The organism is Pseudomonas sp. P20, assembly GCF_016463925.1.
GTDB classification, from domain to species: Bacteria; Pseudomonadota; Gammaproteobacteria; order Pseudomonadales; family Pseudomonadaceae; genus Pseudomonas; species Pseudomonas aeruginosa.
Map to the genome: position 1 here is coordinate 1 of NZ_JAEMVM010000009.1, position 57016 is coordinate 57016.

Consider the following 57016-nt stretch of genomic DNA (forward strand, 5'->3'; position numbering starts at 1 on the left):
AGAGCCTCAGCAGCCCTGGCGGTGGTGGCTACAACGAGCTGCGCATCGAGGATCGCAAGGGCCAGGAACAGATCTTCGTCCATGCCCAGCGCGACTGGGACGAGAACATCGAGCACGACCAGAAGATCCGCGTCGGCCACGAACGCCACGACACCGTGGAGGCGAACAGCTACAGCGAGTTCAAGGCCGAGGAGCATCACACCGTGCGCGGAGAGCGCAAGGTCGAGCTGAAGGCCGATGACCACCTGACGGTCGGCGACAGCCAGCACGTGAAGCTCGGTCGTGCCTACCTGGCCAAGGCCGGGCGCGAGATCCACCTGAAGGCCGGGCAGAAGATGGTGATCGAGGCTGACAGCGAACTGACGGTGAAGGCCGGCGGCAGCTTCATCCGGCTCGACGCAAGCGGCATCGCCATCAGCGGCCCGCTGGCACGGATCAATGCAGGCGGCGCACCGGGAAGCGGCTCGGGGATCGCGATCAAGATGCCGTTGACGCCGGGGGCGGCGGACGCCGATGTCGCAGGACGCCCGCTACAACCCGCCAACGCCGGTCTCCACGCCAGCGATCCGAAGCAGAACGGCGAATACCGCTTCGATATCCGTTTGCAGGATATTCCCGGAGACGAAGGATTCCCCTTGATTCATACGCCCTGGCGCATCGTCCAGGGTAAGGAGCACAACCTGGTATTGGAAGGCGAGAGCGACGAGAAGGGACGGTTGGTGCTGGACGACACTCAACAGCGTCAGCTATCGAACGCCTGCGAGCGTGCGCCTGGCGATGTCTGGCTGGTGTATCCGGGGCAACGAATAGGCATCCGTCCGCATCGGGAGCGTGAGGGTTGGGACGCCACGCGCCACGCGCTGGGCGCGCTGGACTTCCATGACACCCTGGGCGGCCAGCGCGCGCCCACCCCGCTCGAACACCAGCGCGGCAAGCTCGACAGTTGCTGCGAAGGCGACCTTTATTCCCACCTACTGGCCAAGGACTGATCCATGTTGCAGAAGAAGCCCTACAACGGCCTCCACGAAAAGGAACTCAACCAGATCAACCAGCAGGATGGCAGCCCCTGCGTAGCCATTTCCGCACCGGGCTGTTTCATCAAGGGGTCCAACCTCTTTTCCGAAAAGCGGGCCGGTAACCGGGTCCGCTTCTTCACCACCGGCCGGGACTACTTCAGCGACCTGGCCAGCGCCCTCGACAGCGCCAGTTCGAGCATCTTCATCACCGGCTGGCAGGTCAACTACGACGTCCTCCTCGACGGCCGCCGCAGCCTCTGGCAGTGCCTGCGCCAGGCGCTGGAGCGCTCGCCCGCGCTGAAGGTCTACGTGATGCCCTGGCTCAGCCCTTCCGGCAGCCTCGGCACCTATGACTTCGAAACCATGCTCGCGGTGTTCCAGCTCAACGCCGGACTCGAGGGCGGCGCGCGCGCCTTCTGTACGCCGGCGATCCAGCAGAGCGACATGCAGGGACTGGGCGTCGCCTTCTCCCACCACCAGAAATCCGTGGTGATCGACAACCGCATCGGCTATGTCGGCGGGATCGACCTTGCCTATGGCCGTCGCGACGACAACGATTTCAGCCTCGACGCCTCCGGGCGCCGGGGCAACGACGCCTATAATCCCGGCCTACCGCATCTTGGCTGGATGGCGGAGGACGAACACGTCAGCTCCATGGGCCTGATGATGGCCACCCTGTTCGACCTTTCCAGGCCGCTCGCCAGCCTGACGCTGCATGCGCCCACCCTTCGCCTGTCGCCCTTCCCGCACATCGCCGCCAGCGACGAACCGCTGCTGAGCATTCCCCTCGCACCCAGCCGCGCCCGCGCCCTCAACGGCGCCGCCTACCTTTCCGACCTGTTCCGCAGCCCGATGCTGCCCTCCCTGCAATGGCTCGGCCGCGCCTACAACAGCTCGAAAGAAGGCCTGGACGAAGGCTTCGAACGGCTCGATGCGCTCAGGCGGCAGATGGTCGCCAGCAGCATCCGCGCCATTGCCAACCTGATCGCCGACAACCTCGACGCCCTGCCCATCGAGCCTGAACTCGAACGCCGCCTGCGCGCCTGGCTGGAGGAACTGCGCACGGCCGCGCTCAACCTGCCGGAAGCCCTGCGGATCAAGAGCCTGCTCCTGATCAACCAGTGGATGAGCGAAACCGAACTGGGCCAGGTCCTGACCCTGATCAGCGGCAAGGGCTTCGAAGATATCCCGCAGAACCTGAGCGGCAAGGCCGGCGAGTTGGCCGGCTCGCTGTTCTGGACACTCCACAGGCTGTTGCAGGCTCGCGCCGGAGGCCACCAGCAACCCTATCGCTACCTGGACGAAGCGCCTCAGCCATTGGCCTCGCCGGACAACGCCCGGCTGGCCGCCGACCAGCCGCGCATGCCCTGGCAGGATGTGCATTGCCGCATCGAAGGGCCGTCGGTGTACGACCTGGCGCGCAACTTCATCGACCGCTGGAACGGCCAGCAGGCCTACCTGGCCAAGACGCCGGCGCTACAGGATACGGCGCTGGTACGCAGCGCCCTGGAAGCCGTGATGAAGTGGCTGAACAGCCTGGCCGCCGCCGCGGGATTGGAGAACTACCTGGACGAGAAGCGCAACCTCCGGCTCGAACTGGACCCACCCACGCCCTGCTGGATCAACGCGCCGGAACAGTTGCCGCAAGAGCCGGAGGTGCGCCGCGGCGGCATGACCGTACAGGTACTGCGCAGCGCCGCGGCGCGCATGCTCGAACAGGAGCAGGCCGGCCGCCTCGGCGCGGGAGTGAACCTGCCCTTGCAGGTCGGCGTCTCCACCGAAGGAGTCCAGAGCAACTGCAAGGACGCCATGCTCCTGGCGATTTCCGGGGCGCAGCAGTTCATCTATATCGAGAACCAGTTCTTCCAGAGCGAGTTCGGCAAGGAAGGCGAAGTTTTCAAGGATCTGCCCCTTTCAGGCCCCATGGCCAGTCTGCGCGACGTTGGCAGCCTGCGACGCGACTTCGTCGTCCGGATACGCTTGGAGGAAGCCCTGGAGCAGCGCGACCTCTGGCTGCTGGACTGGGCCGAAGTGGAGAAGATCGCCCAGGAGCCTGGCACCGAGGCCCGCCAGTTCCTCAAGTCGATGCTCGCCATGTGGGGCGTGAACGCCCAGGGCTGGCTCACCCACAAGCTCGGCGAGGCCCAGCACGGCCTGCTCAACGAGATCGGCGAAGCCCTGGCGCGGCGCATCGAACGGGCCATCCAGCGCGAGCACCCGTTCCACGTCTACCTGGTCCTGCCGGTGCACCCGGAGGGCGCGCTGAACGTGCCGAACATCATGCACCAGGTGCACCTGACCCAGCAGAGCCTGGTGTTCGGCGAACAGAGCCTGGTCAAGCGCATTCAGCGGCAGATGGCGCTCAAGGCCCTGGAAGGCAAGTCCGACCCGGCCCAGGCCCGGGAAATCATCGAGCGCAAGGACGCTCGCGGTCGCCCGGTCTACGAACAGCAGGACTGGAGCCGCTACCTGACCCTGCTCAACCTGCGCACCTGGGCGGTGCTCGGCGGGCGGGTGGTCACCGAACAGATCTACGTGCACAGCAAGCTGCTGATCGCCGACGACCGGGTGGCCATCCTCGGCAGCGCCAATATCAACGACCGCAGCCTGCAAGGCGAGCGCGACTCCGAGCTGGCGGTGATGGTGCGCGACAGCGAGCCGCTGACGGTCAGGCTGGACGGCAAGAACGACGCCATCGTCGGCAAGGCCATCCACCAGTTGCGGGTGAATTTGTGGAAGAAGCATTTTGGCTTGAGCCAGGGGCCAGGCGGTTTCGTCAAGCCGGCCAGCGAGTTGAGTGCTTATCTGTCCATCCCGGCGGCTCAAGAGGCCTGGGAAGCTATACAAACATTAGCCAAGGAGAATACTCGTGCCTATGAACGGACTTTCAATTTTATTCCCCAAAATATCAGCCAGACTCAACTGCAACTGACTCCAGAGCCGCCTAAAGGATTTGAGGACGGATTTCCCGCCTCCATATGGCCCACCTGGGCATACAGAAAACCTGGCGAGTTAAGGGCGGGCGGACAACTGATGGAGCCGATGCCATATCAGGAAATCTTCTGGCGCTCATCTAATCTCACTTCGGTGAAAACCTTCCCACCACCCAACGGGGTTTCCGGTTTCATCACGGCTCTACCAACCAGTTGGACCCGTGGTGAGCGCAATGATTCTGGCTTGAATCTAAGCATCCTGGCACATCAGGACAGCAGATCGCTTCCCACCCAGGTCGCCATGAATGGAGATAGCTCGGCACAAGGAAAGCATCGCACATGAAAAGGGTTTTGATGGGGCTTATCCTATTGAGCAGCTCGAATATAACTTGGGCAGAAGCCCCCTCAAGTAAATACCAGGAGTGTCTGGGTCGAATGACCTTCGAGATACCGGAGGAGATGGAGTGGGCAACTTATGATGCCTCACGAGTCTGGCAGATATCCAAAGGGGGGGGGCATAACTTTACCGCCGAGGTGACCGCCGTAGGTGACAACGGCAGCTATGACTACGACAGTATGATTTTTTACGTTTCCGAAAAGGTTGATAAAAATGAATTCCATAACGCCTCAAACTACATAAAAGGAACAGCAGAAATATACCAAGACCATCTTAGAGAAAACATAAAACTAGATAAGAAAGCAATAAGTACGCTCCAAAAAAACAAGAGCGAAGAGAAAAGTATTGAACGGATAAAAAAAGGAATCGCAGAAATGGAGGCCAAGATTCCTCTCGCCAAGATCTACGAACACGATCTCGGCATCCCCGACTCCCATATCCTTGGCAGCAAGAATATCCCCTTCCATGTCCTGCTCTGGCGCAACCAGCGGGTCTATTACTTCACCTTCTCCAAGCCGACCGAGAACTCCGCCCAGCGCATCAAGGACCTAATCGCCCGTTTCCGCACCCGCGAGCTTTACGAAGTGCCGAACGAACCGGGCATCTGCTTCCCCTACGGCTTTATCGCCGACGACGGCAAGACCGCCTACGAACTGAAGAACAGCCTGCGTTTCACCCGCACGCCCAACGTGATCTTCAGCCTGCTCACCGCCTCGGCCAACGATCCCTGGCAGACCCGTCCCACCAGCGGCCTCTACGACAGCGACTTCCGTCCCGGCTACGACCGGCAGAAATGGAAAAAAAGCGCGCTGCTCGACAGCCTCCACATCGGCAAGCGCCTGGCCGCCTTCGAAGGCTGGCGCCTCGACCCGCGCCCCGACTCCGGCGAACGGGAACGCGCCTGGTTCGGCCTGGCCCATACAGGCGGCACCCTCGATCCGCTGGTAGCGATCCAGGTGCAGACCTTCCAGAAAGGCACCGACGACCTCACCGACTACACCCCGCCCCCCGAAGAAGTACTGCCCCGCCTGAAGGCCCTGAGCCAAAGCATCGAGCAGCGGCTGGCGCGCTGAAACCCACATCGCGGGCACTTGCACGAGCCTCCGCCATGGACCATGGGTCCTGGCGGCGCCTGCGACTGACTGGGTTGCCATGCCAAACTGCGAAGGTACGCTAGCCTTGCAGGGCAATCCCACCCGATAATAGGGGATTTCCCCGACGGCCCCGGCCCTGCAACGAATGCTTCGCGTATGACTGAACTCGCCCTGATCCTGGTCAGCGCCATCCTGGTCAACAACTTTGTCCTGGTGCAGTTCCTCGGCCTGTGCCCGTTCATGGGCGTGTCGCGGAAGATCGAGACGGCCATCGGCCTGTCCCTCGCCACCACCTTCGTCCTGACCCTGGCGGCGATGTGCAGCCATATCCTGCAACGCTACGTGCTGCGCCCGCTGGACCTGGAGTACCTGCGCACCATCGGCTTTATCCTGGTGATCGCGGTGGTGGTGCAGTTCACCGAGATGCTGGTGAAGAAGACCAGCCCGCTGCTGTACCGGGTGCTCGGCATCTTCCTGCCGCTGATCACCACCAATTGCATCGTCCTCGGCGTCGCCCTGCTCAACGCCAACAAGGCTGAATACGGCTTCCTCCAGGCCACTACCCAGGGCTTCGGCGCCGGGCTGGGCTTTTCCCTGGTACTGGTGCTGTTCGCCGCCCTGCGCGAGCGCATCGCCATCGCCGACGTGCCGGCGCCGTTCCGCGGCGCGGCCATCGGCATGATCACCGCCGGCCTGATGTCGCTGGCGTTCATGGGCTTCAGCGGGTTGGTCCGGCCATGAACGGCGTGTTCCTGGCGATCGGCGCGCTGCTGCCGATCTGCCTGGCCGGCGGTGCGCTGCTCGGCTATGCGGCGGTGCGCTTCCGCGTCCAGGGCGATCCGGTCGCCGAGCAGGTCAACGCCCTGTTGCCGCAGACCCAGTGCGGCCAGTGTGGCTACCCCGGCTGCAAGCCCTACGCCGAGGCGATCGCCGCCGGCGACAAGATCAACAAGTGCCCGCCGGGCGGCGAAGCGACCATCCGCGCCCTCGCCGACCTGCTCGACCTGGAGCCCGAGCCGCTCGACGCCGCCGAGGAAACCCCGCCGCGGGTAGCCTACATCCGCGAGGCCGAATGCATCGGCTGCACCAAGTGCATCCAGGCCTGCCCGGTGGACGCCATCGTCGGCGCCGCACGGTTGATGCACACGGTGATCGCCGACGAATGCACCGGTTGCGACCTGTGCCTGGAGCCCTGTCCGGTGGACTGCATCGAGATGCGCGAGATACCGGACGACGTGCGCCACTGGAAGTGGCCCCAGCCGTCGCCGCGACTGATCGCCAGCGACCGGGAGCGAGCGGCATGAGCGCCCTGCACGCCTTCCCCGGCGGCCTCTGCCTGCCGGCCAACAAGGAGCGCTCCACCGCCCTGCCGATCCAGCAGGCGCCGCTGGCGCAGCGCTACATCGTGCCGCTCGGCCAGCACATCGGCGCGCCGGCGCGACCTTGCGTGGAAGTCGGCCAGGCCGTACTCAAGGGCCAGACCATCGCCCTCCCGGACGGCACCGTCAGCGCCGCGCTGCATGCCCCGACCTCGGGTACCGTGGTGGCGATCGGCGCACACCCCTATCCGCATGCCTCCGGTCTTCCCGCGCCGGCCATCGTCATCGCCAGCGACGGCCTGGAGCGCTGGACCGAGCTGCATCCCTGCCCGGACTTCCGCGCCGAAAGCCCGCTGGCGTTGCTCGAACGCATCCGCGCGGCCGGCATCGGCGGTCTCGGCGGCGCCGGCTTCCCCACCGCCGCCAAGCTCGCCGCGCGCCCGGCGGAAAAGATCCATACGCTGGTGGTGAACGGCGCCGAATGCGAGCCCTACATCAGCGCCGACGACCTGCTCATGCGCGAGCGCGCCACGCAGGTGCTGGGCGGCATCGATATCCTGGTGCAGATCCTGCGCCCCGAAGAGGTGCTGGTCGGCATCGAGGACGACAAGCCGGAAGCCATCGCCGCCCTCGGCGCCGCCCTCGGTGAACGGCCCTATCGCATCGTCGCCCTGCCGACCCGCTATCCCTCGGGCGGCGAGCGCCAGCTGATCCAGTTGCTCACCGGCAGGGAGGTCCCGGCGGACGGCCTGCCGGCGGACATCGGCATCCTGTGCCAGAACGTCGGCACCCTGGCCGCCGTGCACGATGCCGTCGTCCTCGGTCGGCCGCTGATCTCGCGGATCACTACCCTCGCCGGCGGCGCCCTGGAGCGGCCGATGAACGTCGAGGCGCTGATCGGTACGCCGGTACACGAGTTGCTGGCGTTCGCCGGCCTCGCCGAGGGACGCCTGGAACGCGTGCTGATGGGCGGGCCGATGATGGGCTTCGCCCTGCCCGATCTCTCGGTGCCGCTGATCAAGACCTGCAACTGCCTGCTCGCCGGCGATGCCACGGAGCTGCCGGAACCAGTGCCGGCCATGCCCTGTATCCGCTGCGGCGACTGCGCCCAGGTCTGCCCCGTCAGCCTGCTGCCACAACAACTGCATTTCTTCGCCCTGGGCGACGAGCACGAGCAATTGCTCGCCCACAACCTGTTCGATTGCATCGAATGCGGCGCCTGCGCCTACGTCTGCCCGTCGAGCATTCCCCTGGTGCAGTACTACCGCGCGTCCAAGGCGGAGATCCGCGAGCAGCGGCAGAAGCTGCTGAAGGCCGAACAATCCCGTGAGCGTTTCGAGCAACGCCAGGCTCGCCTGCGCCGCGACGAGGAGCGCCGGGCCGCAGAACGCGCCCAACGCGCGGAGAAGGCTGCGCTGGCGCGCGCCGCCCAGGCCGAGCGCGAGGAAGCCGCCCCCGCCACGGCGGTCGACCCGGTGCAGGCGGCGATCGAGCGGGCCAGGGCGCGCAAGCAGGCCGGTAGCGGCAGCGAACGGCTGAAACGGCTGAAGATCGAAGCGAGCATGGCGCGGGTGGCCCTGAAGAAGGCCGAGAAACAGTTGCTCAGCCACGACACCCCGGAACAGCATGGCCTGGTCGCGGAACTGCGCGCCGCCGCCGAGGCCGCCGACAAGGCCCTGGCCGATGCCGAAGCCAGCCTGCCGCGCGACCTACCCAGCGCACCGCCTGCCGCGCTCGACGACGAAGCCGAACTGAAGAAGGCCAAGGCCCAGGCCGCCATGGCCCGCGCCCAGCTCAAGCGCTCGGAAAAGGCCTTCGGCGAAGCGCCCGGCGCCGAGCAGCGGGCGACCCTCGACGAACTGCGCGCCGAGGTCGAGCGTTGCGAAGCCACCCTGGCCCGCCTCGAGCGTCACGCGCCGAAGCCCGCGGCGCCCGGCGACGACGGCCAGGCGGCGCTGAAGCGGGCGAAGATCGCCCTGGTCGGCAAGCGCGCGGCCTTGAAGAAGGCCGAGCAGGCCGGGGTGATGGACAGCGAGCTGGAACGCCTGCGCGGCGAGCTGCAAGCCGCCGAGCGCGACCTGCATGCCGCCGAGGACGCCTGCGGCAAGCCGGCGCCGGAGCTGGTGCGGATCGACAAGCGCCCGGTCGACCCGCGCACCCGCGAGCTGAAGACCGAGCTGGCCTACGCCCGCGCCGCCCTGAAGAAGCTCGAACGCCTGGCGAACGCCGACCCCGCCGCACTCGCCGCCGCCCGCGCGCGCCTGAGCGCCGCCGAGCGCGCCCTAACCGAACACGGCACGGAGTGACCATGGCCCTGCCCCGCCCCACCTCGCCCCACGCCCGCGGCTCCAACCGTACCCCGGCGATCATGCGCCTGGTGCTCGGCGCCTGCGTCCCCGGCCTGTTGACGCTTACCTGGCTGTACGGCCCGGGCACCCTGCTCAACCTGGCCTGGGCCAGCCTCGTCGCGCTGGCCTGCGAAGCCGCCATGCTGGCCCTGCGCAAACGTCCGCCGGGGGTGTTCCTCAAGGACGGCAGCGCGCTGGTCACCGCCCTGTTGCTGGCCGTCGCCCTGCCGCCCTACGCCCCCTGGTGGCTGACCCTGGTGGCGACCTTCTTCGCCCTGGTGTTCGGCAAGCACCTGTACGGCGGCCTCGGACAGAACCCGTTCAACCCGGCGATGCTCGGCTACGTCGTGGCGCTGGTCTCGTTTCCCCTGGAAATGACCCGCTGGCCCTCGCCGGACAGCGCCCTCGGCCTGCCCGACAGCCTCCGCGAATTCCTCGGCCTCGCTACCCGACCGGACGCCTGGGCCCACGCCACCGCCCTCGACGTGCTGAAGACCGACCGCAGCCTGACCGTCGACGAGCTGTTCGCCGGCAACCCGGCCTTCGGCCATCTCGGCGGCGCCGGCAGCGAGTGGGTCAACCTGGCGTTCCTCCTCGGCGGCCTGTTCCTGCTCTGGCGCCGGCTGTTCACCTGGCACGCGCCGCTGGGCATGCTCGCCGGCCTGTTCGCCATGAGCCTGCTGTTCTGGAATGGTTCCGGCTCCGATTCCCATGGCTCGCCACTGTTCCATCTGTTCAGCGGGGCGACCATGCTCGGCGCCTTCTTCATCGTCACCGACCCGGTGTCCGGCGCCACCAGCAATCGCGGGCGGCTGGTCTTCGGCCTCGGCGTCGGCGTCCTCACCTACGTCATCCGCGCCTGGGGCGGCTATCCCGATGGCGTGGCGTTCGCCGTGCTGCTGATGAACCTGGCGGCGCCGACCATCGACTACTACACCCGGCCGCGCACCTACGGCCATCGCAAGGCCGAGCGCGGCTTCAAGGCAGGCGACTGATGGACGCCGCGACTCGCCGTTCGATGCTGCGCAATGCCCTCCTGCTCGGGCTCTTCGCCCTGGTCGGGGTGGGCCTGGTGGCCCTGGTGCAGCAATTCACCGAAGCGCGCATCGCCGAAGCCCAGCGCGAGGCGCGCGGCCGCGCCCTGCTGGAACTGCTGCCGCCGGGCAGCTACGACAACCATCCGCTGGACAGCCAGGTGCCAACCTTCGCGCCGAAGCTGCTCGGCCTGGATGCGCCGCGTCCGGCCTATGTCGCCCGCCTGCACGGCCAGGCCAGCGCAGTCATCCTCCAGGCCAGCGCGCCGGATGGCTACAGCGGCGCCATCCAGCTACTGGTCGGGGTCACCGCCCAGGGCCGGCTGCTCGGCGTACGGGTCGTCGCGCACAAGGAAACCCCCGGCCTCGGCGACCGCATCGAACTGGCCAAGAGTCCCTGGGTGCACGGTTTCGACGGCAAGAGCCTGGGCGATCCGGCGGACGCCGGCTGGGCGGTGAAGAAGGACGGCGGTACGTTCGACCAGTTCGCCGGCGCCACCGTCACCCCGCGCGCCGTGGTCCGCGCCGTGCACAAGGCGCTGCGCTACTTCGACGCCAACCGCGAACGCCTGCTCGCCCCCGAAGAGGCTGCCGGACATGAGTGAACAAGATTTCCGCGAGATCGCCCGCAACGGCCTGTGGCGCAACAACCCGGGCCTGGTCCAGTTGCTCGGCCTGTGCCCGCTGCTGGGCACCAGCAACTCGACGGTCAACGCCCTCGGCCTGGGCCTGGCCACCATGCTCGTGCTGGCCTGCTCCAATGCCGCGGTATCGTTGGTGCGCGGCGCGGTGAGCGAGGCGATCCGGCTGCCGGCGTTCGTCATGATCATCGCCGTGCTGACCACCTGCATCGAACTGCTGATGCAGGCCTGGACCTACGAGCTGTACCAGGTCCTCGGCATCTTCATCCCGCTGATCACCACCAACTGCGTGATCCTCGGTCGCGCCGAGGCCTTCGCGGCGAAGAACGGCGTGCTGCGCGCCAGCTTCGACGGACTGCTGATGGGCCTCGGCTTCGCCCTGGTCCTGCTGGTCCTCGGCGGCCTGCGCGAGCTGCTCGGCCAGGGTACCCTGCTGGCCGACATGCACTTGCTGTTCGGCCCGGCGGCGGCGGACTGGAAGATCCAGCCGTTCCCGCAGTACCAGGGCTTCCTGCTGGCGATCCTGCCGCCGGGCGCGTTCATCATGCTCGGCCTGCTGATCGCCCTGAAGAACCGTATCGATGAAAGCCTGGCGGAACGCGCCAAGGTGCAGGCGGGCGACGTACCCGCCACCCAGCGCCAGCGCGTCCGCGTCACCGGAGTGATTGAATGAATGCCGCCAAGCGCGCGGAGATCTTCCGCCGACTGCACGAAGACAACCCCGAGCCAAGGACCGAACTGGCCTACACCACCCCCTTCGAACTGCTCATCGCGGTGATCCTCTCCGCCCAGGCCACCGACGTCGGGGTGAACAAGGCTACCGCCCGCCTCTATCCGGTGGCCAACACCCCCGAGGCGATCCACGCCCTCGGCGTCGAGGGGCTGTCGGAGTACATCAAGACCATCGGCCTCTACAACAGCAAGGCGAAGAACGTCATCGAAACCTGCCGCATCCTCATCGAAAAGCACGGCGGCCAGGTCCCCGACAACCGCGAGGACCTCGAAGCCCTGCCCGGGGTTGGCCGCAAGACCGCCAACGTGGTGCTCAACACCGCCTTCCGGCAACTGGCCATGGCGGTGGACACGCATATCTTCCGCGTCGCCAACCGCACCGGCATAGCACCGGGAAAGAACGTTCTGGAGGTGGAGAAGAAACTGCTGAAGTTCGTGCCGCGCGAGTACCTGCTCGATGCCCACCACTGGCTGATCCTGCATGGCCGCTACGTCTGCAAGGCGCGCAAGCCGCAATGCGGAAGCTGTCGGATCGAGGACCTGTGCGAATACAAGCACAAGACTTCAGACGATTGATCAACTATTCGAAATCCTATCTTTACGATTGAAAAAATCTTTTTTACCAGCCACGGCTTTGTCGCTATAAGGTGCGCCATTACCACCCCATAAGTTGGAGTGAATGTCATGGCAAAAGCCAAAGAAGAACTCGAGATCGACGACGAAGCCGGCGTTGAAGAGGATGACGGCGAGGAAACCAGCGTCGAGGTGGCCAAGACCAACCTGACCAAGCGTCGCATCATCGACAACCTGCTGGAAGAACGCCGCCTGCAGCGCCAGTTGTCGGACTACGACTTCGACCTGTGAGCAGCGCCGTCCACACCGCAAGCAAGCCCCGCAATTGGCGGGGCTTCGTTTTTTCCGCCGTTCAGAAGTAGTAGCCGATGTTCAGGTTGGTGCGGAATATCCACTCGTTGCTGCGCGACGAACTGGTGCTGCTGAAGCCCGTGCCGCTCTCGGCACCGCCGTAGGGATTGGCGTTGCGTCCCCAGGTGAAGTCCAGCCAGCCCATGATCGGCAAGGCGAAGAACTGCACCCCTGCGGTATACATCTGCGAGTCGTCCCAGCCGGCCTTGTCCTTGAACATGCGGCTGTAGTCGTTGTAGAAGCGCAGCTTCTTCAGCATGCCCAGGTTCGGCGTCGGCACGTCGTAGGCGACGTTGAAGGACGCCACCGAGGCCCTGGCGGCCATCAGGTAGGCCGGGGTCAGGCCGTTGGTACCCATGAGCACCACGTCGTCGCTGACGCCCGCCGGGTTCTTCGGATCGAAAGCGTAGCGAATGGCTTCGCCGCTGAACGTCCAGTTGCCGGCGTTGAGCACGCCATGCAACCCCGCCGCCCAGTAGCGGCCATCGTCCCTGGTGGTCGCGTTGTACAGGCGCGAGGCCGCCAGCGACGCGCCCAACTCGCTTTTCCAGCCATCTCCGGCGAGATTACGGGCGACCCGCAGGTTGAGCTGGTCACGTTTCTCGTTGTCCTGCCGCGAATGAATCGCCGCGACCGCGTTGTCGTCCAGGTCGGCATAACGGCCGACTTCCGGCGAATAGCGCACACCGCCCGGCAGCATCCGTGGGAAATAGCCGGCCTGGACATGCCAGTCGGCGTCCTTGTAGACGTACTTGGCGCCGCTGCCGGCGCTGACCCCGTAGCCCAGGAAGAACGGGATGTGGTAGCTCCAGCCGAACTGCGGATAGGGCTCCAGGCCGAACGGCTTGAACGGCGCGCCCAATTGCAGGCTGGATAGGTCGCTGAAGCGATAGCCGACGAAGCCGCGGTCGATGGCCCGCTTGCCGTCGTCCTGGAACCAGTAGCCGAGGTCGGAAAAGAAGTCCTCGTGGGTTGCCTGGATATCCAGGCGGAAGGTATCGAACAGCAGGCGGCCATTGTTTTCCGTACTCTTCCAGTGTTCGTCGCGGTAGTTCACCCGCAGCGCGCCGCCGATATCCAGGCTGCTGCGCCCGTCGTCGCTGCGCAGGCCGACATGCGGAAAAGGCTTGCCGGTCTTCGATGCCTCGGACGGCGGCGAAGCGGCCAGGGCCGAAAGACTGGAAAGAAGAAGTACGGGGAACAGCGGATGGGTTTTCATCATGACCTCGTCTGCGAGTGCGCCAGGGCAGCGTTTTTTTCGAGCAAGCCGAACCCCTTCGGCGAACTTCGCCGACAGCGCGGGTGGCCTTGGATAGTTGGTTTCCGGTTGCTCTTGTTTTTTATTTTTCCCGGCCGGCGGAACGGCCTCGGTTGTGTTATCGCTCCGCACTTCGTTTCATATGCGGCACAACGTTTCGAGCATTAACCATGCCAGTGCAAGAACAATCTTATAAAACAAAAAAATCATTTAAATACAGTTGTTTATATATTAAACGCGCAACTTCTTTTCACCCTCGAAACAGGCTCTTGGCAAGGTAACGAAAACGCCCGAAGCGGGTGCGTAGAAAGATCACGGTGACACTTTTCGTCCCCCCCGGAACGCTATTCCAACCTTGGCCGGGCTCGATCCCCAGGCAAAAAAAACCGGCGTTACAAACGCCGGTCCAAAGGCAATGCGGGAATAACCAGGGATCAGAGGTCGAGCACCAGGCGCGATCCCTTGCAGCCGGACACGCAGACCATCATGGTCTGGTTGGCGATCTTTTCCGCCTTGGTCAGGACGCCGTCGCGATGCTCCGGCTCGCCTTCCAGCACACGGGTCTCGCAGGAACCGCAAACGCCCTCGCGGCAACTGCAATCGACCGCCACGCCTGCTTCCAGCAGGGCGTCGAGCAACGACTTGCCGCTCGGCACCTCGATGCTCGTGCCGCTGCGCGCCAGGCGCACTTCGTAGCTGCCCTGGGGCGCCGCCGGGGCCTGGGGCGCGGCGGCGAAGCGCTCGATGTGCACATGCGGATGGCCGAGGCGTTCGCAGTGCGTCTCGAAGGCATCGATCATCGGGGTCGGCCCGCAACAGTAGAAATGCGCGGTGGACGCCCGTGCGCCAAGGAAGGCGCCGAGATCCATGGGGCCGCCCTTCTCGTCGTCGAAATGCAGCTGGATAGCGGCATCGCTGGCGGCCAGTTCTTCGACGAAGGCGGCTTCCTGGCGCGAGCGCGCGCAGTAGAGCAGTTCCACCGAACGTCCCAGCGCACGCAGGCGGTTGAACATGCAGTAGATCGGCGTCACACCGATGCCACCGGCCACCAGTACGCTGTGCGCAGCGTTTTCCTCCAGCGGGAACAGGTTGCGCGGCCGGGATATCTGCAATTGCATGCCGACCCGCAGGCTATCGTGGACGAACGCGGAGCCGCCGCGGCTGCCGCGATCACGCAGGATGCCGAGCACATAGCGGCCGCAGTCCTCCGGCGAGTTGAGCAGCGAGTAGCTGCGCACCAGGCCGTTGGGCAGGTGCAGGTCGATATGCGCGCCGGCGCTGAATGGCGGAAAGACCTGGTCGCCCTGCGGGCGCAGTTCGACGCCGAGGATACCCTGCGCCTCGAAGCGCAGGGTATGGACGAAGGCCGCCAGTCTGTTGTCGTGAGTCATCTTCTACCTCGCTTTCAGGCTTCGTCGCAGTTCGCCAGGTCGATATCGAGGCGCGCCCAGGCGTCGATCTCCACCAGCAGTTCGGGAAACACCAGGCCGCTCACCTCGACCAGGGTGGAGGCGGGAAAAGTGCCCTGGCCGGCGAAGAACTCCTGCCGCGCGCGCCCAATAGCGTCCTTGTCGGCGATGCGGGTGACGTAGACGTTGAGCTTGTAGAGGTTGCCGACATGGCCTCCCGCCGCCTCCAGCAGCGCCTTCACCTTGCCCAGCACCACCAGGGCCTGGGCATGGGCGTCGAGCGCGGCGCCGCGCTCGGCGGCCTGGCGGGTGGCCGGGTGCGCGGTCATGCCGGACATCACCAGCTCCTCTCCCACCAGCAGGGCATTGGACCAGCTTGCATCCGGCAGGTCGGGTAGCGCCGCGGCGCGGATCCGGCGCACGGCGGTCACAGTTGCCGGGCCTCGATCAGTTCCAGCTGGGCCTTGGCCAGGTTCTTCAGGTGCCGCCGCAGGCGCACCAGGCCGAGGTCGTGCTGGTAGAGGTTCTCCCTCTGGTTGGCGTCCGGCTCCATGAATTCGAGCATTTCCCGGTCCTGCTCCAGCACCGCCCAGTGACGCGCCTCCAGGCGGTTCCTGTAGAGGAAGCGCCAGGTGTCGCGCTGCCAGCCGATAAGCGGCCGGCAACGCCAGTGGAACACCGCGCAGAGGTCGCGGGCGATCGGCGTGTAGCTGCCGACGATATGGAAGTTGCCACCCGGGCCGCCGGTCTTCGGATAGGGAATCTCCAGGCGCATCCAGTGCATCCCGGTGTCGGCCCATTCGGTCCAGTCGAAGTTGACCCCGCGCTGGCCGTCCTTCTCGAAGATGAAGCCGGTATCGGTGTCGCGGGTGACGAAGCGTGCCTGGCTTTCGCCCTCGGACATGGAGTGCGACTGCTTGTGCAGGTAGGTGCCGTGCATGGGGTCCATGACGTTGTCCAGCACGTAGCGGTAGTCGCCGCGCCACTCGGTATAGCAGAGGAAGTGGGAAAACTCGGGGTCGGTCAGTTGCTCGGGCAGCACCAGCGGCGGGGCTTCCTCGACATTGCCCGCCGAGTTGTACAGCCACACGGCTCCGGCCGCCTCGGTGATGTGGAAGAAGCGCGTGGCCTGGCTGCCTTCCAGCTTGCAGCCGGGGCTGCCGGGCACGCGGGCGGTAACGCCGTCGCAGCGCACTTCCACGCCGTGGTAGGGGCATTGCAGGCGGTCGCCCAGGTTCACCCCGCGCGACAGCGGCGCGCCACGGTGCGGGCAATGGTCTTCGAGGGCATGCAGGGTGCCGTCGGTATCGCGCCAGACGGCCAGCTTGTAGCCCAGGCGGCGCAGGGACACCGGCTTGTCCTCGATGAAGCCCACCGGGCAGATCGGGTACCAGAGGTTCTTCAGGCCGTTGGCGAGAAGCTGTTCAACAGGGTCCACGGTGCTCATAGCGGTTTCCTCTCGGGGGAATTCACGCGCCCAGGCGGGCCATCAGGGTCTTGTAGGCTTCCTCGGTCCAGGGACCGCCGCCCGGGCAGGTCGGGCCGGCCTGGTTGAGGTAGCCGAGCAGCCCCGGCAGGTCGTGCAGGCCGGCGGCGTAGGCGCGCTCGATGGAATCGCCGAGCAGGTCTTCGAAGGCGTTCGGCTCGCGGGTACGGGCCTGATGGGGTTCGAGGTAACGGTCTTGCATGTCATTGGCCTCCAGTGCGGACCCGTTCGCGGATGGTTTCGCGAACCGGGACGAAGTCGTAGGTCGGGTAGCATTCGGTGCGGAACACGCCCCAGGCGGAGCGCTCCAGTTCGACGTTGACGCGTGGCAGCAGGGCCGGCGGCAGGCGCAGGGTGACGATCTGGCCGAGGCCCATGGCGACGGTCCAGGAAACGATCTCCACGCCCTCTCCCGGAAAGCGCTCCCACCAGTCCATGGCCTTCATGCGGGCCTGGATCTCGTCGAGATTCTTCGACTGGTCGTGCCGGAGCAGCACGGTCAGCAACAAGGTGTCGCTCATGCTCGTCTCAACTCCTGGGTTTGTCGGTGAGGAACCGGCCCTGCGGTGCCTCGACGCTTTTCTGTCGCCGGGTATTGCCGTCCAGGCCACCGGCGATGGCCCATTCGGCGAACACCGTAGGGCCAGGTTCGAACTCGCGGGCCTGCCACTCGCCGGTCAGTTGGTCCTCGTCGGCGTAGTACTCGACGAGGGCGCCGGCGGGGTTCCGGAAGTACCAGAAGTACGCCGAGGACACCGGATGCCGACCCGGGCCGATCTCGGTATCCCAGCCGCAGCGGGCGATGTGCATGCCGCCGCCGAACACCTCATGGATATCGCGCACGGTGAACGCCACGTGGTTCAGGCCGGCGCGCGGTTGCGGCAGTTGCAGCATGAACAGGTCGTGGTGGCCGCCCTCCTCCGCGCAACGCAGGAAGGCGCCGCGATTCGGATAGCGATCGGAGCAGACGAAGCCGAAGCGCTCGCGGTAGAAGCGTTCGCAGGCGTTGACGTCCTTGACGAAGAACACCACGTGGCCGACTTCGACGGGCTGCGCACGCTCGTAGATGGGGCTGGCCTGGTTGATCCGGCCCTTGAACTGCCAGGTGTTGGACTGGCCGCAGGCCACCTGGATGTCGCGTTTACGGGTGACCTGCAGGCGCACGGCCAGACCGTTCGGGTCGGTGCAGCCGATACGGCCCTCGCCCTCGATGAAGCCGGGATCATTGGCGATGCGCTCGGCGTACAGCTTGAGGTCCGCCTCGCTCTCCACACCCCAGACCACTTCACGCAGGGTCGAGCCTTCCTCGATGGCCGGCGGCAGGCCGGGCTTGTCCCGCGCCGCAACTATCACGCGGCAGCCGTTGAGGCTTTCGAAGACCACCTGGTCCTCGCTCGCCTCGACCTGCGCCAGGCCCCAGTCGGCGAAGAAACGCGCGCTGGTGGCCAGGTCTTCCACGCCGTAGGTGATTTCGTCGATTCCCGATACGCTCATCGCGTCTTCCTCATCAGTGGCTGCCGGCCCAGGCCAGCGGCTGTTCGTTCAGGCCCCAGTAGAGGCTCTTCTGCTCCATGTACTGGAGTATCCCCAGGCGGCCCTTTTCGCGGCCCAGGCCGCTGTCGCGCCAGCCGCCGAAGGGGGTGGAGATGGAGAACTGCTTGTAGGTGTTGATCCACACGGTGCCGGCCTGCACGGCGCGGCCGAGCCGCCAGGCGCGCTGGAAGTCGCGGGTCCAGATGCCGGCGGCCAGCGCGTAGCAGCTGTCGTTGGCCTCCTCGATCAGGGCCTCTTCGCTGGTGAAAGGCATGGCCACCAGCACCGGGCCGAAGACCTCTTCCCGGCACAGGCGGGCGCCATTGGTGAGCCCCTCGATAATGGTCGGGGTGTAGAAGTAGCCACGATCGAAGGCTCCGCCATGGGGACGTACGCCCCCCGTGCGCAGGCGACCGCCCTCGGCCACGCCCATCTCGACATAGCGCTCCACCGACTCGCGGTGCCGCGCGCTGATCAGCGGGCCCATCTGGGTGCGCTCGTCGGCCGGGTCGCCGACGCGCAGGGCCGCGGCGCCGGTGGCCAGGCGCTCCATGAATTCGTCGTAGCGCTCGCTGGCGACGAACAACCGCGAGCCGGCAATGCAGGATTCGCCGCTGGAGCTGAAGATGCCATAGAGCACGCCGGCCACCGCGTGGTCGAGATCGGCGTCGGCCAGCACCATGGTCGGCGACTTGCCGCCCAGTTCCAGGGACACCGGCATCATCTTGTCGGCGGCGATGCGCGCGATGTGCTTGCCGGTGCGGGTGCCGCCGGTGAAGGACACGCGCCTGGCCAGGGGGTGGCGGGTCAGGGCATCGCCGATCAGCGCGCCCTTGCCCGGCAGCACGCTGACCAGCCCGCGCGGCAGGCCGGCCTCATCGCAGATGCGCGCCAGCGCCAGGGCGGCCAGCGGGGTGATCTCGGCCGGCTTGACCACCACCGCGTTGCCGGCGGCCAGGGCCGGGGCGAGCTTCTGCGCCTCGGAGGCGATGGGCGAGTTCCACGGGGTGATGGCAACCACCACGCCCATGGGCTCGTACACGCTCATGCTGACGAAGTCGCCGCGCGACGGCGTGATGCTTTCCTCCAGGGTCTCGCAGGCGGCGGCGAAGAACTGGAAGGTGGCGGCGGCGCTGGCCACCAGGTTGCGGGTTTCCCTGATCGGCTTGCCGTTGTCCAGGCGCTGCAACTGCGCCAGCTCTTCGCTGCGCTCGCGGATCAGCGCAGCGATACGATAAAGCACGGTGGCCCGCTCATGAGGCTTGCGCTGGGCCCAGCCGCTTTCACGGAAGGCGCGGTGGGCGCCGGCCATGGCTTCCTCCACGTCCTCCAGGCTGGCCGCATGCAGGCGGGCGACGGCCTCGCCGGTGGCCGGATAGAGGCTTTCGTAGAGGTCGCCGCCGCCCGCTCGCCACTCGCCAGCGATGCAGATGGGTTGGATCGGGTTCAGGTCAATCACGGTAGTCGTCCCTAGATCGAAATCGCGTGGGCGTGGTTGCCCAACGCTCGGACCACGCTGTACACGGTCAGCGCCGATGTCTTCGGGTTGGCCGCCAGCGGTTTGCCGCGCAAGGTCAGTTCGAAGCCGCCGAAGGCGCCGCTGGCTTCCACCTGGTGCACGTTCTCGCAGCTTTCGGGGTCGGCGATCAGGCGCACCTGGGTGCGGTCCAGGCCGAGGCCGGCGAGCGACAGGGTGGCGGCGACATTGGCGTTCTTCGGATAGAGCCGCGCCGCCTCGCGGGCGCTGCCGTCGAAGATCACCCGCGCCTTCTCCAGGCGCTGCAGGTCGCAGACCGTCTCGCCCGGCGTGCCCAGCCAGGCGCTCGCCGGCTTGCGCCCGGTGTAGCGCACCGATTCGAGGCCACCGACCCTGGCCGCCGACAGCGCATCGATGGCGCCGATGGCGCCGGGCAGCAGCTCGATGCGGCTGCCTCCGGCCTGCGCCGCGGCTTCCAGGCGCTCCACCAGGCCCGGCTCGGACAGCGCGCCCACCGAGACCACCAGGCAGGGAATGCCTTGGGCCAGCGCCGGCAGCACGTGCTGCTCGATGGCGCGGTGCCCGGCGCACTCCACCAGAAGATCGGGGCGCTCTCCGGCCGGCAGCGCGCTGAGTACCCGCGGCGGCCGGCGCAGGCTGGCCAGGCGATGGCGGACCTGGGTCTCGGACTCGCGAGGAACGATCACCGCATCGACCCTCAGTTGCGGATCGTTTTCCAACAGTTCCAGGACGCCGGCGCCGATGGCGCCGCAGCCGATCATGACGATATTCAGCATGGCGGGAGCCTCAGGCGGTGGCCTTGTCGGTCTTGGCATCGTTGGTCGGCGGGCCGGCGAAAATGCTCTTGAAGCTGCCCACCGCGAGCATGTCCACCTCCAGCAGGAAGGGACCTGGCTCGGCCAGGGCGCCATCGAGCACGGCGCTGAAATCCTTCAGATCGCTGACCTTGGCATGACGCAGGCCGAGGGAAGCCGACAGTTGGGCGTAGTCCGGGGTGTGCAGGTCGACGTAGCAGCGGCGGCCACCGTAGGCGGCGTCCTGGATGTTCTTGATCACCCCGTAGCCCTGGTCGTTCATCAGCACGATGAGCATGTCGGCCCGCTCCTGCACGGCGGTGGCCAGTTCGCCCAGGTTGAGGATGAAGCCGCCGTCGCCGGCGAGCACGAAGGTCTTGCGCCCAGGCGCGGTTTCCGCCGCGCCGACCGCCGCGCCGATGCCCATGGCCAGGCCCTGGCCGATGCCACCGCCGAGGGCGTGGACGCCGGCGCGGGGGCTGAAGATATTCAGGTGGCGGTTGCCCCAGGTGCTGTTGGAGACGGTGACGTCGCGCACCCAGTTGAAATTGCGGCCGGCCAGCGCCTGCAGTTGCTCCACCAGCGAAGCGTAGGGGCCAAGGCCGTCCACCAACTGGGCGCGGGCCTGGTTGCGTGCGGCGGCGAGATCCGCGGCGAAGGCCGGGTCCACCGACAGGCGCCCTTCCAGGCGGTCGGCGAGCCCCTTGAGGACCCGTTCGGAATCGCCGCAGACGAAGAAATCGCTGGGGTAGCAGCGGCCCTCCGCCGTGGCATCGGCGTCTGCCCGGTAAAGCGGACGCGGGAGCTTGAGTTCGTACTTGAGGGTTTCGTTGCCGCGCAGGCGCGAGCCCACCACGAGCATGGCGTCGCAGCTCTGGTAGAACCGCTCCACCGGTTTGTTCAGGTTGAAGGCGCCGAGGGAACGCGTGTCGTCTTCCGGGACGATGCCACGCCCCTGGGTGCTGGTGACCACGCCCACGCCCATGGCCAGCAGGCGTTGTACCTGCGGGCCGGCATGCCGGGCACCGCCCCCCAGCCAGAGCATCGGTCGCCGCGCCTGGGCGAAACGCTCGGCTAGGTCGTCCAGGGCTTGCTCGGAGGGCCTGGCCACCGGCACCGGCAGCGGCGACAGGTCGGCCGGCAGGTTGATCAGCGCCGATTGGATATCGATCGGGATTTCCACGCTCACCGGGCCGGCGGGCGCGGTCAGGGCGGTCTGCACGGCCAGCTTGAGGGTGCTGATGGCGGTGTCGACGCTGCGCACGCGGAAGGCCGCCTTGGAGATGGCCTTGAGCATGCTCAACTGGTCCGGCGCCTCGTGGATGTAGGCGAGGCTCCGATCCAGGTAGGGGGTTTCGATCTGCCCGGTCAGGTGCAGCAGCGGGGTGCCGGCGGTGAGCGCCTCGACCAGCGCCCCGGCAGCGTTGCCGGCGGCGGTTCCGGTGCTGGTCAGGCACACGCCCAGGCCACCGCTGGTGCGGGCGTAGGCATCGGCCATGTTGGCCGCCCCGGCCTCGCCGCGGGCCATCACGAAACGGATGTTGCCGCGGCTGGCGAAGGCATCGAGGATCGGCATGTTGTGGATCGAGATCACCCCGAAGGCGGCCTTCACCTCGCACTGTTCGAGGAAGGCGGCGATGGCGGCGCCGACGGTGACTTGGCTTGCGTTACGCATGACGGGACAACCCTCCGGAAACGTCGATATGACTGCCCGTCGTATAGGCAGACAGGGGAGATGCGAGGAACAGGATGGCGCGGGCCGCCTCGATCGGCTTGCCCAGGCGTCCCAGGGGAACCTGCTTGTTCCGCGCCAGCTGCGCGGTCCATTGCGCCCAGTCCAGCTCGCGCTCTTCGCGGGCTTCGAAACGGCGCCGCCACTGGCCGGACTCGACCAGGCCGATGAGGATGCCGTTGACCCGTACGCCCTTAGGCGCGAACTCGAAGGCCATGGAGCGCACCAGGTTCTTCACCCCGGCGCGGGCCGCGCTGGTAGCTACCATGTGCGGCTCCGGCTGGCTGGCCAGCAGCGAGTTGACGCAGACGATGGCCGCGTCGGCGCGGCTTTCCAGTTGCGGCAGGAAGGCGCGTACCGGGTGGATGACGGAAAAGAACTTCAGTTGCAGTTCCTCGCTCCAGGCCTCGTCCGTGGTCTCGGCGAAGGTCGAGACGCGGCCCTGGCCGGCGTTGTTCACCAGGATGCTGGCGCACCCCAGCGTTCTCTCGCAGGCTTCGGCGAAGGCGCGCACCTGCAACGCATCCAGCACGTCGCAGACACTGGCGAACAGGCGCGCCCCGGGGAAGCGCTGGCGTAGCGCGGACTCGGCGGCACGCAGGCGCTCGCCGTCGCGAGCGCAGAAAGCCACGGCGGCGCCTGCCTCCAGCAGCAGTTCCACCGTGGCCAGGCCGATCCCGGAGGAACCGCCGGTGACCACCGCCACCGCCTCGGACAGGTCATACGGTTTCATGCGGGCGACTCCGGAAGATCGGGGTGACGTTGTCCTGGCCGTCGGCGCGGTAGTCGAGCAGGTACGACAGCTCGTCGGCGCTGCTGCGCACCCGGCTGACCAGTCCCTCGATGCGTTCCGGGTCGATATGCCCGGCGGCGATGGTCGCCCCCATCGCCGCGATGACGCGACCGCTGTGATCACGTACCGGCGCCGCGACGGTGGAGATGCTCGCCTCGAAGAACCCCTCGCCCTGGACGAAGCCACGCTGGCGGTCGCCCTGGACCATGTCGAAGAGTTCCAGCACGCTGCGCGGGGTGTTCGGCGAGAACTGCTCCAGCTGCTCCTCCGGGTACAGCTCGCGCAGCTCGCCCAGGCTCAGGTCCTGCAGCAGGATGCGGCCGAGCACCGTGGCGTGGGCCGGCAACCGGGTCCCGACGTTCACCGAGCTGCTCAGCGGGGTGGACGGCGAAACCTTGGCCACGTAGACGATCGAACGGCCGTCGCGCACCACCAGGTTGCAGGGGTAGCGGATCTCGTCGCACAGGCGGTTCAGCAGCGGCTGGCCGAGTTCGGTCAGCTCCAGCGAGGCCAGGTACTCGAAGCCCAGGCGCAACACCGCCATGCCCAGGCGGTACTCGTTGCCGTTGCGGGTGACGAAGCCCATGGCCTCCAGGGTGGTCAGCAGGCGGAAGATGGTCGAGCGCGGCAGCTTCAGGCGCCGCGCCAACTCCGGCGCCGTCAGGGTACGGTCCTTCCGGCTGAACTCGCAGAGCAGCAGCAGGCCGCGTTCGAGGCCAGGCACGATGTACTTGTCTTGCGAATCGTCTGACTTATCCATTGGCGGTTCCTTCAAGAGAGAGGCGTTGCGCGTGGCCGATGCGTCCTGCGACCACTTCGGGTTGTTCGATCGGGCTGGCGTGGCCGGCCCCGGGAATCGACGAGAACGACGCGCCGAGCTGGCGGGCGATGGCGCCGCAACTCTCGGGCGTGGTGATGCCGTCGTCCTCGCCGCAATGCACCTCGCAAGGAGCGGCAGGCTGCCCGTTGCCCAGCAGGTCGTCGCCGCAGAGCAGCTCGACGGCCTGGCGGTAGCCCTCGGGGTTGAGCCGCGCCATGTTCCAGCGCACCCAGGCCAGGGCCTCCTCGCTGGGGTTGCGGCCGAGCAGGCGCGCGGTGCGCTCGCTGGCCATGCCGTCGATACCGAAGCGCTCCAGGTTCTCCAGGCGCTGGCGGCGCACCTGGGCGCCGCTGTCGCGCAGCTCGGCGGCGCCGTAGCCGCGCGCCGGGCTGAGCAGCACCAGGCGGCGCACCCGCGCCGCGCCGATGCCGGCGGCGTAGGCCGTGGCCATCAGCGCGCCGAGGGAGTGGCCCACCAGCAGGCAGCTCTCCACGCCCAGCGCATCCAGCAGCAGCTCCAGGCACGCGGCGTAGTCGCAGGCCTTGGGCCGGGCCGGCGGCAGCGGCGTGGACAGGCCGTAACCCGGCGCGTCCCAGGCGATCACCCGATTGCCGGCGGCCAGGCGCTGGGCGCAATGCAGCCAGGACGCCGAGCCCGAACCGATGCCGTGCAACAGCACCACCACCGGGCCCTGGCCGCATTCGCGGATGGCCAGCTGGGCGCCGTCGGCCAGTTGCACCAGCCGCTCGGGAAAGCGCTGTTGCAGGTTCGGGACGGGGGTGTGGGTCTGCGCCATGTTCATCGGCGGCCTCAGCGCTTGATGCTCGCCAGAGGGTGCTCCGGCGGGTAGGTCGGGGTGATCGGCTTCTTCGCACCGAGCATCACGCACATCAGCGCATCCTCGTCGCCGATGTTGATCTCCTCGCGGTACACGCCCGGCGGCACGGAAATCACGTCGCGGTCGGTGAGGATGGTCTCGAAGCGCTCGCCGTCCTTCTCCAGCACCACCTTGAGCTTGCCGCGCAGGACGAAGAACACTTCCTCGACGTCGATGTGCAGGTGCGGCGGGCCTTCGTGACCCGCCGGGATGACCATGGTGGAAAAGGTGAAGTGCTCGGACGGAATGGTGTTCATGTCACTGGCCACACCGGTGCCGCCGGTGCCGATGTAGCGCATCTGCGCGCGGCGGAACCTGGGGTCGTAGTCGGCCTGGAACTTCAGCGCGTTCCAGTCGTACTTGCGGGTGGAGTAACGGGCGATGCGGGTGTTGCACCACTCCTCGAAGCTGGCGCCTTCGGGGCGGTCCCAGGATTTCGGGGCGTTCTGGTTCAGATCGGTCATGGAGTCCTCCGGATCAGGGCATGACGAACCCGCCGTTGACCGGCAGGGTTTGTCCAGTGATGAAGCGGGAAAGGTCGGAAAGGGCGAACAGCACCGCGCCGCAGACATCCGCCGGCTGTTGGCCGCGCTGGAGCGCGCGCTGCTCGCGGTAGAGCCGGTGGCGGGCGGCCGGCACGTACTCGGTGGCCTCGACCTCCACGAGTCCGGGAGCGATGGCGTTGACGGTGATGCCGTCGCCGCCCAGCTCGCGGGCCAGGCTGCGGGTCATGGCGATCAGCGCGCCCTTGCTGGCGCTGTAGGCGAGCAGGTTGGGCGCGCCCCACAGCGGGGTGTCGGAGGCCAGGTTGACCACCGCGCCACGTCCGGACTCGCGCAGCGCCGGCAGGCAGGCACGGGTCATCAGCCAGGTGCCGCGCACGTTGACCTGGAGCACCCGGTCGAACACCTCGATCTCCAGTTCTTCGCAGCTCTTGCCGCCGGAGTTGGTGATGGAGGCGTTGTTCACCAGGCCGTCGAGACCGCCCAGGCGCTCGACCGCCGCGGCCACGCAGCGCTCGATCGAAACCGGGTCGGCCAGGTCCAGTGGCAGGCCGCTGATATCCAGGCCCTGCTCGGCGAGTTCACGGGCGGAGCGCTGCACGCGCTCCTCCAGGATGTCGGCGATCACCACCCGGGCGCCGGCGCGTGCCGCCGCTTCGGCGAAGGCGTAGCCGAGGCCGCGGGCGCCGCCGGTGAGGAGCACGCGGCGACCGTCGAGAAGAGAGTTCTGGCTCATGGCATTCACACCGTGCCCAGGTTGGCTTTCGGCAGGTAATGCAGGACGCGCTTCTCGGCCCAGACCACCGCGCCATAGGCGAGCACGCCGATCAGGGTGAGCATGACGATGGCGACGAACACCCCGGCGGTGTTGCCCTGCCCTTCGGCATCCACCAGCAGGAAGCCGAGGCCCTTGTTGCCGCCCACCAGCTCGCCGACGGTGACGCCGATCACCGCCAGGGTGGAGGCGATGCGCAGGCCGGAGAACAGCGCGGCCATCGCCGAGGGGAACTCCACCAGGCGGAAGATCTGCCAACGGCTGGCGCTCATCGCGCGCACCAGGTTGATCATGTCCGGGTCGACGGTGCGGATGGCCGAGAGCACGTTGATCATCACCGGGAAGAACACGATCAGCACGGCGATGAGGATCTTCGGGTACACCGTATAGCCCAGCCACATCACGAACAGCGGGGCGAAGGCCACCTTCGGCGCGATCTGCAGCGCCAGGATGTAGGGCGAGAGCATGGCCTCGGTGGTCGGCGACAGGCCGAGGGCAACGCCGATGCTCACGCCAAGCAGCGCGCCCAGGGCGAAACCGACGACGATCTCCAGGCTGGTGATCGCCGTGTGCTCCAGCAGTCCGGCGCCGTGCCACATGGCCACGCCCTCCGCCGCCACCCGGCTCAGCCCCGGCAGGACGAACTCGGGCATGCCGAGCAGGCCGGGCCCCCACTGCCAGGCAGCGAGGAACAGGAACAACAGCGCGAGACTGCCGAGCAAGGGTCTGGTGGAGAGGTTCATGGGCGGGCTCCGTGCTGCGCGGTCAGGTCGGCGGACTCGACGAAACGGTTGGTGTAAAGCTCGTCCAGCGGCGTCTCGCGGCCGACGATGCCTTCGCTGACGTAGAACCTGCGAACCTTGTCCAGGCGCTGCGGATCGATGTGCCCGAGCGGCTGCTGGTTGGCGTAGACGTGCTCGACATAGAGCCGCAGGACCCGTTCCAGGCTGGCCTCGCGGCCCTTGTAGGCGGGCACCGCGGCAGCGAAGGTGGCGGCGGCCTGCCTTGGGTCGGCGATGATGTCGCGCATGCCCATGAGGGTCGCCCTGACCACCCCGCCGACCACCTCGGGCTGCTTCTCGATGGCCTCGTCCGAGGCGAGGATCGCCTGGGCCATGCTCTCGAACACCTCGCTGCCCGGCAGCAACTTCACCTGCCGGCCGGCATCCTCGGCACTCACCACCCAGTCCGGCACGCCGGCCATGGCCTGCGAGCGGCCGGCGGAGAACAGTTGCCAGACGCCGGATGGGCCGGCCGCCTGGATGTCCACGTCGGACTTGCCCAGGCCAGCCTTGCGCATCGACGCCAGCAGGGCGTAGTAGGTGGTGTCGGAGTAGGACATCACGGTCAGGGTCTTGCCCTTGAGGTCCTTGACGCTGTCGATACCGGCCGTGCCATCGGTGGCGATCATGGTCACCCCGCCGGCACCGAGCACCGCCACGGCTTTCACCGGGATGCCGTTGGCGCGCACCACGATCGGCGTATCGCCGATGGCGCCGCCGACCGGTGCGTTGCCGGCGCCGATCTGCTTGGCCACGTCGACCCCGCCCTTGCCGGCGACGAAGGTCACCTTCAGGCCCTGGTCGGCGTAGTAGCCCTTCTCCCGGGCGATCACCCAGGGTGCGAAGGCCGGCGAGTTCGGCGGTGCCGGCAGCAGGTAGGTGACTTCCCGCGGGGCGGCCTGGACGGACAGGCCGGCGGCGAACAACGCGCCGCACAATGCGGCGTTGAGCAATGACTTGGACATCAGCGGCTCCTGTAGCGGAATTCGGATCGGCAGGCGGCGATCAGTGCAGCTCGGCGCTCTCGCCCACTTTCAGCAGGGTCATCAGGCGCCCGACCAGCGGCCCGATCTCCGGCAGCTTGCGGCGCTCCAGCGGGTTGTCGCGCAGCGGCAGGCCGACCTCGATCTCCTCGACGATGGTGCCCGGCCGCGCGCTCATCACCAGGATGCGATCGGACATGGCGATCGCCTCGACCAGGTCGTGGGTAATGAACAGCGCGGTCTTGCGTTGCTCGCAGAGCATCCGCGCCAGGTCCTGCTGGAGGATCATCTTGGTCTGCGCGTCGAGGGCCGAGAACGGCTCGTCGAGGAACAACACCTGCGGGTCGGTGGCCAGGGTTCGGGCCAGGGCGGCGCGTTGGCGCATGCCGCCGGAAAGCTGGAACGGATAGTGCTCAGCGAAACCGGCGAGGTGACACTTCTCCAGCATTTCCTCGGCGATGGCGCGCCGTTCGCCGGCCGCGCGACCGTCGATCTCCAGGCCCAGCTCGATGTTGCGGCGAATGCTGCGCCAGGGCATCAGCAGGTCCTTCTGCAACATGAAGGAGACCTTGCGTACCGGACCGCTGACCCGCTCGCCGCCGACCCGCACCTCGCCTTCGCTGGGTGCGTAGAGACCCGCCCCCATGTTCAGCAGGGTGCTCTTGCCGCAACCGGACGGCCCGATGATGGACACCACCTCGCCGCGGCGGATGGCCAGGTCGAGCCCCTGCACCGCGAGGGTCGCCGCGCTTTTGCCGCGGCCCGGAAAATGCTTGGCGACGCCGCGGAATTCGATTTCGAGACGGCTATCCGCAGGAGCGGCTACAGGTAGCGAATGCTCGGAAGTGAGGATGCTCAACGACGTCGCTCTCATCTGGACTAAGCCTCTTGTCTTGTTTTATATATGAAACATCGTTTTAAATATAAAACTTGCAGAAGCCATGCCAGATGAAAGTTCACCGGCGAAACAGCCTTGTTTCGAGTATTAAACTTTTAAAATCAGAGAGTTGAATTAAAGCGCGGAGAATTACCGCGGAATCCTGCGACGAAAGGCGCTCCGAGCGGTTTTCACGCGGTTCGCCAGGCTTCCGGGAAGTGGGGCGTTGTTGCACACACAAGGAGCAACATTGCTCCATTCGGTAACAGGGGAAGGTTTCCTGACAGCCACATCGCTCGCTTGAACGAGTGCCGCAGGCTCTCGACCTCTGCTCGCAGCAACTCCCCTGCTTATATAAGGACGAGGGTCTTCGCAGCGAAGACTTCAGGCCGAGGCAGACAGGGACGAAACGACTGCGGCGGTCCCGGACACACCGGGCTGCGGGTGGCGTCCGCCGCGGACGCCACCCTCGCCCCGGAGCCGCGCCAGGCGACTCCGGGCGTGCAACCTCAGGGTCGCAGTTCGAACAGCGCCGGCAGCGGCGGCCACTCCGAAGGCACCTTGCGGAAGCGACTGAAGCCGGCGGCCTCGGCCATCTGCCGCGCGCGGTCCTCGCCCATGAAGGCGCCGAGGCCCTCGCCGCCGTGGGACAGCGAACAGGTCATGCAATACAGCGTGCTCTGCGGGTACATCACGCGACCGAACAGGTTCATGTTCTCGTGCAGTTCCTGCGACAGGTTGAGTTCCACCATCAGGTAGGTCCCATCGTCGACGGTCGACTCGCGCAGGTCCTTCATCATCTGCTGCGGGTCGGTCGCGTCGTGGATGACCACGAAGGTCGTGACGAAGTCGAACTTCTTGCCCGCCAACGCATCGGAATCGCTGACCTCGAAGCGCACCCGGTCGCCGACCCCCGCGGCCTCGGCGTTCGCCCGCGCGCGTTCGATGGACGGCGCGTGGAAGTCACAGCCATAGACCTGGGCTTCGGGGAACGCCTTGGCCATCATGATCGCGGCCAGCCCGCTGCCGCAGCCGAAATCGAGCACGCTGCCACCCGCCTGGAGCTTTTCCTTGACGCCATCCAGCGAAGGAATCCAGTGCTGCACGAGGAAGTGCTTGTACCAGGGCATGGTCATGCGCTCCATGCCTTCCCAGGTTTCCAGCGGGAAGGATTCCTCGGGGCAACCGCCGCCGCAGCGGAAGGCCTCGATGATCTTCGGCGCCATGCTCACGAAGGGCACGCTCAACTGGATGATCCCGCCGGCGAAATAAGGCGAGTCCTCGTCGGCGAGCACCGGGACGAACTCGGCCGGCAACCGATAGCTCCTGCTCTGCGGATCGTAGGCCAGGTAGTTGCCGGTGACCATGCTGCCCAGCCATTCGCGCAGGTAGCGGGTGGTGTAGCCGGTCTGCTGCGCCAGCTCTTCCAGGGTCACCCATTGGCCATGGGCGAGCGCCTTGAACAGCCCCAGGCGGTCGCCGATGTAGAGCATCGCGCCGCGCAGGGTATTGCCGTAGTCCTCCATGATCCGTGCTGAAAACTGCTTGACCTTCGCGGTTTCGATCTCGTTAGCCTTTGTCATTCTTGTTCTCCGTTGATGTGCAGTACCGCCGCCTCTGGCGGCGGGTGATTCAGTGGTGGCTGGCGACCTTGTCCAGCACCTTGTCGACGATGGTCCCGGCCATGCCGAGATGGGTCCGCGGCTCGAACAGCCTGGCCAGGGTTTCCTTCGGCATGACGGCGCCCACCCGCGGATCCGACTCGAGCGCCTGGCGCATCGGAATCCGCTTGCGCTGGCAGGCCTGGGTGATCTCGAAGATGATTTCGTAAGCGCTGCTCTTGCCCAGTTGCTTGGCCATCTCGAAGACGAACGCCTCGGTACAGATCGCATCGCTGTATGCATTCGCCGTCCGCGCCATGGTCTCGTCGTGGACCGTGAGCCCGTCGATGGTGTCGGTCAGCAGCGACAGCGCCATCAGCGCATAGTGGGAAACGTCCGCCACCGCACACCATTCCAGGCGCGTGCCGCGGTAGTCCCGCTCGTGCTCGAGGATCATGGCGTCCAACGCGAGCAGGACCTGGGCCTTGGCCAGCCGGGCCAGCACCACGACCTGCTCGCAGCCTTCCGGATTGCGCTTGTGGGGCATGGTGCTGCTACCGATCTGCTGCTGCGTCCAGCCCACCTCCAGCTCGCCGATCTCCCAGCGGTTCAGGGTGCGGATCTCGTCGGCGATCCGCGCCAGGGACGCGGTGACCATGGCCAGGGTGCTGACGAACTCGGTAACCCGGTCGCGGGACACGTGCCAACCCGCCAGCGGCACGTCCAGCGACAGCCGCCGCGCGAAGCTTTCGAGCAGGAGCATGGCCTCGTCGCCGAAGGCGGCCATCGTGCCCACGCCGCCGAACAGTTGCACCACCAGGATCCGCTTGCGCGCCTCGCCCAGGCGTTCGCGGTGACGCAGCAACTCGTCGATCCAGCCGGCCACCTTCAGCCCGAAGGTGGTCGGCAACGCCGGGATCGAGTGGGTCCTGGCGACCATCAGCGCATTGCGGGTCCCGCTCGCCAGCACCGAGAGCCGGTCCAGGAGGATGTCCAGCGCCCGCTCCGTTTCATCCAGCACATCGCGCATTTCCAGGGACTGCGCGGTGTCCTGGATATCCTGCGTGGTCGCGCCGAAATGCACGTACTCGCGCGCGCTGGGGCTGCAGTTCCTTTGCAGCGCGCCCAGCAGGGGCATCAGCGAGTGCCCGGTGCTGGCCACGCCGTCGGCGATCTGCTGCAGGTCGACGGCCGAAAGCCTGGCGGCCTTCGCGATCTCCAGCGCGGCCTCGGGCGGGATGACGCCGACATCGGCCTGCGCCAGCGCCAGCGCCGCCTCCACGTCGAGCCAGCGTTGCAGGCGGCAGTGGCTACAGAAGATCCGTCGGCTCACCGGACCGGCGTAGCCGCCGCCATGGGTTTTAGAGTCAACGATGTGACTGTGTTCGTGCTTGCAGGACGACTCGGCCGGTGCGCCGCCGAAGCTCTGCGGATGCGCGGTGCACGAGGAACGGGCAAGCATTTCCAGCGATTCAGCATCCATCACCTATCCTCCATCACGTACTGGGACTGACCGGGATTTCCTTGGGAAGAGGCGGCGCCTTCGGGCCTGTCGCCCGACGCGCCGGTTCGTGGTTTGCCGGCGACCAGGTCGACCATCTCGGCGGCGAGGCCGACGTAGCCGACGGGGTCGAGCAGTTCTTCGAGCGCCTCGGCGCTGAAACAGCCGCGCAACCTTGGCTGCCCGAGCAGCGCCTCGCGGAACGGAACGCCCTGCCGCTGGGAGGCCTGGGTTATCTCATGGAGCAGTTCGTGGGCGGTCTGCTTGCCGAACTGCCCCGCCAGCGCGAGCATGACCCGCTCCGACAGGATCAGCCCACCCAGCAGGTCGAGGTTGGCGCGCATGCGTTCCTCGCGCACCTCGAGCCCCTCGGCCAGCACCGCCTCCATGCGGGTCAGCAAGGCGCCGGCGTAGACGAACAGCTCCGGCAACGCCGCCCACTCGATGCGCCAGGCGGTGCCGTCGCGCTCGTGCAACTGGAACGCGGCATCGGTGAGCGCCACCATCTGTGCCCGCACCAGCCGCGACAGCGCGCTGACCAGGTCGACCGACGACGGGTTCCGCTTGTGCGGCATGGTGCTGCTGCCCACCTGTCCCGGCCGGCTGCCCTCGCGTACCTCGTCGATTTCGCTGCGCTGCAGGTGGTAGATCTCGTTCGCCACCCGGCCCAGCGTCACCGACACCTGGACCAGCAACCCGGCAACCTCCAGCACCCGGTCCCGGGCGCTGTGCCAACTGGTCGACGGCGCGCCGAGACCAAGCCTGGCCAGGGTTCGCCGCTGTAGCTCGAAGCCCTGGGCGCCGAACGACGCCAGGGTTCCCACGGCACCGGTCAGATTGCCGACCAGGACGCGTTCGCGCGCCTCGTCGAAGCGCGCCAGGTGACGGTCGATTTCATCCACCCAGACGGCGACCTTGTAGCCGAAGGTCGTGGGCAGCGCCTGCTGCCCGTGGGTGCGTGCAACCATCGGCGTGTGCTGGTGGCGCAGGGCAAGCGCCAGCAGATGGCCACGGATCGAGTGCAGGAGCCCGAGCGCATGGCCCCAGGCTTCCTTGACCTGCAGCATCAGCCCGGTGTCGAGGATGTCCTGGGTGGTCACGCCATAGTGCACGTACTCCCCCCAGCTACCCTCGCACGACCTCGCCAGGGCGCGGATGGTAGGCACCAGTAGGTGCCCTGTCTCCAGGCTTTCGCGGCCCAGTTGCATGAAGTCGAAGCGCTCCACCTGGGCGGCGCGGTCGATCTCCCGCGCCGCCTCGTGGGGGATGATGCCCATCTCGCCCTGGGTCGCCGCCAAGGCTCGCTCGACATCCAGCCACCTCCGCACCTGGTTGGTATCGGAAAAGATCGCGGCGAATGCCGGGGACGAGTAGTCGCCCCCGTGTATACGGGATTCCGTAATGTGACTTGGCATTTTCGAGTGCTCGCTTTGTCCCGGTGGAAGTCACTTGACGCTCTGCATCTCTTCCCAGATCGCGTCGTAATAGGCCCTTTCCACACGGAAGTGCTGCGATAGCGAGGTCAGGAACGCATTCTGGAACTGCACGTCCGGAATCCGCCGCGCGATGAGTTGCCATTCGCGCTTGGCCCGCGGCGGTACGAGGCTGATGTGGACCTTGTAGTACTCCGCCTGGTCCTCGCTCAGGCCGGCCTGGAGCAGGGCCCGATAGAGCTTTTCGTGGTTCCCCGGCACGACCAGTTCGGTGATGTAGAACACCGCCAGCCCCCAACCGACCTCGGCATGCCGGAAGGCACGGGCGCGATTGTTCAGGTAGGCGATTTCCTCGGGCATCGTCGACACGGCCTGGAAGTCCGCCTCAAGGCCGATGGCCTCGAGCAGCTTGGCCAGCAGGCGCGGATGCGAACCCTTTTCGTCTTCCTCGCCCAACTCGCCATAGAGGTAACGCGCGAGCGCCGCGGCCTCGTCCACATCGGTCAGGTTGACCAACAGGTCGGCCGCATCGCGGTACAGGCGGAAGGTGCGGAACCACTGGTGACGGAGGAACACCTGGAGCTGCGCGCGGGAGGCCGAGCCGGAGAACACGTACTGCGACATCGGGTGCCGCTCGCGGGACTGCGCGGCGATTTCCTGTTCGAGTCGCTTCTGGAAATCCTCCTCGGACAACGCCCTGGAAAGATCGGCGGCGGGCATGAAACGCTCTTCGACGCGATAGATCGCCCGGGCCAGCCAGCGCCGGGTCTGGGCGGTCGCCACGTCGTCGCTCAACGAAAGGACGTAGAGCAACTGCTGGTACGCGGCATAGGCCTGGCGGTCGCCCTTGAGCCCTGCCTCGGCCAGCGCGGCCAGCTTGCTCGCGGCGCTATCGATCTGGCGGGAAGTAGCGTGGACGGCCAGCGCATCGGCAACGATGCGTGCTTCTTCGATGGGCAGGTTCTGCAACTGCGGCAGGGAAAAATTGCGGGTATTCATCCTGTACTCCTTGTTCTTGTTCTGGATAGGCATCAGGCCATGGCCAGGGAATTCGCCTGCATCTGCTCCCAGAGCAGGTCGAAGTAGGCCCGGTTGATTTCGAAGTGGCGCGCCAGCGACTGCATGAACTTGCGCTGGAAGTCTTCGCTCGGCGCGAACTTGGCGATCAGCGCCCACATCTCCTCGGTATCGATCTCGTCCTGGGTGCCGTGCAGGCGATGGAACTCGCTGGGTTGCTCGGGCACGCCCAGGCGCTGCAGGAGTTCGTAGATACGCCGGTGATTGACGCAGCTCACCGACTCGACCGCGTACAGGAGCGCAAGGCCCCAGGCGACATCGGTGTGCCGCACGCAACGGATACGGTTGTTGAGGTAGGCCTTCTCCAGCGGATGCAGCGCCGGGAAATCGATGCGCAGCGGAATGTCGAAGTAGGTCATCAGGTGGGACAGCAACGCGGGGTGCGAGCGCTCCGGCGTCTCCGCCCCGGCCTCGCCGTAGAGGTTGCGGTAGAACACCGAGGCGTCCTCGATGTTTTCGAAGCGGAAGGCCAGCTCCGCCAGGAGGCTGTAGAAGTTGTAGGAACGGACCCAATGGTGTTCCAGGAAGAAGCGCACGTCCTCGACCGGCGGCGTGCCCTGGAACAGGTGGACCGACATGGGATGGCGCACCCGGCTGCGCGCCTCGATCTCGGCGTCGACCTTCTTGCGGAACTCCTCCACCGGGACGGCGCTGAAACCGGCCGGCTCGGGAGCGAAACGATCCTCGACCAGGTAGACCTGGCTCGCCATCCAGCGGCGGGTCGGCTCCGTATGCGGATCGCTGCCTACGTGCAGTTCCAGGAGCAACGCCTGGTACTGCGCGTAAGCCGAAGCATCGCCGCCCAGGCCTTTGGCCGTGACCGCGAGAATCGCCTCGAGCGCGAGCGTGATCTGGTCCAGGGAGGCACCGGGTTTCAAGGCTTCAGCCAGGAGAGCCGATGCATTTCGGGCAGGTTCCGACATTGTCCGCTGGGAACGGATATTCATATCGGAGGAAGAACTGCAGCATTGCTGTAACGGATTTGAAGTCATTTGGATCACCCTTGTTTTTGTTGTTGTGCGGGGCGACCGTAAAGCTTGCCACGGTGGCAAGGTCAAGCAATGCAGCGGCCTTCTCGGCGGACAACGGAGTTCGCCGAAAGGTGCTCTTCGATAACACTGGATGCGCTGCGAAAAACCCCGAGCTAAAGGCCTGCGAATCCATCGGAGAATAACTTTTAGGGTTTCCTGTCAGCGCCTCTTTCCGTTCACATAACTGTCACCTCGCGGCCGACTGAAATATTGATTTACAAATTCCAAAGCGTTCTTTCCACAATAGCCAAGCGCCATTGATGGCATATGGAACGCGGACTTCAATGAAAATCATTTTCCTATTGCCGGCACTGGGCGAAACGCTACTATCCGACCCTACGCCTGCGTCATGCCCATGCACTCAACGGCCCTCCGGATAACCGGCCTCGCTCAACGCCTCGAGGAATGCGTGCTTGTCCAGAGTGCTCTCGACCCTGGCCTCGCGCCGAGGAGGATCGGTCTCTACGCGCGCCTGGGGATCGACGCCGTGCAGGATACGGGTGACAGTCTTGGCACAACCGCCGCAGGTCATGTTCGGAATATGGAAAGAAAACATCGCAACCTCCTGGTTTGTTGACTCCTGCGAACCATGAGTCCTGCCATCGTGACAAGGTCAACTCATAAATCTCTCAGGTAAACCAAACTTTCAAAAATTCATATGAATAGTTCCAGAGGTTATTCCGCAAACTTAAAACAACGAGCAAAGCCAAGTTCGAACATATAGAACAACTCCGCCCGACAACCGAGATACCGCGTCAGCCAGCTCCACTCACTATTGAGGAACCTCTCGACGATATTCTCCGTGCGGCGCGAGCGCAGAGGCACAGGAGTGACTTCATCCAATAAGAAACGGCGGGCAGCCGGAACGTACCTGAAGAACAGTGAGAAAGTAATACTTCCCCACTCTTCTGAACATTGAATTCCCGAGCAGATACTTTCCATCTGCCCTCTTCACTCATCCATCTGAATGAACTACCGAAAAAGAGTTCGGAACCGACTTATCGATAAGGCGGACAGGGACGAGTGATCCGCGCCAGGCAATCCGTACTCCCGGGGTTCGCCAAATAACCGGAGGACGCGCCGCACGGCCCTCGACCCAGGCAGTCGAGCGAAGGCCGGCGGCCGGAAGCCGCCGGCGGCTGATCAGGAGCGACTGTCGCGCTGCCGTGCCACGCCTGGAGAGGTATCGTCGGTAGCCACGCCACAGCGCCGCGCCCCCGCGCAGGCCTCCCAGCCACCCCCCAGCGCCTTGTAGATACCCACGACGGCAAGGCGCTGCTCGGTGCGCGCGATGCTCAATGCGCGCCGGCTGAGGTAGTCCGAGCGTTCCGCCTCGAGCACGTCCAGGTACTCGCCGTCCCCCTGGACGAAGCGCTCCCGGGCCAGGCGCGCCGCCTCGCGATTGGCCGTCGCCTCGAGCAGGCGCAGGCGGAGCCTGTCAGCGGCAGCGCCATAGCCGTTGAAGGCATCATCGGTCTCCTGCAGGGCGCGCAGTACCGTCCGGTCGTAGAGGATCAATGCCTCCTGCGCACGGGCTTCGCTGGCGGCGATCCGCGCCCGCACGCGACCGCGGTCGAGTAACGCCCAGCGAATCACCGGGTTCAGGACGTTGAAGGACGTACCACTCTCGTCCAAAGCATCGAGATTGCCGGCGACCAGGCCGATCGAGCCGCGTACCTCGACCTGCGGATACAGCCCCGCGGTCTCGACGCCGATACGTGCGGTCGCGGCCGCCAGGTTGCGTTCGGCCGCGGCGATGTCGGCGCGACGCGCCAGCAGTCCCGCCGGGTCGCCGACCCCGAGGGTGCGGAGCGTCAGCCTTTCCCCGGAGGCACGGGCGACCGGCGGGCTGAAGGCCTGCGGGGCTTCCGCGAGGAGAACGGCCAGCGCATTGCGGGTGGCGGCGCGGCGCCGTTCGAGGTCGGGCACGGCCGCCTCGACGTTGTGCAATAACGCTTCGGCGCGCAACCGGTCGAACTCGTGGGCGGAGCCGGCGCTGACCAGGCGTTCGACCATCTCCAGGCTGTCGCGCTGGTTGCCGGCGATGTCATGGACCACCGCAAGTTCGGCCTCGATGCCCTGTAGCTGGAACCAGGTCATGGCAACCGTAGCCGCGACGCTCGCCTGCACGTTGCGCAGCAGGGCCTCGCGCGAGCCCGCCTGCGCCTCGGCGGCCTCCACCGAGCGCCGCACCCGGCCGAACAGGTCGATTTCCCAGGAAGCATCCAGCGCGCCGCGATAGGTCTCGATGTCGCGCTGCTGGCCGGCCGGTGTTTCCACCTCGCCGCGCCGCCGGGCCTGGTAATCGAACGCCGGGCCGCCGCGCGGCAGGAACTCTTCGCGGTTCTCGCGCAGCAGCGCCTTCGCTTCGTCCAGGCGCGCGCCGGCAAGGGCGATGTCGAGGTTCGCCGCGAGCGCCCGCTGGATCAGAGACTCCAGGGCTGGCTCGTCGAACCCGCGCCACCACTCGATCTCCACGCCACTGCCATCGATACCCGCCGGCATCGCGCCGAAGCTGGCCGGTGCGGACGCGCTCGGCGGCGCATAGTCGGGCCCCACCGCGGCACAGCCGCCCAGCAGGATCAGCGCGCTCAACGAAGACCGCAGGTATGGCTTCATGGACGGCCTCCCTCCAGATGCGCCAGGCTGCCGCCGGCGCGTCGCTCCAGGCGCGCCGCCAGTGCCCGTACCAGTACGTAGAACACCGGCGTGAGGAAGAGGCCGAACAGCGTCACCCCGAGCATCCCGGCGAATACCGCGACGCCCATCGCCTGGCGCATTTCCGCTCCGGCGCCGCTGGCCATGACCAACGGCACCACGCCGGCGATGAACGCCAGCGAGGTCATCAGGATCGGCCGCAGGCGCAGGCGGCAAGCCTCGACCACCGCCTCCAGCGCACGGGCGCCCTCGGCCTCCAGCGTGCGGGCGAACTCGACGATCAGGATCGCGTTCTTCGCCGCCAGGCCTACCAGCACCACCAGCCCGATCTGGACGAACACGTTGTTGTCGCCGCCCACCAGCCACACCCCGGCGATCGCGCTGAGCAGGCACATCGGCACGATCAGCAGGACCGCCAGCGGCAACAGCCAGCTGTTGTACTGCGCGGCGAGGATCAGGTAGGCCAGCAGCACGCACAGCGGGAAGATGAACAGCGCGCTGTTGCCGGCCAGCTTCTGCTGGTAGGTCAGGTCGGTCCATTCGAAGGTCATGCCCTCGGGCAGCACTTCGCCGGCCAGGCGCTCCATCAACGCCACCGCCTGTCCCGAACTGACGCCGGGAAGCGCGCCGCCGCTGATATCCGCCGACGGATAGCCGTTGTAGTGGATCACCCGGTCGGGACCGGAGCTGGGCGTCACGGTGACGAACGAGGACAGCGGCAACATCGCCCCGGCGGCATTGCGTACCTGCAGGCGCCCGATGGCTTCGGCCTGCATGCGGTGCGGCGCATCGGCCTGGGCAGTGACCTTGTAGGTGCGACCGAAGCGGTTGAAGTCGTTGATGTACAGCGAGCCGAGGTAGACCTGCAATGCCTCGAACACATCGGCCAGGCGAACGCCCTGGCTCTTCACCTTGGTGCGGTCGACCACCACCTCGAGCTGCGGGGCATTGATATCGAAGCTGGTCATCAAGCCCCCGAGCTGGCCGGACTCAGTGGCCTTCATCATCAGCACCTGGGTCTGCCTGGCCAGGGCTTCCAGCCCGGCGCCGCCGCGATCCTCGACCTGCATCTTGAAGCCGCCGATGGTTCCCAGCCCCGGTACCGGCGGCGGCGGGAAGACCCCGAGGAAGCCGTCGGGAATGCTGGCGAACCTGGCTTGCAGGCGCCCGGCGATGGCCAGCGCGCCGAGATCGGCGGAGGTGCGCGATTCGAACGGATCGAGCATGAAGAACATGACCGCGGCGTTCGGCACGTTGACGAAACCGTTCACCGACAGGCCCGGGAAGGCCACGACGCTCTCCACCCCCGGCTCCTCGAGGCCGATCCGGGACATCTGCCTGACCACCGCATCGGTACGCTCCAGCGACGCTCCGTTCGGCAACTGGGCGATGCCGACCAGATAGTACTTGTCCTGCATCGGCACGAAGCCCGGTGGCACCGCCTGGAAACCGACCCAGGTCAGGCCAAGCAGGCCCCCATACACCACCAGGGCCAGGCCGCTCACCCGCACCACCTTGCGCACCGCGTTGCCGTAGGCCTCGGGGGCATTTCGCAACGGTCGGCCGAGGGCCTGGAGCAGTCGCTGGAAGCGCCCCGCCACCGCACCTCCGGCCGGCCGCGGACGCAACAGCAGGCCCGCCAGGGCCGGGCTGAGGGTCAGCGAGTTGAGCGCCGACAGGATGGTGGAGATGGCGATGGTCAGGGCGAACTGACGATAGAACTCGCCCTGCAGGCCACTGAGAAAGGCCGTGGGGATGAACACCGCCGCCAGCACCGAGGTGATCGCCATGATCGGCCCGGTGACCTCGTCCATCGCACGCCGCGCGGCCTGGAGCGGCGGCTCGCCGTTCTCGATGTGGCGCTCGACGTTTTCCACCACCACGATGGCGTCATCGACGACGATGCCGATCGACAACACCAGGCCGAACAACGACAGGGTATTCAGCGAGAAACCCATCAGGTGCATGACGGCGAAGGTGCCGACCAGCGAGACCGGCACGGCCATCAGCGGAATCAGCGAAGCACGCCAGCTACGCAGGAACAGCACCACCACCACCACGACCAGCAGGATCGCCTCCAGCAGGGTGGTGGCCACGGTCTGCAACGAAGCGCGGACGAACACCGTCGGGTCGTAGGCGATGCGCGCGCTCAGGCCGGCCGGGAAGTTGCCTTCGAGCCTCGCCACGGTGGCACGCACCGCCTCGGCGGTATCCAGCGCGTTGGCTCCGGGGCTCTGGATGATCTGCAAGGCCACCGCCGGCTCGCCGTCCAGCAGGCTGCGCAGCGCATAGGCATCGCCGCCCATCTCGATCCGCGCGACGTCGCGCAGGCGCGTCACCTGGCCGTCGGCGCCGGTGCGGACGATGATGTCGCCGAACTGCTCTTCGTCGCTCAGCCGCCCGAGGGTATTCACCGTGACCTGGAAGGCCGCGGTGGAGTCCGGCGCCTGGCCGACGGCGCCGGCCGCCACCTGGACGTTCTGTTCGCGTACCGCGGCGATCACTTCGCCCGCCGTCAGCCCGCGCGCGGCGATCAGGTCGGGGTCGAGCCACAGGCGCATGCTGTACTCGCCGGCGCCCCACACCACCACATCGCTGATCCCCGGCAGGCGCAGCAGTTCGTCGCGCACCTGGAGGTAGGCGTAGTTCGAGATGTACAGCGGGTCGTAGCGTTGCTCCGGCGACAGCAGGTGCACCACCATGAGGATGTCCGGCGAGGTCTTCTGGGTGACCACGCCCTGCCGCTGCACCTCGTCGGGCAGGCGCGAGAGCACCCGCGAGACCCGGTTCTGCACCTGGATCTGGGCCATGTCGGGATCGATGTGCTGGTCGAAGGTGATGGTCAGGATCATTCGCCCGTCGGTGGCCGACTGCGAGGACATGTACAGCATCCCCTCGACCCCGGTGATCGCCTGCTCCAGCGGTGTCGCCACCGTCTGCGCGATCACGTCGGGGTTGGCGCCGGGATAGGCGGTAGTCACCTGCACGGTCGGCGGCGTCACCGCCGGGTATTCGCTCAGCGGCAACTGGAAGAACGAAACGATGCCTCCGATCATCATCAGCACCGAAAGAACGATGGCGAAGATCGGCCTATCGATGAAGAAGCGTGGGAATGTCATTGTGCGGCCCCCACGGTCTTCGACAGGTCGACGGGCGTGCCATCGATTTCCGCAAGGCGCGGTGTGATCTGCATGTCCGGCCGCACCAGGCCCTTGACGACGATGCGCTCGCCCGGCTGCAGGCCCTGGCGGACGACCCGCAGGCCGTCGACCATCGGGCCGAGTTCCACCGGCCGGTACTGGGTCTTGTTGCCTTCGTCGACGACCAGCACATAGCGCCGGCCCTGGTCGGTGCCGATGGAATGGTCGGCGACCAGCACCTGCGCGCGAGGCTTGCCGGTCTCCAGCCTGACCTTGGCGAACAGCCCCGGCGTCAGTTGCCCGTCCGGGTTGTCGACCACCGCCCGAACCCGGACCGTGCCGGTCCCGCGGTCGGCGGCATTGGCGAGGAAATCGAGGCGACTGCTTCGTCCATAGGACTCGTCGGTGAGCAGCGCCACCTTGACCCTGGGGGCCTGCTCGCCTTCCCTGCCGCGGGTCGGCGCCAGGGCCTGCAGGTAGGTGCGCTCGTCGACATCGAAGTACACGTATAGCGGATCGACCGAAACGATGCTGGTCAGCGCGGTGACGCCATTGGTGACGTAGTTGCCCTCGGTGACCTGGATATGCCCGACACGCCCGCCGATCGGTGCCGTCACCCGCGTGAAGCCGAGATCCAGTTGCGCCGCGTCGAGGGCGGCCCTGGCCGCATCGACCTGGGCCTTGCTGGCATTGCGCGAGGCGATGGCGCTGTCGAGCCGCTCCCGGGCGACGACCTTCCGCGCATACAGCAGCTCGGCTCGCTCGTGTTCGGTGCGCGCCAGCAACGCCGCGGCCTCGGCCTCGCGCAGGCGTGCCCTGGCGGCATCCTGCGCCGCCTTGAACACGCGCGGGTCGATGAGGAACAGTTGCTGGCCCTTCTCTACCAGGCGGCCTTCCGGCACCGTAACGTCCTGGATGTAGCCGGCGACGCGCGGCCGCAGTTCTACCTGCTCGACAGCGGTCAGCGAGCCGGTGAACTCGGCGTAGGGTGTCACCGGGCGAACCACCACCTCGGCGACGGGAACGCTTGGCGGGGCGCTCGCCGCCCCCGGCGGCGCCGATTCCCCGCAGCCAGCGATAAGGGCCGCGACACCTAGCGTCGCGGTGATGCGGATGAAGTGTCTGAGATTCATTGTTGTGCCTTCCTGGTCTGAGCCTGCGTGGCCTGGCTGGACGAAACCGCTTCCGTGGCCGGTTATCGACCTTGACACCTTGGCAAGGTCAACCCCCCTTTTTTCCGACCTCATGGCGAAGGCGCAGCGAGCTTTCGGCCGGTCACCGGGGGCGGGACGCCTGGCACGCTCGGAGACGCAGCGGGCAGCTCGGGAGGGTGGCGGAGGCAGGCCGACCGGCTATCGACGGCCGGCCCAGGGAAGAGGCGAAACGCCCCGTAGGAAGGGAAGTCCGGCAAAGGGCCGGTCGCCGGGACGGGGACGATCCCGATCTCGCAGCCGGTTGCCGGCCACATGGTAAAATCCGCCTTTGACCGTGAAGCTCGAGGCAATGAAAATGCGCATTCTCCATACCATGATCCGGGTCGGAAACATCGATCGCTCGATCGATTTCTATACCCGGGTGCTAGGCATGACCCTGCTCAGGAAGAACGACTATCCCGACGGCCAGTTCACCCTCGCCTTCGTCGGCTATGGCAACGAGGCGGATTCCGCGGTGATCGAGCTTACCCACAACTGGGGCGTGGATGCCTACGAGATCGGCACCGGCTACGGCCATATCGCCATTGAGGTCGACGACGCCTACCAGGCCTGCGACGACATCCGCAACAACGGCGGCCAGGTCACCCGCGAAGCCGGGCCGATGAAGCACGGTACCACCGTGATCGCCTTCGTGACCGACCCGGACGGCTACAAGATCGAACTGATCCAGAAGTCTTCCTGAACGGCCCCGGCTATCGCTTTCAGCAATCAGGAACGAAGAACCCCGGCTCATGGCCGGGGTTCTTCGTTCCATCGCAGGCAGCGCGCGTCGGTCAGGACAGCGTGCGGCCCTTGTTCGCGGCGATGCGCATGCGCAGCGCGTTGAGCTTGATGAAGCCCGCGGCATCGGCCTGGTTGTAGGCGCCGCCGTCTTCCTCGAAGGTCGCGATGTTGGCGTCGAACAGCGAGTCGTCGGACTTGCGGCCCACCACCACGACGTTGCCCTTGTACAGCTTCAGGCGCACTACGCCGTTCACGTTGACCTGCGAGGCGTCGATCATCTGCTGCAGCATCAGGCGCTCCGGGCTCCACCAGTAGCCGGTGTAGATCAGGCTGGCGTACTTGGGCATCAGCTCGTCTTTCAGGTGGGCCACTTCGCGGTCCAGGGTGATCGACTCGATGGCGCGGTGGGCCTTGAGCATGATGGTGCCGCCGGGGGTCTCGTAGCAGCCACGGGACTTCATGCCGACATAGCGGTTCTCGACGATGTCGAGGCGGCCGATGCCGTTGATCCCGCCGACGCGGTTCAGCTCGGTGAGCACCTCGGCCGGGGTCATGTCCTTGCCGTCGATGGCGACGATGTCGCCCTTGCGGTAGGTCAGCTCGATGTAGGTCGGGGTGTCCGGCGCGTTTTCCGGGGAAGCGGTCCACTTCCACATGTCTTCTTCGTGCTCGGTCCAGGTATCTTCCAGCACGCCGCCTTCGTAGGAGATATGCAGGAGGTTGGCGTCCATCGAGTACGGCGACTTCTTCTTGCCGTGGCGCTCGATGGGGATGCCGTGCTTCTCGGCATAGTCCATCAGCTTCTCGCGGGACAGCAGGTCCCACTCGCGCCAGGGCGCGATCACCTTGACGCCGGGCTTCAGCGCGTAGGCGCCCAGCTCGAAGCGGACCTGGTCGTTGCCCTTGCCGGTGGCGCCGTGGGAGATGGCGTCGGCGCCGGTCTCGTTGGCGATCTCGATCAGGCGCTTGGCGATCAGCGGACGAGCGATGGAAGTGCCCAGCAGGTACTCGCCTTCGTAGACGGTGTTGGCGCGGAACATCGGGTAGACGAAGTCGCGGACGAATTCTTCGCGCAGGTCGTCGATGTAGATTTCCTTGACGCCCATCGCGCGGGCCTTGGCGCGAGCCGGTTCGACTTCCTCGCCCTGGCCGAGGTCGGCGGTGAAGGTCACCACTTCGCAGTTATAGGTATCTTGCAACCACTTCAGAATTACCGAGGTATCCAGGCCGCCGGAATACGCCAGGACTACCTTCTTCACATCCGCCATGCCATCACTCCACGGGGGTCGTCACGAAAAGCGACAATTCTACGCAGGGCATTCGGGAAATTACAGAGGGGCGACAGCTTTAGACGCAAAAGCGACAGATTCTATCGTTTGCGCGACTCAAACCGTGGGTTTTCCCTGAAGCGAGGCGGCCGGAGGCTTCGGTGCGGCAGGTTCTGCCGCGGGCGGCGCCGGCTTGTCCTCGGCCTTCGGCGCTTCCGTCGCCGGCTCGACCACCGCCTCGCGCGACAGGTGCACGGTGACCCGGCGGTTGCGCGCACGGTTGGCGGCGCTGTTGTTGGCCACCAGCGGGTAGCGCTCGCCGTAGAAGCGCACGTTGATCTGGCTTTCCGGCACCCCGTTGCTCTTCAGGTACTCCTGCACCGCCAGCGCGCGGCGGCGCGACAGGTCGCGGTTGGTCAGGCGGTTGCCGCTGTTGTCGGAGTGCCCGTCGAGTTCGATCCGGTTGATGCTCGGATCGGCCTTGAGCAGTTGCAGGATGATGTCCAGCTTGGCTCGCGCCACGTCGTTCAGCGCCGTGCCGCCGTCGGGGAAGCCGACCTGGGCCAGCTTGACCTGGTCGAAGTTCACCGGCAGCAGCTTGGCGATGCAGGCCTGGTACTGGCTGTAGACGCTGGCGAAGCGCGCCGGCAGCAGGCGCACCTCCAGGCGATCGCCCTGCCAGGTGCGATGGCGGACCAGCGGGCTGCGCCCCTCGAGCAGGCCGGTGAGCAACCGACCGGCCTGTTGCTGGCTGCTGTTGAACGGCACCTCGCCGCTACCGATGCTGACCTGGCCAAGGTTGATGTCGCCCTGCCCCGGTCGCCAGGGCGGCGCGGCAGCCAGCAGGGTCGCCGACCCGCGCCCCAGCCACTGGGCCTCGGGCTTCAGGCGGAAGGTCGCCTGCTCGCCGGCACGCCGGACGAACTCGCCGACTCCGAAATTCGCCACCGGCTGCGACAGGCGGCATTCGAACTGGTCGCCTTCGACCTTCCACTCGACGCTCTCCAGCCGCGTCTGGAAGGTCACCGCCAGCGCCGGCAGGCTGCTGAGCAGGAAAGGCAATAGAAGAAGGCGCGGCTGCACGACGGCGGGCTCCGGGAAAGCGTCCAAATACGAAGGATGTATCGGACGGCCCGGACAAAACTTGATAGCGAGTGCCCCGCCCCCCCTTTTCCGGTAGCATTTCCCCCCACGAAATCCCGTCCTGGAAGCCCCATGTCCGACCGTCTCACCCTCCTGCGCCCCGACGACTGGCACATTCACCTGCGTGACGGTGCCGCGCTGGCCAATACCGTCGGCGACGCCGCCCGCACCTTCGGCCGCGCCATCGTCATGCCGAACCTGGTGCCGCCGGTGCGCAACGCCGCCGAAGCCGACGCCTACCGGCAGCGCATCCTCGCCGCCCGCCCCGCCGCCAGCCGCTTCGAGCCGCTGATGGTGCTGTACCTCACCGACCGCACCAGCGCCGAGGAAATCCGTACCGCCAAGGCCAGCGGCTTCGTGCATGCCGCCAAGCTCTATCCGGCAGGCGCCACCACCAACTCGGATTCTGGCGTGACCCGCATCGACAATATCTTCGAAGCGCTCGAGGCGATGGCCGAGGTCGGCATGCCGCTGCTGGTGCATGGCGAGGTGACCCGCGCCGAGGTCGACGTATTCGATCGTGAGAAGCAGTTCATCGACGAGCACCTGCGCCGGGTGGTCGAGCGCTTCCCGACCCTGAAGGTGGTCTTCGAGCACATCACCACCGGCGACGCCGCCCAGTTCGTCCGGGAAGCCCCGGCCAACGTCGGCGCGACCATTACCGCCCATCACCTGCTGTACAACCGCAACCACATGCTGGTCGGCGGTATCCGTCCGCACTTCTATTGCCTGCCGATCCTCAAGCGCAACACCCACCAGGAAGCCCTGCTGGACGCCGCGGTGAGCGGCAATCCGAAATTCTTCCTCGGCACCGACTCGGCGCCGCACGCCCGCCACGCCAAGGAAGCCGCCTGCGGTTGCGCCGGCTGCTACAGCGCCTACGCCGCCATCGAGCTGTATGCCGAGGCCTTCGAACAGCGCAATGCGCTGGACAAGCTGGAAGGCTTCGCCAGCCTGCACGGCCCGGACTTCTATGGCCTGCCGCGCAACACCGACCGGATCACCCTGGTCCGCGAGGAATGGCAGGCGCCCGCCAGCCTCCCCTTCGGCGACTTCGACGTGGTGCCGCTGCGCGCCGGCGAGACACTCCGCTGGAAACTGCTGGAGGCCGGGGCATGAGCGAAGACAACTTCGACGACGAATTCGACGGCAGCCTCCCCAGCGGCCCGCGCCATCCGATGGCGCGCCGCTTCCGCGGCTACCTGCCGGTAGTGGTGGACGTCGAGACCGGCGGCTTCAACTCGGCCACCGACGCGCTGCTGGAAATCGCCGCGACCACTGTCGGCATGGACGAGAAAGGCTTCCTGTTCCCGGAACACACCTACTTCTTCCGCATCGAGCCCTTCGAAGGCGCCAACATCGAGCCGGCCGCGCTGGAATTCACCGGCATCAAGCTTGACCACCCGCTGCGCATGGCGGTGCAGGAGGAAGCGGCACTCACCGAGATCTTCCGCGGCATCCGCAAGGCGCTGAAGGCCAATGGCTGCAAGCGGGCGATCCTGGTCGGCCACAACAGCAGCTTCGACCTCGGTTTCCTCAATGCCGCCGTGGCGCGTACCGGGATCAAGCGCAATCCGTTCCATCCCTTCTCCAGCTTCGACACCGCCACCCTGGCTGGCCTCGCCTACGGCCAGACGGTCCTGGCCAAGGCCTGCCAGGCCGCCGGCATGGAGTTCGACAACCGCGAGGCGCACTCGGCACGCTACGACACCGAGAAGACCGCCGAGCTGTTCTGCGGCATCGTCAACCGCTGGAAGGAAATGGGCGGCTGGATGGATGACGACGACTGAGCCTCGGCCCACCTAGGCGGATAACGCCAGGACGTTATCCGTCCTACGCGACCGGTCAGGCAATCTCCCCCTCTTCGGAGCGAGGCGCGTGACCTGGGATGGGGCTGCCGGCCCCCGCGAACCCATGAAAAAGCCCCGCCGAAGCGGGGCTTTTTCCAACGCGCGAAGCAGGCTCTTCTTACAGCTTGCTGGCGTTCTCGGCCAGGTACTTGGCCACGCCTTCGGGCGATGCGGTCATGCCCTTGTCGCCCTTCTTCCAGTTGGCCGGGCAGACTTCGCCGTGCTCCTCATGGAACTGCAGGGCATCGACCAGACGCAGCAGCTCGTCCATGTTGCGGCCCAGCGGCAGGTCGTTGACGATCTGCGAGCGCACTACGCCTTCCTTGTCGATCAGGAACGCGCCACGGAAGGCCACGCCACCGTCGGACTCGACGTCATAGGCCTTGGCGATCTCGTGCTTGGTGTCGGCCGCCAGGGTGTACTTGACGGCACCGATGCCGCCCTTGTCCACCGGGGTGTTGCGCCAGGCGTTGTGGGTGAAGTGGGAGTCGATGGAAACGCCGATCACCTCGACGTTGCGCGCCTGGAATTCCGGGATGCGGTGGTCCAGGGCGATCAGCTCGGACGGGCAGACGAAGGTGAAGTCCAGCGGATAGAAGAACACCAGGCCGTACTTGCCCTTGATGGCCTCGGACAGGGTGAAGCTCTCGACGATCTCGCCATTGCCCAGTACCGCGGCAACGTTGAAGTCAGGCGCTTTCTTACCTACGAGTACGCTCATTCCATGTCTCCTTTAAGCGGAAGGTTGAAGGACGGCACCGCAGCCTGCCGGCTCCTCGTGAAGCCTCGATGGCAGGGGCGCCGTTCCCCGGGAAACAACCATCATACACCCCGCCCCAGCCGGCGCTAAGTCTTTGTCCGACAAAGCCATTTGTCGGGGGGCGAAAAAAACCCGACTAAAACGCTCCAGGGAACTTTGACAATCATTCTCATTATTATTAGTATCTTTTCCAACTCAACTTCCCAGTAGCCAGATCGCCATGTACGTCTGCCTCTGCCAAGGTGTTACCGACAACCAGATCCGCGATGCCATCTACGAAGGCTGCTGCAGCTATCGTGAGGTTCGCGAAGCCACCGGCGTCGGTACCCAGTGCGGCAAGTGCGCATGCCTGGCCAAGCAGGTGGTACGCGAAACCCTCAACGACCTGCAGAGTGCCCAGCCGGTACCGGCGTTCGGGACTACGGCGTTCGTCGCTGCCTGAAAAATATTTTTTATCCCTCTTTCAGAAGAACCGGGCCTGGCGCCCGGTTTTTTTATGCCTTCAATTCAATGACTTAGCGGCAGAACGCGGAAAGAAAACATTCGTATTCATATTCTTTTTCCCTTATATTTCAATAACTTAGGTTTGACACCCTGCTTCGTCGCGGCCAAACTTGGCGAATCACACCCACTACGACGGCAGGATTCGGCATGAAAGGCGACAAGAAAGTCATCCAGCACCTCAACAAGATCCTCGGCAACGAGCTGATCGCGATCAACCAGTACTTCCTCCACTCGCGCATGTGGAACGACTGGGGCCTGAAGCGCCTCGGCGCCCACGAGTACCACGAGTCGATCGACGAGATGAAGCATGCCGACAAGCTCATCGAGCGCATCCTCTTCCTCGAAGGCCTGCCCAACCTGCAGGACCTCGGCAAGCTGCTGATCGGCGAGAACACCCAGGAAATGCTGCAGTGCGACCTGAACCTGGAGCTGAAGGCGACCAAGGACCTGCGCGAAGCCATCGTGCATTGCGAGCAGGTGCACGACTACGTCAGCCGCGACCTGCTGAAGGACATCCTGGAGTCGGAAGAAGAGCACATCGACTACTTGGAAACCCAGCTGGGCCTGATCCAGAAAGTCGGCCTGGAGAACTACCTGCAGTCGCACATGCACGAAGACGACTGATCGGGAACCACGACGAAGCGCCGGCGGCCTGCCCCGCCGGCGCTTTTTTCTTGCCGCCAGAAAGCCTCAGGCGCTGCGCGGCCTGCGCCGGACCAGATCGGCGCGCAGGGCCAGCAACAGGCAAAGACCGACCAGTACCAGCAATGCCCAGCGCAGGCCGATCTCGTGGGCCAGCAGGCCGATCAGCGGCGGTCCCATCAGCAGTCCGCCATACCCCACGGTAGAGACGGCGGCGACCCCGATCACCGGATCGATGCCCGGCTGGTTGCCAGCAGCGCTGATCACGATCGGCACCATCACCGACAGTCCCAGGCCAACCACCCCGAAACCGGCGATGCTCAGCGCCGGCCAGGGGCTGAACAGCGCCACCAGCATGCCCAGCGTGGCCAGCGAACCCAGGCCGCGCAGCAACGGCGCATCGTCGATGCGTCCGCGCAGGCGGTCGCCGAACAGCCGCCCCACCACCATCGCCGCGGAAAACGCCGCGAAGCCCAGCGCCGCCACCCGCTCGGAAGCATCCAGAACGCTGTGCAGGAACAGCGCGCTCCAGTCAGCCACGCCGCCCTCGGAAACGAACGCGCAGAGAATCAGCAGGCCCAGGCCGAGCAAGGCCCGCGGCGGCAAGGTGAAGCCGCCGCCCTTGCGCGCGCCCGCCTTGCTCGGGTCCGGCGGAAGCAACGCGCGTACGAAGAATGGCAGGCTCAGCAGGCCGAGTGCGGTGAGAATGAGGAAGTGCCAGAACGGCGTCAGTCCGGCCAGGGCCGCGGCGCTCAACGCACCGACCAGGCAACCGAGGCTGTACATGCCATGCAGCATGGACATGCAGGGCTTGCCGAGCAGGCGCTCGACATCCACCGCCTGGATGTTCATCGCCACGTCCATCCCGGCGAAGCTCACGCCCAACACGTAGAAGGCCAACGCCAGTTGCCACCAGCCCTGGCTCAGGCCGAGCAGCGGAAACACCAGCAGCATGATCAGGCAACCGCCGATCACTACGCTGCGGCTGCCGATGCGCTGGACCAGGAAACCGCTCAACGGGAACGCCGTGAGCGCGCCGACCCCGACGCCGAGCAGGGCCTGGCCGAGCGCGCGCTCGTCCAGCTGGGTCTGCTCCTTGAGCGCCGGGATGCGTCCCATCAGGTTGCCGATGACCAGCCCGGCCATGGCGAAGAAATAGATGCAAGCCAGGCGACCCTGGCGAGGATTGACTTCCGACATGGAGGCTCCCGGTTTCCTTGCTGGTTTCTCCGGACAAAAAAGAAACCCCGCACAAGGCGGGGCTCTTCGTCGGATGCGCGGATCAGGCGTTGGCTTTGGCCGCCGCGTCCTTGACCAGGGTCTGCAGTTCGCCCTTCTCGAACATCTCGGCGAGGATGTCGCTGCCGCCGACCAGTTCGCCATTGACCCACAGCTGCGGGAAGGTCGGCCAGTTCGCGTACTTCGGCAGGTTGGCGCGGATTTCCGGGTTCTGCAGGATGTCGACGTAGGCGAACTTCTCGCCACAGGCCATCAGCACCTGGGCCGCGCGCGAGGAGAAACCGCACTGCGGGGCGTTCGGCGAACCCTTCATGTACAGCAGGATGGGGTTGTTGGCGATCTGCTCTTTAATGGTTTCGATGATGTCCATGGCTTACCTCAACAGGAACGTTTCGACACGGTAACTCGGCAAATAATGACCGGTATTGTATCGGAAAGCCTAGCGCGACGCTCGGCTTTACTCTCGCGTTCCGTCGACCCGCTCAGGCCGCTTCCACCTCCACCGGCAGGCCGTTGAGCGCGGCGTTACCCGACAGCAGGTCGAGATGACGCTCGTCGGTCAGGTCGTTGGCGCTGACGCCGGCCTGGGCGCGGGCGATCGCCAGTTGCACGCCGGGCCGCGCGTGGCCCCAGCCGTGCGGCAGGCTGACCACCCCGGGCATCATCTCGCTGCTCGCCGCCACCTCCACCTCCACGCTGCCGACCCGCGAGCGCACCCGCACCCGTTGCCCGTCGACCAGGCCGCGACCCTCCAGGTCCCGCGGGTGCATCAGCAACTGATGACGCGGCTTGCCCTTCACCAGGCGATGGTAGTTGTGCATCCAGGAATTGTTGCTGCGCACGTGGCGTCGTCCGATCAGCAGCAACTGGTCGGACGCAGGCAGCGGCTGTGCGGCGAAGCGTTGCAGGTCGTCGACGAACAGCGGCGGCGCGGCCTGGATGCGCTGGTCGGCGGTCTTCAGGCGCGGCGCCAGGTTCGGCCGCAGCGGCCCGAGGTCGATGCCGTGGGGATGTTCGCGCAGAGTGGCCAGGCTCAGCCTGTGCTCGGAACGGTCGCCGTAGGCGCCAGCGCGCAGGCCGAGGTCGATCATCTGCTGCGGCTCCAGGGTCGGTTTCAGCTCCAGGCCGTTGCGCGCGGCGAAGGCCCGCGCCAGGCCGACGAAGATCTCCCAGTCGTGCAGCGCACCCTCGGGACGCGGCAGCACGGCCTCGTTGAAACGGGTCACGTTACGCACGGCGAAGACGTTGAAGGTGGTGTCGTAGTGATCGTGCTCCAGCGGCGCGGTGGGCGGCAGGATGAGATCGGCGTAGCGGGTCGTCTCGTTGATGTAGAGGTCGATGCTGAGCATGAACTCCAGGCCGTCCAGGGCCTGTTCGAGCCGCCTCCCGTTGGGCGTGGACAGCACCGGGTTGCCGGCTACCGTGACCAGCGCGCGCACCTGCCCCTCGCCTTCACCGAGGATTTCTTCCGCCAATGCCGCCACCGGCAGTTCGCCGCCATATTCCGGCAGCCCCGAGACGCGGCTGCGCCAACGGCCGAAGTGGCCACCAGAGGTACTCGCCACCAGGTCCAGGGCCGGCGAGGTGCACAGCGCGCCACCGACCCGGTCGAGGTTGCCGGTGACCAGGTTGATCAGTTGCACCAGCCACTGGCAGAGCGTGCCGAAGGCCTGGGTGGAAACGCCCATCCGGCCATAGCAGACCGCCCGTTCGGCGGCGGCGAAATCCCGCGCCAGTTGGCGAATGCTTTCGGCCGGCACGCCACAGCGCGCGCTCATGGACTCGGCGTCGAAGGCCGCGACCGCCTCGCGCACCCGCTCCAGCCCGTCGACCGGCAGCGGCGTGGGGCGACCGAGGTTCTCCTCGAACAGGGTGTTGAGTATCCCGAGCAACAGCGCCGCATCCTGGCCGGGACGAATGAACAGGTGCCGGTCGGCGATAGCCGCGGTCTCGCTGCGCCGGGGATCGACCACCACCAACCGGCCGCCGCGTGCCTTCAGCGCCTTCAGGCGCTTCTCCACGTCCGGCACGGTCATGATGCTCCCGTTGGACGCCAGCGGGTTGCCGCCGAGCACCAGCATGAAGTCGGTGTGGTCGATGTCGGGGATCGGGATCAACAAACCATGGCCGTACATCTGCTGGCTGACCAGGTGATGCGGCAACTGGTCGACGGAAGTCGCGGAGAAGCGGTTGCGCGTTTTCAGCAGGCCGAGGAAGTAGTTGCTATGGGTCATCAGGCCGTAGTTGTGCACGCTCGGATTGCCCTGGTAGACCGCCACCGCATCGTTGCCATGGCGCTCGCGGATCTCGCCGAGGCGGCTGGCCACCAGCGCGAAGGCCTCGTCCCAGCCGATCGGCTGCCACTCGCTGCCGACCCGGCGCAACGGCTGGCGCAGGCGGTCGGGGTCGTCCTGGATGTCCTGCAGGGCCACCGCCTTGGGACAGACATGGCCGCGGCTGAAGCTGTCCTGCGGGTCGCCCTTGATCGAGCGGATCCGCGGCACGCCGCCCTCGTCGCTCTCGGTCTCGATGGCGAGCCCGCAGATGGCCTCGCAGAGATGGCACGCACGGTAGTGGAGGGTCTTGCTCATGGCTCGCCTCTTCATTGTCGTCGCCGGCCGTCGCGGCCCGGCGCGTACGCGAGGACCAGACGACCGGTCTAGTCGTCGAATCGGCACTATGCGGCGCCTTCCGCCGCCGCGCCAGCAGCGTCAGTCGGCTGAATCGCCAGGCATCAGGCTGGCCGATGGGCGCGGTAGAGGGGAGGCGTGCCGTTTGTCCGGCTGTCAACTATCCACCTGGGAATTCCGGCGCGGCGAAAGCCGGTGCTAAACCTTGTCTCTTCGAGTCCACCCCTGTCCGACAAGACCAATAAAGCGTGGAGACCGCATGACCGACGACCACTCCTTCCGCCCTCGCCCCACCTCGTTGTCAGCCGCCCTGCTGCTGGGCGCCTGGATCGCACAGCCGGCCACGGCCGCCTATGTCGAAGCCGGTCGGCCCGGCGATCCGGCCAGTTGGCGCTCCGCCGAATACCAGCAGGACTGGGGCCTGGAACGGATGCGGGCCGACCAGGCCTATGCCGCCGGCATCGACGGCCAGGGCGTGAAGATCGGCGAGATGGACTCCGGTTTCGACCCGAGCCATCCGGATACTCCCGCCTCGCGCTACCAGCCGGTGACGGCCAGCGGCACCTATGTCGACGGCACGCCGTTCAGCGTCAGCGGCGCGATGAACGGCAACAACGACTCCCACGGTACCCACGTCGGCGGCACCCTCGGCGCCTCGCGCGACGGCGTCGGCATGCACGGGGTGGCCTACGCGGCACAGGTATATGTCGCCAACACCAACCAGAACGACAGCTTCCTGTTCGGCCCGACGCCCGACCCGAACTATTTCAAGGCCGCCTACCAGGCGCTGGCCGACGCCGGGGTGCGGGCGATCAACAACAGTTGGGGCAGCCAGCCCAAGGACGTCAGCTACGAGACCCTCGACGGCCTGCACGCCGCCTATGCCCAGCACTACGGGCGCTCCACCTGGCTGGACGCCGCCGCCGGCGTCTCCCGCCAGGGCGTGATCAACGTCTTCAGCGCCGGCAACAGCGGCTACGCCAACGCCAGCGTGCGCTCCGCCCTGCCCTACTTCCAGCCGGACCTGGAAGGCCACTGGCTGGCCGTGTCCGGCCTCGACCAACAGAACGGCCAGCGCTACAACCGCTGCGGCATCGCCAAGTACTGGTGCATCACCACGCCCGGCCGCCTGATCAACAGCACCATGCCCGGCGGCGGCTACGCCAACAAGTCCGGTACCTCGATGGCCGCGCCCCACGCCACCGGCGCGCTGGCCCTGGTCATGCAGCGCTATCCGTACCTGAACAACGAGCAGGCGCTGCAGGTTCTGCTGACCACCGCCACCCAGCTCGACGGCACGCCGACCGGCGCCCCCACCGACACCGTCGGCTGGGGCGTGCCGGATCTCGGTCGGGCGATGCATGGGCCTGGACAATTGCTCGGCCGCTTCGAGGCCAACCTCCCGGCCGGCCTGCGCGACGAATGGAGCAACCCGATTTCCGATAGCGCCCTGCTCCAGCGCCAGGCCGAGGACGCCGCCGAGCACGCGGCCTGGCAGCGGACGCTGAAGGACAAGGGCTGGGAAAACGGCTTGCCGGCCGGTGCCAGCCAGCAGGAACGCACCGACTATGCCATCGGCATGGCCCGCGACCAGGCCGCCGCCCAGCGCCAGTACCAGGGCAGCCTGGTCAAGGCCGGTGCCGGCAGCCTGGTCCTGAGCGGCGACAGCACCTATCGCGGGCCGACCCTGGTCGATGGCGGGCTGCTCAGCGTCGACGGTTCGCTGCTGTCCGCCGTCGAAGTCAATGCCGGCGGCACCCTCGGCGGCAGCGGCAGGATCGGCGGCCTGCTGGCGCGCTCCGGCGGCACGGTGGCCGCGGGCAACTCCATCGGCACCCTGGAGGTCGCCGGGGACCTGCGCTTCGAATCCGGCTCGACCTACGCGGTGGAGCTTTCGGAAAGCGCCAGCGACCGGATCGTCGCCAGCGGCAAGGCGAGCATCGCGGGCGGCAACGTCACCCTGGCCATGGAAAACAGCCCCGACCTGCTCAGCCAGTCCCAGGTCGAGAGCCTGGTCGGCCGCCGCTACGACATCCTCGACGCCGCCGGCGGCATCGACGGGCGCTTCGACGCGGTATTGCCGAACTACCTGTTCCTCGGCGGCACCCTGGACTACGCGGCCAACGCCATCCGCCTGGATATCGGACGCAACGGCACGACCCTCGCCAGCGTCGCGCAGACGCCCAACCAGGCGGCGGTCGCTGGGGCCGTGGAAACGCTCGGCGCCGGCAACCCGGTCTACGAAAGCCTGCTCCTGTCGGAAAACGCCGCAACCGCCCAACGGGCCTTCCAGCAATTGTCCGGGGAAATCTACCCGGCGCTCGCCGGCCTGTTGCTCAACGACAGCCGCTATCTGCGCGACAGCGTCGGCGAACGCCTGCGCCAGGCCAGCGACGGCGAGGCCGGCGGGGAGGCTCCCGAAGGCTGGTTCAAGGCGCTCGGCTCCTGGGGCAAGAGTGCCGATGGCAGCCACGGCAGCGAAGGCTACCGGCATTCGGTCGGCGGCTTCCTGCTCGGCGTCGACAGCCAGGTCGCCAGCGACACGCGCCTCGGCCTGGTGGCCGGCTACAGCAACAGCTCGCTGAACATGGACAGCAGCCTGCAATCCTCCGCCAGCATCGACAGCTACCACCTCGGCGCCTACCTCGGCCGGCAATTGCAGCAATGGCGCCTGAGCCTGGGCGCGGCGCACACCTGGCACCGCGCCGAGGTCAAGCGCGACCTGCAATACGGCGCCGTGGCCGGCAAGCAGAAGGCCAAGCTCGACGCACAGAGCAGCCAGTTGTTCGCCGAGGCCGCCTACGCGCTGGGTTGGCGCAGCCTGGAGCTGGAACCCTTCGCCGGGCTGGCCTACGTGCACGTCGCCAGCGATGACTTCCGCGAACGCGGTAGCGCCGCGGCCCTGGAGGGTGGCGACGACAACCTGGACGCCGCCTTCACCACCCTGGGCCTGCGCGCGAAACGGCATTTCGAGCTGGATGCCGGACGCCGCCTGGCGCTCTCCGGCACCCTCGGCTGGCGCCACAACCTGAGCGACACCACCCCGCAACGGCACCTGGCGTTCGCCAGCGGCAGCCAGCCATTCAGCGTGGAAAGCGTGGCCCTGTCCCGCGACGCCGCGCTGCTCGGCGTCGACGCCAGCCTCGCGGTGAATCGCGAAGTGAGCGTGCGGCTGGGCTACAACGGCCTGCTGGGCAGCCGCGAGAAGGACCATGGCGTCGGACTGGCCGTCGACTGGCGTTTCTGACTTCGGTTACGAGGGCATGCCAGCCGTTGGATGGGTTCCGGCGGGCGGCAAGGGGAAAAAGCCACTTCATTGCCCTCGGTCACGAAACCGCTGCAAATATGAGAAAAAGACCTAACTAAAGGATTCATGCGAAATGCATAGCGCTATACTGTCCATCCAGCGCTGTACTATCCCTTCCAGCGCTGATCGCGACCCGGTGCCCGCACCACCGTGCCGCACGAGCCCCGGAGATCCGCACCTCCGGGGCTCACCTTTTGCTCCTCTCGCACCCTCCTTCCCCGGCTGAGCCCCTCCCCCTGCAAATCCGCGACGAATGGCTGCAATCCGGCAATCCGATGAACGAGCGGCCGAACCGCGGGCGCCCAGGCTGCCTGCGCACAGTCGCGGAACGGGTCAGGCCTGGCGGAAGAAGATCATGCCGAACAGCACCGCCAGGGCGCTGAGGAACGACAACCCGGTTTGCCCCAGGACCATCAGGATCGCGGCCGCCGCCGTGCTCAGCGCATGCCAGCCCCAGAGCAGGCACGACAGGTTGAGGACGATGCCGGCCAGGGCCAGGTGACGCTTGCGGCTGCGCCTGAGCAGGCCGGCCAGGCCCAGCACCAGGCCGCAGGTCGATACCGCGAAGACCGCCAGCAAGGCGGCGAACAGGCCGAGCAGATGGTTCTCGTCGCTGAGGTCGATCCGCTCGCCGAGCGCCAGCGCCATCACCGCCAGCGCGATGGCGACCCCGGCCAGGGCGAGGAACAGCGACAGGCCGCCCAGCCGCGATTGGCGCAATGGCCGTGCCGGCGGCG

At 66.6% G+C, this 57016-nt stretch carries 52 protein-coding genes (1 of these 52 cut by a window edge); 17 read left to right on the forward strand and 35 right to left on the reverse strand.

The features are described from left to right. From JHD77_RS12620 to JHD77_RS12670, 11 genes are all read left to right on the forward strand, one after another. The coding region (locus tag JHD77_RS12620) for a bacteriophage T4 gp5 trimerisation domain-containing protein (protein WP_426756979.1) at window positions 1-989 on the forward strand (989 nt) is incomplete at its 5' end. Between the two features lie 3 nt (window positions 990-992). Then, window positions 993-4292 (forward strand): phospholipase D, encoded by a 3300-nt coding sequence (gene pldA / locus JHD77_RS12625; protein WP_003092035.1) that lies wholly within the window; start codon window positions 993-995, stop codon window positions 4290-4292. A 428-nt stretch (window positions 4293-4720) separates the two neighbouring features. Then, entirely contained in the window at window positions 4721-5419 is a 699-nt protein-coding gene (locus JHD77_RS12630) for a T6SS immunity protein Tli4 family protein (RefSeq protein ID WP_003109999.1), read from the forward strand. A 177-nt stretch (window positions 5420-5596) separates the two neighbouring features. Further along, entirely contained in the window at window positions 5597-6181 is a 585-nt protein-coding gene (gene rsxA / locus JHD77_RS12635; protein WP_003092041.1) for an electron transport complex subunit RsxA, read from the forward strand. Further along, window positions 6178-6744 (forward strand): electron transport complex subunit RsxB, encoded by a 567-nt coding sequence (gene rsxB / locus JHD77_RS12640; RefSeq protein ID WP_003103780.1) that lies wholly within the window; start codon window positions 6178-6180, stop codon window positions 6742-6744. Before rsxA ends, rsxB begins: the two co-directional genes overlap by 4 nt. Then, window positions 6741-9065: an electron transport complex subunit RsxC gene (gene rsxC / locus JHD77_RS12645; RefSeq protein WP_031756610.1), complete on the forward strand. Its 2325-nt coding sequence runs from the start codon at window positions 6741-6743 to the stop codon at window positions 9063-9065. The genes rsxB and rsxC overlap by 4 nt, the downstream gene beginning before the upstream one ends. 2 nt (window positions 9066-9067) lie before the next feature. After that, complete coding sequence (locus JHD77_RS12650) at window positions 9068-10102, forward strand: RnfABCDGE type electron transport complex subunit D (protein WP_023081525.1); 1035 nt, start codon at window positions 9068-9070, stop codon at window positions 10100-10102. Continuing rightward, window positions 10102-10746, forward strand: coding sequence for an electron transport complex subunit RsxG (gene rsxG, locus JHD77_RS12655; protein WP_003092047.1), 645 nt, complete (start codon window positions 10102-10104; stop codon window positions 10744-10746). The genes JHD77_RS12650 and rsxG overlap by 1 nt, the downstream gene beginning before the upstream one ends. Then, a complete protein-coding gene (locus tag JHD77_RS12660; protein WP_003107418.1) occupies window positions 10739-11455 on the forward strand; it encodes an electron transport complex subunit E in 717 nt (238 codons plus the stop codon). The genes rsxG and JHD77_RS12660 overlap by 8 nt, the downstream gene beginning before the upstream one ends. Beyond that, window positions 11452-12090 carry an endonuclease III gene (nth, locus tag JHD77_RS12665; RefSeq protein ID WP_003092050.1) on the forward strand — a complete coding sequence of 213 codons (639 nt, stop codon included), beginning with the start codon at window positions 11452-11454 and terminating at the stop codon, window positions 12088-12090. Before JHD77_RS12660 ends, nth begins: the two co-directional genes overlap by 4 nt. 108 nt (window positions 12091-12198) lie before the next feature. Further along, window positions 12199-12378: a PA3496 family putative envelope integrity protein gene (locus JHD77_RS12670; protein WP_003092052.1), complete on the forward strand. Its 180-nt coding sequence runs from the start codon at window positions 12199-12201 to the stop codon at window positions 12376-12378. 61 nt (window positions 12379-12439) lie between these two features. On the opposite strand, the gene JHD77_RS12675 is transcribed toward JHD77_RS12670, so the two are convergent. From JHD77_RS12675 to mexP, 28 genes are all read right to left on the reverse strand, one after another. Continuing rightward, entirely contained in the window at window positions 12440-13660 is a 1221-nt protein-coding gene (locus JHD77_RS12675) for a hypothetical protein (RefSeq protein WP_003112913.1), read from the reverse strand. Window positions 13661-14130: 470 nt separating this feature from the next. Next, the gene (locus JHD77_RS12680; RefSeq protein WP_003112912.1) at window positions 14131-15087 is read right to left on the reverse strand and encodes a PDR/VanB family oxidoreductase; all 957 of its coding nucleotides are present in this window, start codon (window positions 15085-15087) and stop codon (window positions 14131-14133) included. Window positions 15088-15101: 14 nt separating this feature from the next. Further along, on the reverse strand, window positions 15102-15536 hold the full coding sequence (locus JHD77_RS12685) for a RidA family protein (RefSeq protein ID WP_003112911.1): 435 nt from the start codon (window positions 15534-15536) through the stop codon (window positions 15102-15104). Continuing rightward, on the reverse strand, window positions 15533-16552 hold the full coding sequence (locus JHD77_RS12690; RefSeq protein ID WP_031756608.1) for an aromatic ring-hydroxylating oxygenase subunit alpha: 1020 nt from the start codon (window positions 16550-16552) through the stop codon (window positions 15533-15535). The genes JHD77_RS12685 and JHD77_RS12690 overlap by 4 nt, the downstream gene beginning before the upstream one ends. A 22-nt stretch (window positions 16553-16574) precedes the next feature. Then, the gene (locus tag JHD77_RS12695) at window positions 16575-16793 is read right to left on the reverse strand and encodes a recombinase-like helix-turn-helix domain-containing protein (protein WP_003112909.1); all 219 of its coding nucleotides are present in this window, start codon (window positions 16791-16793) and stop codon (window positions 16575-16577) included. A gap of 1 nt (window position 16794) precedes the next feature. Then, the gene (locus JHD77_RS12700) at window positions 16795-17112 is read right to left on the reverse strand and encodes a hypothetical protein (protein ID WP_003112908.1); all 318 of its coding nucleotides are present in this window, start codon (window positions 17110-17112) and stop codon (window positions 16795-16797) included. Window positions 17113-17119: 7 nt separating this feature from the next. Continuing rightward, window positions 17120-18085: a VOC family protein gene (locus JHD77_RS12705; RefSeq protein ID WP_003453560.1), complete on the reverse strand. Its 966-nt coding sequence runs from the start codon at window positions 18083-18085 to the stop codon at window positions 17120-17122. A gap of 13 nt (window positions 18086-18098) precedes the next feature. Next, the gene (locus tag JHD77_RS12710; protein WP_031756606.1) at window positions 18099-19583 is read right to left on the reverse strand and encodes an aldehyde dehydrogenase; all 1485 of its coding nucleotides are present in this window, start codon (window positions 19581-19583) and stop codon (window positions 18099-18101) included. Between the two features lie 11 nt (window positions 19584-19594). Further along, window positions 19595-20398 (reverse strand): aspartate dehydrogenase, encoded by an 804-nt coding sequence (locus tag JHD77_RS12715; protein ID WP_003453564.1) that lies wholly within the window; start codon window positions 20396-20398, stop codon window positions 19595-19597. A 10-nt stretch (window positions 20399-20408) separates the two neighbouring features. Continuing rightward, window positions 20409-22091, reverse strand: coding sequence for a thiamine pyrophosphate-binding protein (locus JHD77_RS12720; protein WP_003130114.1), 1683 nt, complete (start codon window positions 22089-22091; stop codon window positions 20409-20411). Continuing rightward, window positions 22084-22881, reverse strand: coding sequence for an SDR family oxidoreductase (locus JHD77_RS12725; protein WP_017001845.1), 798 nt, complete (start codon window positions 22879-22881; stop codon window positions 22084-22086). Before JHD77_RS12725 ends, JHD77_RS12720 begins: the two co-directional genes overlap by 8 nt. Beyond that, window positions 22868-23701, reverse strand: a complete 834-nt coding sequence (locus JHD77_RS12730; RefSeq protein WP_003112902.1) for an IclR family transcriptional regulator — start codon at window positions 23699-23701, stop codon at window positions 22868-22870. The genes JHD77_RS12725 and JHD77_RS12730 overlap by 14 nt, the downstream gene beginning before the upstream one ends. Then, entirely contained in the window at window positions 23694-24563 is an 870-nt protein-coding gene (locus JHD77_RS12735) for an alpha/beta fold hydrolase (protein ID WP_003112901.1), read from the reverse strand. The genes JHD77_RS12730 and JHD77_RS12735 overlap by 8 nt, the downstream gene beginning before the upstream one ends. A gap of 8 nt (window positions 24564-24571) precedes the next feature. Next, window positions 24572-25102, reverse strand: a complete 531-nt coding sequence (locus tag JHD77_RS12740) for a cupin domain-containing protein (protein ID WP_003112900.1) — start codon at window positions 25100-25102, stop codon at window positions 24572-24574. Window positions 25103-25115: 13 nt separating this feature from the next. Then, window positions 25116-25877 (reverse strand): SDR family oxidoreductase, encoded by a 762-nt coding sequence (locus JHD77_RS12745; RefSeq protein WP_003112899.1) that lies wholly within the window; start codon window positions 25875-25877, stop codon window positions 25116-25118. A 5-nt stretch (window positions 25878-25882) separates the two neighbouring features. Then, window positions 25883-26659, reverse strand: coding sequence for an ABC transporter permease (locus JHD77_RS12750; RefSeq protein ID WP_003112898.1), 777 nt, complete (start codon window positions 26657-26659; stop codon window positions 25883-25885). Further along, a complete protein-coding gene (locus JHD77_RS12755) occupies window positions 26656-27663 on the reverse strand; it encodes an ABC transporter substrate-binding protein (protein ID WP_003162724.1) in 1008 nt (335 codons plus the stop codon). Before JHD77_RS12755 ends, JHD77_RS12750 begins: the two co-directional genes overlap by 4 nt. Window positions 27664-27703: 40 nt before the next feature. Next, window positions 27704-28555 carry an ABC transporter ATP-binding protein gene (locus tag JHD77_RS12760; RefSeq protein WP_003130104.1) on the reverse strand — a complete coding sequence of 284 codons (852 nt, stop codon included), beginning with the start codon at window positions 28553-28555 and terminating at the stop codon, window positions 27704-27706. A 512-nt stretch (window positions 28556-29067) separates the two neighbouring features. Continuing rightward, window positions 29068-30141, reverse strand: coding sequence for a class I SAM-dependent methyltransferase (locus tag JHD77_RS12765; protein WP_031756604.1), 1074 nt, complete (start codon window positions 30139-30141; stop codon window positions 29068-29070). 49 nt (window positions 30142-30190) lie between these two features. Continuing rightward, on the reverse strand, window positions 30191-31642 hold the full coding sequence (locus JHD77_RS12770; protein WP_003092055.1) for a class-II fumarase/aspartase family protein: 1452 nt from the start codon (window positions 31640-31642) through the stop codon (window positions 30191-30193). Beyond that, a complete protein-coding gene (purB, locus tag JHD77_RS12775; protein ID WP_191519412.1) occupies window positions 31642-33075 on the reverse strand; it encodes an adenylosuccinate lyase in 1434 nt (477 codons plus the stop codon). Before purB ends, JHD77_RS12770 begins: the two co-directional genes overlap by 1 nt. A 30-nt stretch (window positions 33076-33105) precedes the next feature. After that, window positions 33106-34092, reverse strand: coding sequence for an HOASN domain-containing protein (locus tag JHD77_RS12780; RefSeq protein ID WP_003112894.1), 987 nt, complete (start codon window positions 34090-34092; stop codon window positions 33106-33108). A 32-nt stretch (window positions 34093-34124) separates the two neighbouring features. Beyond that, window positions 34125-35162 carry an HOASN domain-containing protein gene (locus JHD77_RS12785; protein ID WP_003119554.1) on the reverse strand — a complete coding sequence of 346 codons (1038 nt, stop codon included), beginning with the start codon at window positions 35160-35162 and terminating at the stop codon, window positions 34125-34127. Beyond that, window positions 35053-35334, reverse strand: a complete 282-nt coding sequence (locus tag JHD77_RS12790) for a hypothetical protein (RefSeq protein ID WP_161789441.1) — start codon at window positions 35332-35334, stop codon at window positions 35053-35055. The genes JHD77_RS12785 and JHD77_RS12790 overlap by 110 nt, the downstream gene beginning before the upstream one ends. Window positions 35335-35562: 228 nt before the next feature. Then, a complete protein-coding gene (locus JHD77_RS12795) occupies window positions 35563-35757 on the reverse strand; it encodes a heavy-metal-associated domain-containing protein (RefSeq protein ID WP_003092060.1) in 195 nt (64 codons plus the stop codon). A gap of 587 nt (window positions 35758-36344) precedes the next feature. Continuing rightward, window positions 36345-37820 carry a multidrug efflux transporter outer membrane subunit OpmE gene (gene opmE / locus JHD77_RS12800; RefSeq protein WP_003122178.1) on the reverse strand — a complete coding sequence of 492 codons (1476 nt, stop codon included), beginning with the start codon at window positions 37818-37820 and terminating at the stop codon, window positions 36345-36347. Then, window positions 37817-40978: a multidrug efflux RND transporter permease subunit MexQ gene (gene mexQ / locus JHD77_RS12805; RefSeq protein ID WP_009876892.1), complete on the reverse strand. Its 3162-nt coding sequence runs from the start codon at window positions 40976-40978 to the stop codon at window positions 37817-37819. The genes opmE and mexQ overlap by 4 nt, the downstream gene beginning before the upstream one ends. Continuing rightward, window positions 40975-42132 (reverse strand): multidrug efflux RND transporter periplasmic adaptor subunit MexP, encoded by a 1158-nt coding sequence (mexP, locus tag JHD77_RS12810; protein ID WP_003119548.1) that lies wholly within the window; start codon window positions 42130-42132, stop codon window positions 40975-40977. Before mexP ends, mexQ begins: the two co-directional genes overlap by 4 nt. A 376-nt stretch (window positions 42133-42508) precedes the next feature. On the opposite strand from mexP, the gene gloA reads away from it, so the two are divergent. Further along, complete coding sequence (gloA, locus tag JHD77_RS12815) at window positions 42509-42895, forward strand: lactoylglutathione lyase (protein WP_003110007.1); 387 nt, start codon at window positions 42509-42511, stop codon at window positions 42893-42895. Window positions 42896-42986: 91 nt separating this feature from the next. Here gloA and JHD77_RS12820 read toward each other — a convergent pair whose 3' ends face one another. Continuing rightward, window positions 42987-44204, reverse strand: a complete 1218-nt coding sequence (locus JHD77_RS12820; RefSeq protein ID WP_003092065.1) for an argininosuccinate synthase — start codon at window positions 44202-44204, stop codon at window positions 42987-42989. Window positions 44205-44321: 117 nt separating this feature from the next. Then, window positions 44322-45287: a flagellar protein MotY gene (gene motY, locus JHD77_RS12825; protein ID WP_003104269.1), complete on the reverse strand. Its 966-nt coding sequence runs from the start codon at window positions 45285-45287 to the stop codon at window positions 44322-44324. A gap of 132 nt (window positions 45288-45419) precedes the next feature. Here motY and pyrC point away from each other — a divergent pair, with 132 nt between their 5' ends. Further along, the gene (gene pyrC, locus JHD77_RS12830; RefSeq protein ID WP_003092068.1) at window positions 45420-46466 is read left to right on the forward strand and encodes a dihydroorotase; all 1047 of its coding nucleotides are present in this window, start codon (window positions 45420-45422) and stop codon (window positions 46464-46466) included. Further along, window positions 46463-47137: a ribonuclease T gene (gene rnt / locus JHD77_RS12835; RefSeq protein WP_003092070.1), complete on the forward strand. Its 675-nt coding sequence runs from the start codon at window positions 46463-46465 to the stop codon at window positions 47135-47137. The genes pyrC and rnt overlap by 4 nt, the downstream gene beginning before the upstream one ends. Window positions 47138-47315: 178 nt before the next feature. On the opposite strand, the gene JHD77_RS12840 is transcribed toward rnt, so the two are convergent. Further along, window positions 47316-47918 carry a peroxiredoxin gene (locus JHD77_RS12840; RefSeq protein WP_003092073.1) on the reverse strand — a complete coding sequence of 201 codons (603 nt, stop codon included), beginning with the start codon at window positions 47916-47918 and terminating at the stop codon, window positions 47316-47318. A gap of 259 nt (window positions 47919-48177) precedes the next feature. Here JHD77_RS12840 and JHD77_RS12845 point away from each other — a divergent pair, with 259 nt between their 5' ends. Next, window positions 48178-48399: a bacterioferritin-associated ferredoxin gene (locus JHD77_RS12845; protein ID WP_003092075.1), complete on the forward strand. Its 222-nt coding sequence runs from the start codon at window positions 48178-48180 to the stop codon at window positions 48397-48399. Window positions 48400-48608: 209 nt separating this feature from the next. Continuing rightward, window positions 48609-49085 carry a bacterioferritin BfrB gene (gene bfrB / locus JHD77_RS12850; protein ID WP_003092078.1) on the forward strand — a complete coding sequence of 159 codons (477 nt, stop codon included), beginning with the start codon at window positions 48609-48611 and terminating at the stop codon, window positions 49083-49085. 66 nt (window positions 49086-49151) lie between these two features. On the opposite strand, the gene JHD77_RS12855 is transcribed toward bfrB, so the two are convergent. From JHD77_RS12855 to JHD77_RS12865, 3 genes are all read right to left on the reverse strand, one after another. Then, complete coding sequence (locus tag JHD77_RS12855; protein ID WP_003104266.1) at window positions 49152-50303, reverse strand: MFS transporter; 1152 nt, start codon at window positions 50301-50303, stop codon at window positions 49152-49154. Window positions 50304-50385: 82 nt separating this feature from the next. Continuing rightward, window positions 50386-50712, reverse strand: coding sequence for a Grx4 family monothiol glutaredoxin (grxD, locus tag JHD77_RS12860; protein WP_003092082.1), 327 nt, complete (start codon window positions 50710-50712; stop codon window positions 50386-50388). A gap of 112 nt (window positions 50713-50824) precedes the next feature. Next, complete coding sequence (locus JHD77_RS12865; protein ID WP_003104264.1) at window positions 50825-52933, reverse strand: molybdopterin oxidoreductase family protein; 2109 nt, start codon at window positions 52931-52933, stop codon at window positions 50825-50827. A gap of 298 nt (window positions 52934-53231) precedes the next feature. Here JHD77_RS12865 and eprS point away from each other — a divergent pair, with 298 nt between their 5' ends. Next, window positions 53232-56219 carry an autotransporter serine peptidase EprS gene (gene eprS / locus JHD77_RS12870; protein WP_003159527.1) on the forward strand — a complete coding sequence of 996 codons (2988 nt, stop codon included), beginning with the start codon at window positions 53232-53234 and terminating at the stop codon, window positions 56217-56219. A gap of 393 nt (window positions 56220-56612) precedes the next feature. On the opposite strand, the gene JHD77_RS12875 is transcribed toward eprS, so the two are convergent. Continuing rightward, window positions 56613-57016, reverse strand: partial view of a hypothetical protein gene (locus JHD77_RS12875; RefSeq protein ID WP_003104261.1) — the 3' portion only. 28 nt of this gene lie beyond the right edge of the window; the window shows 404 of its 432 coding nt (coding positions 29-432); its start codon lies beyond the right edge, outside the window; its stop codon occupies window positions 56613-56615.

Excerpts from the sequence above, each read along its gene's own strand:
- pldA (WP_003092035.1), top strand. The coding sequence starts at position 993 with ATGTTGCAGAAGAAGCCCTACAACGGCCTCCACGAAAAGGAACTCAAC.
- JHD77_RS12630 (WP_003109999.1), top strand. The coding sequence starts at position 4,721 with ATGGAGGCCAAGATTCCTCTCGCCAAGATCTACGAACACGATCTCGGC.
- rsxA (WP_003092041.1), top strand. The coding sequence starts at position 5,597 with ATGACTGAACTCGCCCTGATCCTGGTCAGCGCCATCCTGGTCAACAAC.
- rsxB (WP_003103780.1), top strand. The coding sequence starts at position 6,178 with ATGAACGGCGTGTTCCTGGCGATCGGCGCGCTGCTGCCGATCTGCCTG.
- rsxC (WP_031756610.1), top strand. The coding sequence starts at position 6,741 with ATGAGCGCCCTGCACGCCTTCCCCGGCGGCCTCTGCCTGCCGGCCAAC.
- JHD77_RS12650 (WP_023081525.1), top strand. The coding sequence starts at position 9,068 with ATGGCCCTGCCCCGCCCCACCTCGCCCCACGCCCGCGGCTCCAACCGT.
- rsxG (WP_003092047.1), top strand. The coding sequence starts at position 10,102 with ATGGACGCCGCGACTCGCCGTTCGATGCTGCGCAATGCCCTCCTGCTC.
- JHD77_RS12660 (WP_003107418.1), top strand. The coding sequence starts at position 10,739 with ATGAGTGAACAAGATTTCCGCGAGATCGCCCGCAACGGCCTGTGGCGC.
- nth (WP_003092050.1), top strand. The coding sequence starts at position 11,452 with ATGAATGCCGCCAAGCGCGCGGAGATCTTCCGCCGACTGCACGAAGAC.
- JHD77_RS12670 (WP_003092052.1), top strand. The coding sequence starts at position 12,199 with ATGGCAAAAGCCAAAGAAGAACTCGAGATCGACGACGAAGCCGGCGTT.
- JHD77_RS12675 (WP_003112913.1), bottom strand. The coding sequence starts at position 13,660 with ATGATGAAAACCCATCCGCTGTTCCCCGTACTTCTTCTTTCCAGTCTT.
- JHD77_RS12680 (WP_003112912.1), bottom strand. The coding sequence starts at position 15,087 with ATGACTCACGACAACAGACTGGCGGCCTTCGTCCATACCCTGCGCTTC.
- JHD77_RS12690 (WP_031756608.1), bottom strand. The coding sequence starts at position 16,552 with ATGAGCACCGTGGACCCTGTTGAACAGCTTCTCGCCAACGGCCTGAAG.
- JHD77_RS12695 (WP_003112909.1), bottom strand. The coding sequence starts at position 16,793 with ATGCAAGACCGTTACCTCGAACCCCATCAGGCCCGTACCCGCGAGCCG.
- JHD77_RS12700 (WP_003112908.1), bottom strand. The coding sequence starts at position 17,112 with ATGAGCGACACCTTGTTGCTGACCGTGCTGCTCCGGCACGACCAGTCG.
- JHD77_RS12705 (WP_003453560.1), bottom strand. The coding sequence starts at position 18,085 with ATGAGCGTATCGGGAATCGACGAAATCACCTACGGCGTGGAAGACCTG.
- JHD77_RS12715 (WP_003453564.1), bottom strand. The coding sequence starts at position 20,398 with ATGCTGAATATCGTCATGATCGGCTGCGGCGCCATCGGCGCCGGCGTC.
- JHD77_RS12720 (WP_003130114.1), bottom strand. The coding sequence starts at position 22,091 with ATGCGTAACGCAAGCCAAGTCACCGTCGGCGCCGCCATCGCCGCCTTC.
- JHD77_RS12725 (WP_017001845.1), bottom strand. The coding sequence starts at position 22,881 with ATGAAACCGTATGACCTGTCCGAGGCGGTGGCGGTGGTCACCGGCGGT.
- JHD77_RS12730 (WP_003112902.1), bottom strand. The coding sequence starts at position 23,701 with ATGGATAAGTCAGACGATTCGCAAGACAAGTACATCGTGCCTGGCCTC.
- JHD77_RS12735 (WP_003112901.1), bottom strand. The coding sequence starts at position 24,563 with ATGAACATGGCGCAGACCCACACCCCCGTCCCGAACCTGCAACAGCGC.
- JHD77_RS12740 (WP_003112900.1), bottom strand. The coding sequence starts at position 25,102 with ATGACCGATCTGAACCAGAACGCCCCGAAATCCTGGGACCGCCCCGAA.
- JHD77_RS12745 (WP_003112899.1), bottom strand. The coding sequence starts at position 25,877 with ATGAGCCAGAACTCTCTTCTCGACGGTCGCCGCGTGCTCCTCACCGGC.
- JHD77_RS12750 (WP_003112898.1), bottom strand. The coding sequence starts at position 26,659 with ATGAACCTCTCCACCAGACCCTTGCTCGGCAGTCTCGCGCTGTTGTTC.
- JHD77_RS12755 (WP_003162724.1), bottom strand. The coding sequence starts at position 27,663 with ATGTCCAAGTCATTGCTCAACGCCGCATTGTGCGGCGCGTTGTTCGCC.
- JHD77_RS12760 (WP_003130104.1), bottom strand. The coding sequence starts at position 28,555 with ATGAGAGCGACGTCGTTGAGCATCCTCACTTCCGAGCATTCGCTACCT.
- JHD77_RS12765 (WP_031756604.1), bottom strand. The coding sequence starts at position 30,141 with ATGACAAAGGCTAACGAGATCGAAACCGCGAAGGTCAAGCAGTTTTCA.
- JHD77_RS12770 (WP_003092055.1), bottom strand. The coding sequence starts at position 31,642 with ATGGATGCTGAATCGCTGGAAATGCTTGCCCGTTCCTCGTGCACCGCG.
- purB (WP_191519412.1), bottom strand. The coding sequence starts at position 33,075 with ATGCCAAGTCACATTACGGAATCCCGTATACACGGGGGCGACTACTCG.
- JHD77_RS12780 (WP_003112894.1), bottom strand. The coding sequence starts at position 34,092 with ATGAATACCCGCAATTTTTCCCTGCCGCAGTTGCAGAACCTGCCCATC.
- JHD77_RS12785 (WP_003119554.1), bottom strand. The coding sequence starts at position 35,162 with ATGACTTCAAATCCGTTACAGCAATGCTGCAGTTCTTCCTCCGATATG.
- JHD77_RS12790 (WP_161789441.1), bottom strand. The coding sequence starts at position 35,334 with ATGGATTCGCAGGCCTTTAGCTCGGGGTTTTTCGCAGCGCATCCAGTG.
- JHD77_RS12795 (WP_003092060.1), bottom strand. The coding sequence starts at position 35,757 with ATGTTTTCTTTCCATATTCCGAACATGACCTGCGGCGGTTGTGCCAAG.
- opmE (WP_003122178.1), bottom strand. The coding sequence starts at position 37,820 with ATGAAGCCATACCTGCGGTCTTCGTTGAGCGCGCTGATCCTGCTGGGC.
- mexQ (WP_009876892.1), bottom strand. The coding sequence starts at position 40,978 with ATGACATTCCCACGCTTCTTCATCGATAGGCCGATCTTCGCCATCGTT.
- mexP (WP_003119548.1), bottom strand. The coding sequence starts at position 42,132 with ATGAATCTCAGACACTTCATCCGCATCACCGCGACGCTAGGTGTCGCG.
- gloA (WP_003110007.1), top strand. The coding sequence starts at position 42,509 with ATGCGCATTCTCCATACCATGATCCGGGTCGGAAACATCGATCGCTCG.
- JHD77_RS12820 (WP_003092065.1), bottom strand. The coding sequence starts at position 44,204 with ATGGCGGATGTGAAGAAGGTAGTCCTGGCGTATTCCGGCGGCCTGGAT.
- pyrC (WP_003092068.1), top strand. The coding sequence starts at position 45,420 with ATGTCCGACCGTCTCACCCTCCTGCGCCCCGACGACTGGCACATTCAC.
- rnt (WP_003092070.1), top strand. The coding sequence starts at position 46,463 with ATGAGCGAAGACAACTTCGACGACGAATTCGACGGCAGCCTCCCCAGC.
- JHD77_RS12840 (WP_003092073.1), bottom strand. The coding sequence starts at position 47,918 with ATGAGCGTACTCGTAGGTAAGAAAGCGCCTGACTTCAACGTTGCCGCG.
- JHD77_RS12845 (WP_003092075.1), top strand. The coding sequence starts at position 48,178 with ATGTACGTCTGCCTCTGCCAAGGTGTTACCGACAACCAGATCCGCGAT.
- bfrB (WP_003092078.1), top strand. The coding sequence starts at position 48,609 with ATGAAAGGCGACAAGAAAGTCATCCAGCACCTCAACAAGATCCTCGGC.
- JHD77_RS12855 (WP_003104266.1), bottom strand. The coding sequence starts at position 50,303 with ATGTCGGAAGTCAATCCTCGCCAGGGTCGCCTGGCTTGCATCTATTTC.
- grxD (WP_003092082.1), bottom strand. The coding sequence starts at position 50,712 with ATGGACATCATCGAAACCATTAAAGAGCAGATCGCCAACAACCCCATC.
- JHD77_RS12865 (WP_003104264.1), bottom strand. The coding sequence starts at position 52,933 with ATGAGCAAGACCCTCCACTACCGTGCGTGCCATCTCTGCGAGGCCATC.
- eprS (WP_003159527.1), top strand. The coding sequence starts at position 53,232 with ATGACCGACGACCACTCCTTCCGCCCTCGCCCCACCTCGTTGTCAGCC.